The organism is Pacificibacter sp. AS14 (assembly GCF_038899935.1).
Classification (GTDB): domain Bacteria; phylum Pseudomonadota; class Alphaproteobacteria; order Rhodobacterales; family Rhodobacteraceae; genus Celeribacter.
This window is the reverse complement of record NZ_JBBMQI010000008.1, coordinates 57,075-114,129: the sequence shown is the minus strand read 5'-3', so window position 1 is coordinate 114,129 and position 57,055 is coordinate 57,075. Positions and strand designations below refer to the sequence as shown.

57 protein-coding genes, 2 tRNA genes and 1 riboswitch (2 of these 60 only partly in view) are annotated in these 57,055 nt (G+C 52.1%); of the genes, 32 read left to right on the top strand and 27 right to left on the bottom strand.

The features are described 5' to 3' along the window. Positions 1-720: the 3' portion of a DUF1217 domain-containing protein gene (locus tag WNY38_RS10055; protein ID WP_342857204.1), read on the top strand. Its footprint begins 72 nt before the window's first position; only the last 720 of its 792 coding nucleotides appear in the window; its start codon lies beyond the left edge, outside the window; its stop codon occupies positions 718-720. A 17-nt stretch (positions 721-737) separates the two neighbouring features. Here the strand turns inward: WNY38_RS10055 and WNY38_RS10050 are convergent, their stop codons facing one another. Further along, complete coding sequence (locus WNY38_RS10050) at positions 738-2,048, bottom strand: FliI/YscN family ATPase (RefSeq protein WP_342857203.1); 1,311 nt, start codon at positions 2,046-2,048, stop codon at positions 738-740. A gap of 80 nt (positions 2,049-2,128) precedes the next feature. On the opposite strand from WNY38_RS10050, the gene WNY38_RS10045 reads away from it, so the two are divergent. The 9 genes from WNY38_RS10045 to WNY38_RS10005 are packed head-to-tail and all read left to right on the top strand — an operon-like array spanning position 2,129 to position 6,705. After that, positions 2,129-2,515, top strand: coding sequence for a FlgB family protein (locus WNY38_RS10045; protein WP_342857202.1), 387 nt, complete (start codon positions 2,129-2,131; stop codon positions 2,513-2,515). 10 nt (positions 2,516-2,525) lie between these two features. Then, the gene (gene flgC, locus WNY38_RS10040) at positions 2,526-2,918 is read left to right on the top strand and encodes a flagellar basal body rod protein FlgC (RefSeq protein ID WP_342857201.1); all 393 of its coding nucleotides are present in this window, start codon (positions 2,526-2,528) and stop codon (positions 2,916-2,918) included. Between the two features lie 12 nt (positions 2,919-2,930). Next, on the top strand, positions 2,931-3,227 hold the full coding sequence (gene fliE, locus WNY38_RS10035) for a flagellar hook-basal body complex protein FliE (protein ID WP_342857200.1): 297 nt from the start codon (positions 2,931-2,933) through the stop codon (positions 3,225-3,227). Then, positions 3,227-3,496, top strand: coding sequence for a flagellar biosynthetic protein FliQ (locus WNY38_RS10030; protein WP_342857199.1), 270 nt, complete (start codon positions 3,227-3,229; stop codon positions 3,494-3,496). Before fliE ends, WNY38_RS10030 begins: the two co-directional genes overlap by 1 nt. Next, positions 3,496-4,212, top strand: a complete 717-nt coding sequence (locus WNY38_RS10025; protein WP_342857229.1) for a flagellar hook-basal body complex protein — start codon at positions 3,496-3,498, stop codon at positions 4,210-4,212. Before WNY38_RS10030 ends, WNY38_RS10025 begins: the two co-directional genes overlap by 1 nt. A 12-nt stretch (positions 4,213-4,224) precedes the next feature. Next, complete coding sequence (flgG, locus tag WNY38_RS10020; RefSeq protein WP_342857198.1) at positions 4,225-5,010, top strand: flagellar basal-body rod protein FlgG; 786 nt, start codon at positions 4,225-4,227, stop codon at positions 5,008-5,010. After that, the gene (gene flgA, locus WNY38_RS10015) at positions 5,007-5,444 is read left to right on the top strand and encodes a flagellar basal body P-ring formation chaperone FlgA (RefSeq protein WP_342857197.1); all 438 of its coding nucleotides are present in this window, start codon (positions 5,007-5,009) and stop codon (positions 5,442-5,444) included. Before flgG ends, flgA begins: the two co-directional genes overlap by 4 nt. A 14-nt stretch (positions 5,445-5,458) precedes the next feature. Then, the gene (flgH, locus tag WNY38_RS10010) at positions 5,459-6,184 is read left to right on the top strand and encodes a flagellar basal body L-ring protein FlgH (protein ID WP_342857196.1); all 726 of its coding nucleotides are present in this window, start codon (positions 5,459-5,461) and stop codon (positions 6,182-6,184) included. An 11-nt stretch (positions 6,185-6,195) separates the two neighbouring features. Then, the gene (locus tag WNY38_RS10005) at positions 6,196-6,705 is read left to right on the top strand and encodes a flagellar basal body-associated FliL family protein (protein ID WP_342857195.1); all 510 of its coding nucleotides are present in this window, start codon (positions 6,196-6,198) and stop codon (positions 6,703-6,705) included. Positions 6,706-6,756: 51 nt separating this feature from the next. On the opposite strand, the gene WNY38_RS10000 is transcribed toward WNY38_RS10005, so the two are convergent. The 8 genes from WNY38_RS10000 to fliF form a co-directional block, all read right to left on the bottom strand. Continuing rightward, positions 6,757-7,125 carry a hypothetical protein gene (locus WNY38_RS10000; protein ID WP_342857194.1) on the bottom strand — a complete coding sequence of 123 codons (369 nt, stop codon included), beginning with the start codon at positions 7,123-7,125 and terminating at the stop codon, positions 6,757-6,759. Next, positions 7,122-8,219: a flagellar type III secretion system protein FlhB gene (locus tag WNY38_RS09995; RefSeq protein WP_342857193.1), complete on the bottom strand. Its 1,098-nt coding sequence runs from the start codon at positions 8,217-8,219 to the stop codon at positions 7,122-7,124. Before WNY38_RS09995 ends, WNY38_RS10000 begins: the two co-directional genes overlap by 4 nt. Beyond that, positions 8,219-8,995 carry a flagellar biosynthetic protein FliR gene (locus WNY38_RS09990; protein WP_342857192.1) on the bottom strand — a complete coding sequence of 259 codons (777 nt, stop codon included), beginning with the start codon at positions 8,993-8,995 and terminating at the stop codon, positions 8,219-8,221. The genes WNY38_RS09995 and WNY38_RS09990 overlap by 1 nt, the downstream gene beginning before the upstream one ends. Continuing rightward, positions 8,992-11,076: a flagellar biosynthesis protein FlhA gene (gene flhA / locus WNY38_RS09985; RefSeq protein ID WP_342857191.1), complete on the bottom strand. Its 2,085-nt coding sequence runs from the start codon at positions 11,074-11,076 to the stop codon at positions 8,992-8,994. The genes WNY38_RS09990 and flhA overlap by 4 nt, the downstream gene beginning before the upstream one ends. Before the next feature lie 241 nt (positions 11,077-11,317). After that, complete coding sequence (gene fliP, locus WNY38_RS09980; protein ID WP_342857228.1) at positions 11,318-12,013, bottom strand: flagellar type III secretion system pore protein FliP; 696 nt, start codon at positions 12,011-12,013, stop codon at positions 11,318-11,320. Positions 12,014-12,059: 46 nt separating this feature from the next. Continuing rightward, on the bottom strand, positions 12,060-12,344 hold the full coding sequence (locus tag WNY38_RS09975; protein WP_342857190.1) for a FliM/FliN family flagellar motor C-terminal domain-containing protein: 285 nt from the start codon (positions 12,342-12,344) through the stop codon (positions 12,060-12,062). Then, positions 12,337-12,966, bottom strand: coding sequence for a flagellar biosynthesis protein (locus WNY38_RS09970; RefSeq protein WP_342857189.1), 630 nt, complete (start codon positions 12,964-12,966; stop codon positions 12,337-12,339). The genes WNY38_RS09975 and WNY38_RS09970 overlap by 8 nt, the downstream gene beginning before the upstream one ends. Continuing rightward, positions 12,966-14,630, bottom strand: a complete 1,665-nt coding sequence (fliF, locus tag WNY38_RS09965) for a flagellar basal-body MS-ring/collar protein FliF (protein WP_342857188.1) — start codon at positions 14,628-14,630, stop codon at positions 12,966-12,968. The genes WNY38_RS09970 and fliF overlap by 1 nt, the downstream gene beginning before the upstream one ends. Positions 14,631-14,759: 129 nt before the next feature. On the opposite strand from fliF, the gene WNY38_RS09960 reads away from it, so the two are divergent. From WNY38_RS09960 to WNY38_RS09925, 8 genes are all read left to right on the top strand, one after another. Beyond that, positions 14,760-15,260, top strand: a complete 501-nt coding sequence (locus WNY38_RS09960) for a flagellar basal body-associated FliL family protein (protein ID WP_342857187.1) — start codon at positions 14,760-14,762, stop codon at positions 15,258-15,260. 9 nt (positions 15,261-15,269) lie between these two features. After that, the gene (locus tag WNY38_RS09955; protein WP_342857186.1) at positions 15,270-15,668 is read left to right on the top strand and encodes a hypothetical protein; all 399 of its coding nucleotides are present in this window, start codon (positions 15,270-15,272) and stop codon (positions 15,666-15,668) included. After that, entirely contained in the window at positions 15,665-16,291 is a 627-nt protein-coding gene (locus tag WNY38_RS09950; RefSeq protein ID WP_342857185.1) for a hypothetical protein, read from the top strand. The genes WNY38_RS09955 and WNY38_RS09950 overlap by 4 nt, the downstream gene beginning before the upstream one ends. Positions 16,292-16,360: 69 nt before the next feature. Next, entirely contained in the window at positions 16,361-17,230 is an 870-nt protein-coding gene (gene motA / locus WNY38_RS09945; RefSeq protein WP_342857184.1) for a flagellar motor stator protein MotA, read from the top strand. Continuing rightward, positions 17,227-19,542, top strand: coding sequence for a hypothetical protein (locus WNY38_RS09940; RefSeq protein ID WP_342857183.1), 2,316 nt, complete (start codon positions 17,227-17,229; stop codon positions 19,540-19,542). The genes motA and WNY38_RS09940 overlap by 4 nt, the downstream gene beginning before the upstream one ends. Positions 19,543-19,977: 435 nt before the next feature. Further along, positions 19,978-20,910 carry a TAXI family TRAP transporter solute-binding subunit gene (locus WNY38_RS09935; RefSeq protein ID WP_342857182.1) on the top strand — a complete coding sequence of 311 codons (933 nt, stop codon included), beginning with the start codon at positions 19,978-19,980 and terminating at the stop codon, positions 20,908-20,910. A gap of 57 nt (positions 20,911-20,967) precedes the next feature. Continuing rightward, positions 20,968-22,851, top strand: a complete 1,884-nt coding sequence (locus tag WNY38_RS09930; protein ID WP_342857181.1) for a TRAP transporter fused permease subunit — start codon at positions 20,968-20,970, stop codon at positions 22,849-22,851. Next, the gene (locus tag WNY38_RS09925) at positions 22,848-23,429 is read left to right on the top strand and encodes a cupin domain-containing protein (RefSeq protein WP_342857180.1); all 582 of its coding nucleotides are present in this window, start codon (positions 22,848-22,850) and stop codon (positions 23,427-23,429) included. Before WNY38_RS09930 ends, WNY38_RS09925 begins: the two co-directional genes overlap by 4 nt. Before the next feature lie 540 nt (positions 23,430-23,969). On the opposite strand, the gene WNY38_RS09920 is transcribed toward WNY38_RS09925, so the two are convergent. After that, positions 23,970-24,046, bottom strand: a tRNA-Arg gene (locus WNY38_RS09920). Positions 24,047-24,349: 303 nt separating this feature from the next. Here WNY38_RS09920 and WNY38_RS09915 point away from each other — a divergent pair. The 4 genes from WNY38_RS09915 (at position 24,350) to WNY38_RS09900 (ending at position 29,282) form a co-directional block, all read left to right on the top strand. Then, on the top strand, positions 24,350-25,399 hold the full coding sequence (locus WNY38_RS09915; protein WP_342857179.1) for a LacI family DNA-binding transcriptional regulator: 1,050 nt from the start codon (positions 24,350-24,352) through the stop codon (positions 25,397-25,399). A 168-nt stretch (positions 25,400-25,567) separates the two neighbouring features. Continuing rightward, entirely contained in the window at positions 25,568-27,412 is a 1,845-nt protein-coding gene (ilvD, locus tag WNY38_RS09910; RefSeq protein ID WP_342857178.1) for a dihydroxy-acid dehydratase, read from the top strand. 215 nt (positions 27,413-27,627) lie between these two features. Next, a complete protein-coding gene (locus WNY38_RS09905; protein ID WP_342857227.1) occupies positions 27,628-28,395 on the top strand; it encodes a metallophosphoesterase in 768 nt (255 codons plus the stop codon). A 188-nt stretch (positions 28,396-28,583) separates the two neighbouring features. Further along, a complete protein-coding gene (locus WNY38_RS09900) occupies positions 28,584-29,282 on the top strand; it encodes a GntR family transcriptional regulator (RefSeq protein WP_342857177.1) in 699 nt (232 codons plus the stop codon). A 146-nt stretch (positions 29,283-29,428) separates the two neighbouring features. Here the strand turns inward: WNY38_RS09900 and WNY38_RS09895 are convergent. Next, positions 29,429-29,504 (bottom strand) — tRNA-Lys (locus WNY38_RS09895). A 103-nt stretch (positions 29,505-29,607) separates the two neighbouring features. Here WNY38_RS09895 and dapF point away from each other — a divergent pair. From dapF to WNY38_RS09880, 3 genes are read left to right on the top strand one after another with little or no spacing between them, the layout of a single operon-like run. After that, positions 29,608-30,456 (top strand): diaminopimelate epimerase, encoded by an 849-nt coding sequence (gene dapF, locus WNY38_RS09890; protein WP_342857176.1) that lies wholly within the window; start codon positions 29,608-29,610, stop codon positions 30,454-30,456. Continuing rightward, positions 30,456-31,718, top strand: a complete 1,263-nt coding sequence (mtaB, locus tag WNY38_RS09885) for a tRNA (N(6)-L-threonylcarbamoyladenosine(37)-C(2))-methylthiotransferase MtaB (protein ID WP_342857175.1) — start codon at positions 30,456-30,458, stop codon at positions 31,716-31,718. Before dapF ends, mtaB begins: the two co-directional genes overlap by 1 nt. After that, positions 31,715-32,380, top strand: coding sequence for a glutathione S-transferase (locus WNY38_RS09880; RefSeq protein ID WP_342857174.1), 666 nt, complete (start codon positions 31,715-31,717; stop codon positions 32,378-32,380). The genes mtaB and WNY38_RS09880 overlap by 4 nt, the downstream gene beginning before the upstream one ends. Here the strand turns inward: WNY38_RS09880 and WNY38_RS09875 are convergent. After that, positions 32,377-33,042, bottom strand: coding sequence for an outer membrane beta-barrel protein (locus WNY38_RS09875; protein WP_342857173.1), 666 nt, complete (start codon positions 33,040-33,042; stop codon positions 32,377-32,379). The two genes, WNY38_RS09880 and WNY38_RS09875, sit on opposite strands and share 4 nt — an antisense overlap. Before the next feature lie 257 nt (positions 33,043-33,299). Between WNY38_RS09875 and petA the strand changes: the two genes are divergently transcribed. From petA to WNY38_RS09860, 3 genes are read left to right on the top strand one after another with little or no spacing between them, the layout of a single operon-like run. Continuing rightward, entirely contained in the window at positions 33,300-33,863 is a 564-nt protein-coding gene (gene petA, locus WNY38_RS09870; RefSeq protein WP_342857172.1) for a ubiquinol-cytochrome c reductase iron-sulfur subunit, read from the top strand. An 11-nt stretch (positions 33,864-33,874) separates the two neighbouring features. Next, positions 33,875-35,200, top strand: a complete 1,326-nt coding sequence (gene petB, locus WNY38_RS09865; RefSeq protein WP_342857171.1) for a cytochrome b — start codon at positions 33,875-33,877, stop codon at positions 35,198-35,200. Positions 35,201-35,217: 17 nt separating this feature from the next. Then, positions 35,218-36,066, top strand: coding sequence for a cytochrome c1 (locus tag WNY38_RS09860; protein ID WP_342857170.1), 849 nt, complete (start codon positions 35,218-35,220; stop codon positions 36,064-36,066). A 53-nt stretch (positions 36,067-36,119) separates the two neighbouring features. Here WNY38_RS09860 and WNY38_RS09855 read toward each other — a convergent pair whose 3' ends face one another. Genes WNY38_RS09855 through thiB form a run of 3 tightly spaced genes read right to left on the bottom strand, consistent with a single transcriptional unit; the run spans position 36,120 to position 39,302 of the window. Then, on the bottom strand, positions 36,120-36,815 hold the full coding sequence (locus tag WNY38_RS09855) for an ATP-binding cassette domain-containing protein (RefSeq protein WP_342857169.1): 696 nt from the start codon (positions 36,813-36,815) through the stop codon (positions 36,120-36,122). Next, positions 36,802-38,352 carry a thiamine/thiamine pyrophosphate ABC transporter permease ThiP gene (locus WNY38_RS09850; protein WP_342857168.1) on the bottom strand — a complete coding sequence of 517 codons (1,551 nt, stop codon included), beginning with the start codon at positions 38,350-38,352 and terminating at the stop codon, positions 36,802-36,804. Before WNY38_RS09850 ends, WNY38_RS09855 begins: the two co-directional genes overlap by 14 nt. Continuing rightward, positions 38,328-39,302, bottom strand: a complete 975-nt coding sequence (gene thiB / locus WNY38_RS09845; RefSeq protein ID WP_342857167.1) for a thiamine ABC transporter substrate binding subunit — start codon at positions 39,300-39,302, stop codon at positions 38,328-38,330. The genes WNY38_RS09850 and thiB overlap by 25 nt, the downstream gene beginning before the upstream one ends. Before the next feature lie 42 nt (positions 39,303-39,344). Then, positions 39,345-39,447: riboswitch (TPP riboswitch) on the bottom strand. Between the two features lie 100 nt (positions 39,448-39,547). On the opposite strand from thiB, the gene aroC reads away from it, so the two are divergent. Then, a complete protein-coding gene (gene aroC / locus WNY38_RS09840; RefSeq protein WP_342857166.1) occupies positions 39,548-40,651 on the top strand; it encodes a chorismate synthase in 1,104 nt (367 codons plus the stop codon). Position 40,652: 1 nt separating this feature from the next. On the opposite strand, the gene WNY38_RS09835 is transcribed toward aroC, so the two are convergent. The 3 genes from WNY38_RS09835 to WNY38_RS09825 form a co-directional block, all read right to left on the bottom strand. Further along, positions 40,653-41,519: a DMT family transporter gene (locus tag WNY38_RS09835; protein WP_342857165.1), complete on the bottom strand. Its 867-nt coding sequence runs from the start codon at positions 41,517-41,519 to the stop codon at positions 40,653-40,655. 71 nt (positions 41,520-41,590) lie between these two features. Continuing rightward, positions 41,591-41,878 carry an HU family DNA-binding protein gene (locus tag WNY38_RS09830; RefSeq protein ID WP_342857164.1) on the bottom strand — a complete coding sequence of 96 codons (288 nt, stop codon included), beginning with the start codon at positions 41,876-41,878 and terminating at the stop codon, positions 41,591-41,593. Positions 41,879-42,008: 130 nt separating this feature from the next. After that, positions 42,009-43,487 (bottom strand): AMP nucleosidase, encoded by a 1,479-nt coding sequence (locus WNY38_RS09825; RefSeq protein ID WP_342857226.1) that lies wholly within the window; start codon positions 43,485-43,487, stop codon positions 42,009-42,011. Positions 43,488-43,624: 137 nt separating this feature from the next. Here WNY38_RS09825 and WNY38_RS09820 point away from each other — a divergent pair, with 137 nt between their 5' ends. Then, positions 43,625-44,485, top strand: coding sequence for an SDR family oxidoreductase (locus WNY38_RS09820; RefSeq protein ID WP_342857163.1), 861 nt, complete (start codon positions 43,625-43,627; stop codon positions 44,483-44,485). A gap of 1 nt (position 44,486) precedes the next feature. On the opposite strand, the gene dxs is transcribed toward WNY38_RS09820, so the two are convergent. From dxs to WNY38_RS09795, 5 genes are all read right to left on the bottom strand, one after another. Next, positions 44,487-46,415: a 1-deoxy-D-xylulose-5-phosphate synthase gene (dxs, locus tag WNY38_RS09815; protein WP_342857162.1), complete on the bottom strand. Its 1,929-nt coding sequence runs from the start codon at positions 46,413-46,415 to the stop codon at positions 44,487-44,489. Between the two features lie 15 nt (positions 46,416-46,430). Next, the gene (locus tag WNY38_RS09810) at positions 46,431-47,297 is read right to left on the bottom strand and encodes a farnesyl diphosphate synthase (protein WP_342857161.1); all 867 of its coding nucleotides are present in this window, start codon (positions 47,295-47,297) and stop codon (positions 46,431-46,433) included. Beyond that, positions 47,297-47,539 carry an exodeoxyribonuclease VII small subunit gene (locus tag WNY38_RS09805; RefSeq protein ID WP_342857160.1) on the bottom strand — a complete coding sequence of 81 codons (243 nt, stop codon included), beginning with the start codon at positions 47,537-47,539 and terminating at the stop codon, positions 47,297-47,299. Before WNY38_RS09805 ends, WNY38_RS09810 begins: the two co-directional genes overlap by 1 nt. A gap of 102 nt (positions 47,540-47,641) precedes the next feature. After that, complete coding sequence (locus WNY38_RS09800; RefSeq protein ID WP_342857159.1) at positions 47,642-48,337, bottom strand: response regulator transcription factor; 696 nt, start codon at positions 48,335-48,337, stop codon at positions 47,642-47,644. Then, positions 48,334-48,840 carry a MarR family transcriptional regulator gene (locus WNY38_RS09795; RefSeq protein ID WP_342857158.1) on the bottom strand — a complete coding sequence of 169 codons (507 nt, stop codon included), beginning with the start codon at positions 48,838-48,840 and terminating at the stop codon, positions 48,334-48,336. The genes WNY38_RS09800 and WNY38_RS09795 overlap by 4 nt, the downstream gene beginning before the upstream one ends. 165 nt (positions 48,841-49,005) lie before the next feature. Here WNY38_RS09795 and WNY38_RS09790 point away from each other — a divergent pair, with 165 nt between their 5' ends. Both WNY38_RS09790 and WNY38_RS09785 read left to right on the top strand, forming a co-directional pair. Further along, on the top strand, positions 49,006-49,875 hold the full coding sequence (locus WNY38_RS09790) for a branched-chain amino acid aminotransferase (RefSeq protein WP_342857157.1): 870 nt from the start codon (positions 49,006-49,008) through the stop codon (positions 49,873-49,875). Between the two features lie 62 nt (positions 49,876-49,937). Continuing rightward, positions 49,938-50,438, top strand: coding sequence for a hypothetical protein (locus WNY38_RS09785; protein ID WP_342857156.1), 501 nt, complete (start codon positions 49,938-49,940; stop codon positions 50,436-50,438). 12 nt (positions 50,439-50,450) lie between these two features. Here the strand turns inward: WNY38_RS09785 and queG are convergent, their stop codons facing one another. The 4 genes from queG to gltB form a co-directional block, all read right to left on the bottom strand. After that, entirely contained in the window at positions 50,451-51,482 is a 1,032-nt protein-coding gene (queG, locus tag WNY38_RS09780) for a tRNA epoxyqueuosine(34) reductase QueG (RefSeq protein ID WP_342857155.1), read from the bottom strand. A gap of 28 nt (positions 51,483-51,510) precedes the next feature. Then, positions 51,511-52,176, bottom strand: coding sequence for a glutathione S-transferase family protein (locus tag WNY38_RS09775; protein ID WP_342857154.1), 666 nt, complete (start codon positions 52,174-52,176; stop codon positions 51,511-51,513). Between the two features lie 51 nt (positions 52,177-52,227). Continuing rightward, complete coding sequence (gene mtgA / locus WNY38_RS09770) at positions 52,228-52,998, bottom strand: monofunctional biosynthetic peptidoglycan transglycosylase (protein WP_342857153.1); 771 nt, start codon at positions 52,996-52,998, stop codon at positions 52,228-52,230. 122 nt (positions 52,999-53,120) lie between these two features. After that, positions 53,121-57,055, bottom strand: partial view of a glutamate synthase large subunit gene (gene gltB / locus WNY38_RS09765; protein WP_342857152.1) — the 3' portion only. It continues 601 nt past the right edge of the window; 3,935 of the gene's 4,536 nt are visible here — the last part of the coding sequence; its start codon lies beyond the right edge, outside the window; the stop codon is at positions 53,121-53,123.

Below are 57,055 nucleotides of genomic sequence, written 5' to 3'. Positions count from 1 at the left end.
CAGAAAAGCGCATTCAACGAATCGGCCTCGATCCAACGCGATACTGATTACTTCAGAGAAAACATTGGATCGGTGACCTCCGCCGAAGACCTCATGTCCGATCACCGCCTCTTAACTGTGGCTCTTGGGGCATTTGGCTTGGACGAGGATATCGGCAACAAATACTTTATCCAAAAAGTATTGACCGACGGAACAATCGACGATGATGCGCTCGCCAACAAACTATCAGACACGGCCTATTTAGAGCTCTCCAAAGCCTTTGGCTTTGGAGATTTCGATACACCTAACACAGCTTTAAGTTTTTTTCCCGACGAAATAATTTCGAAATATCAAGACACTCAGTTTGAAGTCGCAGTCGGCGAACAAGATAATGATATGCGAATGGCCCTTAATGTCGACCGCGAACTATCGGAGATCGTCGATTCAGACACCACTGACAATGGCGCATGGTATGCTGTGCTGGGAGATGAAGCCGTGCGAACTGTTTTTGAGACAGCACTCGGGTTGCCGAGCTCCATCGGCACCCTCGATCTTGATCTGCAACTGAAAAGCTTTCGTGAAAAAACTGACCAGTATTTTGGAGAAACCGAAATAGCCCAATTTTCGGATCCAGAAAAACGTGATGAGTTGGTTCGGTTGTTCATGGTGCGCAGCGAAATAGCTGCGGGAGGCGCTGGCACGTCTTCTGCTCAAAACGCGTTAACATTGCTTTCCAGTTAAACCTTTGACAGGGCATCTCACTCAACACATTTTTGCAGGCGCTCAAAGCTAGCATCAATTGATTTCAACTCTGGTTCTGCCAAGAACGCATCAAGTTTTGGCCAGCATGCTATTGCCTCGTCAATATTGGCATCAGAACCATGCGCGTAGAGGCCCGCTTGAATCATCATTTCAGAACGATCAAACGTTCCCATGAGCTTTCGCGCCTTCGCGAGCACGGCATTTTCCGCTTCACTCGCCGCACCCGGCAAAGCGCGCGAAACAGATCGCAGTAGATCAATTGAAGGAAATCGTCCACGCTCAGCGATTTTTCGATCCAGAACGACGTGTCCATCCAAAACACCGCGCAGGATGTCTGCAATGGGCTCTTCCATATCTGAACCAGCGACAAGCACCGAAAAAACGGCCGTGATGTCACCTACATCAGCAGAGCCAGGGCCAGCTCGCTCGCATAGGGACGTGATCAGATGAGCCGTAGACGGAGGGTAACCGCGCAAGCTGCCCGTTTCTCCCATCGCCAAAGCGACCTCTCGATGAGCTTCGGCAAATCTAGTGATGGAGTCCGCTAGGAAAAGCACTTGGCGGCCATTGTCGCGAAAATGTTCCGCGACTGCCATAGCGGTCCAAGCACATCTGCGGCGCACCAACGGCGATTGATCTGAAGTGGCGGCAACGATGACTGCGCGTTTCATGCCTTCGGGCCCAAGCACGCGTTCAACAAATTCGCGCACCTCTCGTCCGCGCTCACCAATCATCGCGATGACAACGATATCGGCACGAAGCCCTGTGGCCAGTTTGGCTAAAAGTGTGGACTTTCCAACACCGGAGCCAGCAAACAGACCAACCCTTTGTCCGCGCACAATCGGCAAAAGCGTGTTGAAAACTGCCAAACCCGTCTCAAGACGTGGACCTAAAGAGCGGCGTTCCGTTGGGCTTACCGGAGACCCTCGCAATGGCCGAGCCGTTTGACCACGAAAAATAGGCTGTTTGTCGAGTGCGTTGCCAAACGGATCAATGACACGTCCGACCCAAGTGTCATGTGGCGCTATTTCATTGTTACCAATATGTGCGACGGGATCACCAATCGAGAAACCATCGGAACCGCCGTCCGGAAGCACCGTGATTCTTTGCTTATCTAGCTGAAGCACTTCCCCAATCTGAGAGTTGACGCCTTGCCCGATTTCCACGAGATCGCCTGATGCGGCCACATTGCTGAGTCCACTTACCACAAGAACACCGCGCGCCACTTCGACGACACGCCCCAACCGCTGAACGGGTTTCACCGCCGAAATTTCGGTTTTCAGTACGTCAAAGCCAATGCCAGCCATATCTCTCTCCACGTTCGACAACCCTTTCTAAAGGAATCAGGGTTAAGCCTTAGTTGACATAGATCGAGGGAGAAGCCCCGATGTTCCAGAAATTGGACATTTTCCAAATGGCGAGTGGCTTGGCAAAACATGCCAGCACCCGTCAAGAAACCATCGCGAAGAATATCGCGAACGCGGATACACCCGAGTATCGCGCTAAAGACATTGCGTCTTTCGAAGAGACCTACAGCGACGAAGCCACAGGCACGTCGATGAAAAGCTCACGCGCAGGCCATCTTCATGGCAACGATGCACAAAATACACCAATCAAATTCGTGGATGCGCCGGGGCCCAGTTCGCCCAATGGCAATTCGGTGACTTTAGAAGCTGAAATGATGAAAGCAACCGAGGTGCGTCACCAGCACGATCTTGCGATGTCAGTTTACAAAAGTTCCATGAACATCCTCAGAACCTCAATTGGCAGATAGGAGATAGCGCATGAGTGACCTTTTCAACATCCTTTCCCTTTCGTCCTCAGCAATGGCAGCGCAAGCAGATCGTTTGCGTCACGTTTCTGAAAATATAGCCAATGCCGATACGCCTGGATATCAACGCAAAACAGCGCCTTTTGAACAGGTTGTAGAACAGGGACAAAAGACAGGGGCTGTACAGTCCGGTCCCGTGGAGTTGGACCAGACGCCTGTGAGGAAAGTGTTTGATCCAGGTCATCCAATGGCAGGCGAAGACGGATATTACGACAGTTCAAATGTCGACATCATGGTCGAATTGGCTGACGCGCGCGAAGCGCAGCGCAGCTACGAGGCCAATCTTAAAATGTTTGATCAGGCGCGGCAAATGTCGACGTCATTGCTCGAACTTCTACGCAGATAATAGGAGACCAGAATGGACATCCGATCAGCAAATGCAGCTATAGGTTACGCATCGACGCGGCCCGCAACAGCCCCCAAACCTGAGGTCAGCGGACAAAGCGCAGGTGGCAAAGTCGCGCAAGCGTTCGGCAGTTTTGCTCAAGAGTTGCAACAAAGCGAATCTGTCGCCCAAGCAGGGATGACTGGGGGCGCAGACAGTCAGTCGTTGGTTCAAGCCTTGGCGCAAACTGAACTAGCCGTCGAAGCCGCTGTGACTGTGCGCGACAAAGTTGTCGAGGCCTATCAAGAAATTCTACGGATGCCGGTGTAGTGATGGACGATCTCATTTTCTACGACACTTTGCGTCAAGCCCTTTGGATTTCGGTGATCATTTCCACACCAATTCTTATCGTTGCTCTCTTAGCGGGGGTCACCATTGGCTTGGTGCAAGCACTCACAAGTATCCAAGAAATGACCCTCACTTTCGTGCCCAAACTTGGCGCCATCCTTATCGTCTTCTGGATGACTATGGGCTTTATGACCGAAACGCTCAGCGCGTTTTTTGTTGACCGGATCATCCCCTTGATTGGAGGTCTATGATGGACAGCACAGGCTATACCGCAATAACCCGAATGTCTGGGCTTAAACGCGAGATGACGGCAATTGCGAACAACATCGCCAATGCCTCTACCACGGGTTTTCGCAAAGAGGGTTTGATTTTTTCTGAACACATTGCGCGCCTTGGGCAGGATGAAGAATCTCTCTCTATGGCCGAAGGCAATGTGCGCCACACGAACACAAGCCAAGGTCCGCTGACGCCAACTGGTGGCACATTTGATTTCGCCATCGAGGGCGATGGATTTTTCCTCATTGAGACGGCGGAGGGCGAAGCGCTCACTCGCAACGGCGCATTCACCCCCAACGAAGCGGGCGAACTGACGACCCATGATGGCTACCGTTTGCTCGACAATGGTGGCGCACCGATTTTCGTACCCCCAGATGCAAAAAATGTGTCTGCCGCATCCGACGGGACTTTGTCAGCCGATGGTCAACCCATTGCGCAGATCGGCCTGTTTACGCCAACCGACCCCACCAGCTTAGGTCGCTCGAACGGTGTACGGTTCAGTACCGATGCAGGCATCGAACCCATTGAAGGGGCGGTGATTTTGCAAGGCTATGTCGAAAACTCGAACGTCAACGCGGTCACCGAAATCACCCGAATGATTGAGGTGCAACACGCCTATGAGATGAGCCAAAGTTTCATCGAAAAAGAGGATGAGCGCATTCGCTCTGTCCTCTCAACCCTTGGTCGATAAGGAGCAAACACTATGCGTGCCCTAAAAATTGCAGCGACCGGTATGAGCGCCCAGCAAATGCGTGTGGAAACAATTTCGCAAAACCTAGCGAACATGAACACCACGGGCTACAACGCGCGCCGCGCCGAATTTGCCGATCTGCACTACCAACAAATGACCCGACCAGGGACCATCAACTCATCTGACGGCACAGTACTTCCGACAGGCGTGCAGCTTGGCCTTGGGGTGCGGCCCTCATCTGTTACCATTCAGCTTGCTCAAGGCTCATTGTCCGCAACTGGCGGCGATCTTGATCTCGCGATTGAAGGTAACGGTTATCTGGAACTGACGCTCCCTTCGGGACAGTCCGCATTTACACGTGATGGGGCTCTGAAGCGATCTGCAGACGGTCTCATTGTCACTTCAGATGGATATGGTGTTGTGCCAGATATCACTATCCCAGACGATGCGCGTTCGATTTCCATCAACGCGTCAGGCGAAGTTTATGCGTACTTCAATGATCAGGTCGAAGCGCAGCTTCTCGGGCAATTCACTTTAGCAAACTTTACCAACGCCAAAGGTTTAGAAGCCGTCGGATCAAACCTGTTCTTAGAAACAGAGGCATCCGGTCCAGCAACGGTCGGTGAGCCAGGCGTCGATGGGGCCGGAACGCTGCGACAAGGCTATCTTGAAGACAGTTCAGTCGACGCCGTGCGCGAGGTTACAGAATTGATTGAGGCGCAGCGCGGGTACGAATTGAACGCGAAAGTCATTACCGCCGCCGACCAAATGATGTCGGCAACGACGCAAATACGATGAAGACTTTAGCCCTCATATCCGCAATTTTAACGCTCGTTTCACAGACCGCTTTGGCGGAGACAATCGTTGCAGCTCGCACCATTCGCGCTCAAACACTTTTGGCACCAAGCGATTTGAATGTTGTACAGGGCGACGTACCTGGCGCGCTGATTTCACTAAGCGAAGCTGTCGGTTTGGAAGCCCGTGTTGTGCTTTACTCAGGACGACCGATCATGGCCGGCGACGTCGGTCCAGCCGCGATTATAGAACGAAATCAAATTGTTAAACTGTTTTATACGGTTGGAACCCTGTCCATTTCAGCTGATGCGCGCGCTTTGGCCCGTGCAGGCCCCGGTGACATGCTGCGCGTCATGAACCTCACATCAAAATCCACAGTGTCTGGCATCGTCGCCCCCGATGGGTCTGTCTATGTCAGCGGACTGCCAAGATCATAATTAGGAACAGTAATATGCGATTAATCCATTTTTTGCCGCTAGCAGTTTTAGTAACTGGTTGCAGCAGTCTAGAAGAAGTCGGCCGTTTGCCAGACTTCACGCCAGTACAAATCTCAGCAGAAACTTCTGCGATGTTGAACCCTTCACTACCTCAGCGCATTGAGAGACAAAGTCCAGTGGACGGTGCGTCGTTGTGGACGGCCTCTCGTCAATCTCTTCTGGGCGACCGACGTGCTATTGAGCGCGGCGACATCATGACTGTCGTCATCGAAATTGATGACAGTGCTGAGTTTTCTAACACATCGTCACGTGGCAGAACCGGCACTGAAACGGCAGGCATTCCGTCTTTGCTCGGAATTCCCCAGCGGATTAACGAAAGTCTACCCGAGGGTGCGTCCATGGACGAATTGATTAGCACATCGGGAACATCGTCCTCTTCGGGGAATGGCTCGATCAGTCGCAATGAAAAGCTGGAACTTATGGTTGCAGCCACCATCGTAGATGTGCTTCCAAACGGGGTTCTACACATCCAGGGTTCTCAAGAAGTACGGGTGAACTTTGAAATCCGTGAACTGTTGGTCGAAGGCTATGTGCGCCCAGAAGACATCTCGCGTCAAAATGAAATCACCTACGATAAAATCGCAAGTGCGCGCATTTCATATGGTGGACGCGGTCAGATCATGCAGATGCAGCAACCTCGATATGGTCAACAAATCGCCGATATCGTTCTTCCATTTTAGCAGAGGTCAAAATGATCAAAAAATTACTCCCCATTGTGCTTGCCTTGGTTGGGCTCGGCGTCGGTGTTGGTGGTGGTATGGCACTTCGACCCGATCCAGAAATTGTGTCCATCGATCCATGCGGCGACATGGAAACCGGTGACACGCATGCGAAAGGAAATCCTGCCGACGAGGAAGATGAAGAAACTGATTCAGCCTATGAGTACGTCAAACTCAATAATCAGTTTGTCGTCCCTGACTTAGACGACGGGCGCGTGACAGCAATGGTTGTTCTATCCCTAAGCTTGGAAGCCAAAACAGGAGCGCGCGAAGCAATTTATGCACGCGAACCAAAGCTTAGAGACGCCTTTTTGCAAGTCCTTTTTGATCACGCAAATACCGGTGGGTTCAAAGGCGCATTTACGGACAGTGGCACCATGACCAACTTGCGAAATGCGCTAACTGAAATCGCACAGAAAACGATTGGCAAAGAAATCAATGACGTACTGGTCATCGATATTGTGCGCCAAGACGTGCAATAGATTTATCGAAGTCAGTGACCCAATAAACACCCAAAACTGGTGTGGATAGGGTTACTTTTTCTGAGCTTCTTTGGCCTTTTTCACGATAGCTTTCAAAGCTTCGGTACGGCCGAAGGCTTGATTGGTGACAAGCAACTGATCTTCTCGCTTTTTGGCGATGCGCGCGAGTTCTAGCATCGCAGCAAGCGTTTTTCGCTCGGCCCAGACCCGCCATTTGCCATCCATCCCAGCCCGTGTTGATTGTGCAACCTCTGCCCCAAACATGTTTCCATAATGTTGTTTTTCTTGTAAAATTTCCTGAAGAACCGCATTTGGTCCATCTTCTTCGCGGGCAATACCTTTGAGGCGTGCACGTTCCGTGTTGAGTTTCAACTCGGCCAAAGATTGAAGTTGCTGAATCTTAATCAGGTTATCGCTCATCGTCTTTTACCAAATCTGCTTTTCATTTTGGCGCGCATGGTCTCTGCAAACCGGATCGAAGCGGCAACAGCTTTATAGTGCTCTGGCCAGATTTCTGAACCGATCTCAATAGCCGCATAAAGCGCGCGCGCGGTTGGCGGGTCGCGGTGAATAGGGATTGAATTTTCGTTGGCTATCTCGCGCATTTTGGCAGCGACATCGTCAACGCCTTTTGCCACACAAATGGGTGCACCGCCCCGCAACTTGTCCCATTTTAGGGCAACCGCATAATGCGTCGGGTTAACAACAATGACGTCAGCTTTAGGAACATCGCCCAACATTTGATTGAGCGCAATTTCTTGTCCGCGTTGCCGTCTTTTTTGCTTTGCGTGCGGGTCGCCTTCTTGGTCTTTTGATTCATCCGTCATTTCCTTGCGCGACATGCGGTGTTTGCGTGTGTGCTCGGCCGATTGAAATAGGTAATCGACCCCTCCAATCGTCATCGAAATAACAAGCACGATCAGCATAAATCCCAAACACAACTCCAATAGCATCACAGTCACCATGCCTGGGCTAAGTGACATAGTCGCCAAAATCACCGGTACTTTTTTGACCAAGTAAACGCCGAGTACGATTGAGTAGACCGTGAGTTTGAAAAAGCTTTTGGCAAACTCAAACAATCCCTTTCGTCCGTACTTATTTTTAGTGTTTGAAATAATCGAAATTTTACTCAGCTTCGGTTCAATTTTGCTTGGAGCAAACACCAAAGACCGAGTTGCAATTATAACGGTCATTGCCGCCAACGCAGGCACCACAAACCAAGGTAAAAGCGAACTAGCGACAAAAAGCAGTACTTCGCCACCAAGAACAGTTCCAGAGCCGGAGAACCATTCCGTAGACAGGCTATCCGACTTTTCCAATAACTCTTGCAAAACCGTGCCAAGATTGGTGAGCGAGCTGCCACCAAAGATTACTCCGACGCCAATAAACCCCATATAAGCTGCAGAGGTAACAAGGTCGGCAGATTGAGGAATCTCACCTTTTTTGCGTGCGTCATCGAGTTTCTTTTGTGTTGGTTCGTATTGCTTGTCGTCGTCATCTTCACCCTCTGCCATCAGAACACACCAAAGGGGTTCATCAAGAGCAAATCAAAACCACGCCGCCAAATTTGAAGCAACAACGGCAGGGTAATCAACATCAGAACCATACCGCCTAGTGTGATGGCAGGTGCGCCAACCATGGCGACCATAAGCTGTGGCATCGCTCGATTAATGACCCCAAGTGCAACATTGTACACCAATGAGGCAATAACAAAGGGCGCGGACAGGGAAAACGCCATCGAGAACCCTGTACGAATGTGCTGCAAACCCCACTCAGACAAATCACCGGCACCAATGAATGTCCCCGCGGGCACATAGTCATAAGACATAATGAGAATCTCAACAACGCGCACATGTAAATCAAGCTTCGCGGCGAGCGCTAGCCCTCCGACCAAAAGCATGTGACCAACCACAGGCTGAGCATCGACTGCGCCGCCACCGAACATTTGCGACAATGAGGTCGACTGCGCAATCATCGCGCCCGCCATTTCAAGGATCATAACGAAAATGCGTAAAACAATTCCAACCGCTAACCCCGCCAAAACTTCAGTCGCCAAGCCGCGCCCAATGATGCCTTGTTCAGATGCAAGTGGAATAAGATCTGCGCTAACAACAGGCGCAACAATAATAGTAAAGCATAAGGTTAAAGCCAAACGAATGTTCTGAGGGATGCTGCGCTCCCCAAAGGCCGGCAACACGGCCATCATGGCTCCCACGCGCAAAAAAACCAAAAACGCGATCGTCAATGCATCTTGGGATACCCCGAACGTGGAAGGAATGAACTCCATCATGCGGGAACAAGCCCAACCAATGAAGGGCGCGCCTCTGTCCCGATTTCTTCAAAAGAGAATACAGGATTCTGAATCCCTTGCGCCGACAGGACTGTTTTCAAGAAACGACGGCGGCGTGTTGATGTGACGATTGCAGGGTAGATACCTGTTTCGCCAGCCTTGGCAATCTTATCGGCCATGGATTTCGCGAGCCTATTGAACTCACTCGGAGGTAAGGCAACGTCAGATTGCCCCCGTTCACCTTCGATTTGGTAGGTCGCAAACTTTTCCTCCCATTCAGGCGCCAGTTGCAACAAAGGCAAAGTTCCGTCAGCACGTTTGATTTCAGAAATCAATTGGAACCCAAGACGGTGCCGCACATGTTCGCAAATGGATTCAGGGGTCGCATGTGCGCCCCGTGCTTCAGAAATGGCTTCCAAAATCAGCGTTAAGTTGCGAATGGAAACGCGCTCTTCGAGCAAAAGACGTAAAATCGATAGCAGCAAATCCATGGGCACTTTTTCAGGCACGAGATCGTCCAGTAAACGTTGGTTAGACTCTGATCGAGACTGATCAGATAAATTCGTCATTTCATCAAGAAGACGTCGCAAGGTTCGCATGGTTAGCAGGCGTTGGAAGTTTCGTTTGATGACTTCGAGTAAATGGGTGGCCAAAACTTCCGTAGGCGACACAACAGTGCACCCCAACAAAGACATTTCTTCTTTTTGATCGTCGGTAACCCATCGCGCTGGCGCGCCATACACGGGTTCCTTCACGTCTTCGCCAAGAGGGAAGCCCGTGGTATCACCCGACAGAAGGGCCAAAGCCAAATCTGGCCGCAACTGATCCCGTGCTTGCTCGACGCCCTGAATGCGAACAACATAACTTCCTGCCGGAAGAGTGGGATCATCGGTCAATCTTATTTCCGGTAAAATCAGTCCAAACACGGTGGCTACGTGATTGCGCATATTTGTAATCCGCGCATCCAGCCCTGTTTGCGGATCGAGTACCATCGCAACCAAATCGGGCGCGAACTCAACATGGATGTCATCCAAATCCAAGATATCGCCAAGGGATTCTTTCACTTCCTCGGGAATAACAGCGGGGGGATTTGCAGCAGTGTGTGCTAAATCTCGATCTTTTTTTGCAACAAACCAACCTGCAGCACATAACCCGCCAGCCCCAGCCATAAACGGGAAAAATGGCAAGCCTGGAACGAGGGCGAAAAGCCCCATTAAAATCCCAACAGTTATAAGCGCTGGTGGATAGCGACCGAGTTGCTTGAAAAGCGCGAGATCAACCGATCCGCTTGCGCCGCCTTTCGCCAAAAGAAGGGCTGCGGCAATGGAAATGATGACGGATGGAATTTGACTTACAAGCCCATCACCGACGGTCAAAATCGCATATGTTTCAAATGCTTGTCCCGCCGGCATTCCATGAACTACGATACCAATAACAAGCCCCATGACAATGTTCATCAAGGTTATCAAAAGTCCCGCGACAGCATCGCCTTTGACAAACTTTGATGCCCCGTCCAATGACCCGAAAAATGTTGTTTCCGCAAGCTCTCGCTCGCGTCGCTCTTTGGCTTCTTCATGAGAAATGGCACCAGCCGACATGTCGGCATCAATCGCAAGCTGCTTGCCAGGCATACCATCAAGTGCGAAACGCGCGCCCACTTCGGCCATGCGCCCAGCGCCTTTGGTGATCACCATAAAGTTCACAATCAACAAGACGATAAAGACAACCAAGCCCAAGAGTACCGAGCCCCCCATCACGAAACTCGCAAAGCCTTCGATGACATTGCCAGCCGCACTTGTTCCGGTGTGCCCCTGACCGATTATGAGCTTGGTCGAAGATACATTCAAAGACAGACGCAGCATCAAACTGGCGAGTAGGACTGTGGGAAAGACCGAAAAATCCAACGGTCTTTCGATGAACAGGACTACTGTAAAAATTAAAATTGCAAGCGCGAAACTTGCCGCAAGACCAACATCGAGAACCCATGCAGGCACAGGTAAAATCATCATTACGATGACGGCCATCAAAGCGAGTGCAAGTAAAATTGTTGGCCGGAATATGGAGCTAAGTGTAAGTTTCATCGCAACGCCCTCAGCGCGACATTGCGTTCCATGTAAGGCTGCGGCGCACCGATCTGCACCCATTCAAACAAAGTATGTTCCCGCATAAAATTGCTCGTATTTAACGTCATTTTGCCCACCGCATTTCTTGCTGACTAGGCTCTCAGAATATGTGAGTTATAGTTTACAATAGGTAACCAATTGATCGAAAAGTTTCGATATATCTTAGGCTTATACTTTATTCACTAAGATAAGTTCTTCGCTAGAAATAGCTGCGCACCAAAGCACTTGAGACAAGAGCCCAGCCATCGGAAACAACAAAAAACGCCAATTTGAACGGCATGGATACAACAGCAGGTGGCACCATCATCATCCCCATGGACATCAAGATAGCAGCGACCACGAGATCAATTACAAGGAACGGAAGATAAATCAAAAAACCAATTTGAAAGGCTCTCTCAATCTCAGATAATAAAAACGACGGGACAAGCAGAGACAACGGAGCATCCTCTGTAACTGTCTCAACACTTGCAAAATCTGGACGTAGTTCCGCCAGGTGACCAAAAGTTGTTGGGTCTATTCGATTGGTCATGAACCCGCGAAATGGATCCATAACCAACGGAAAGGCCGTTTCCACATCAATGTCACCATCGAGCATCGGCTGAATGCCCGTTGCCCAGCTTTGGTCAAACACCGGTTCCATAACAAAGTATGTTAGAAACAGTGCCAAACTGATGATAAGCATGTTCGGTGGCGCCTGTTGCAGCCCTAAGGCTTGGCGTAGAATAGACAGCACGGTTACAATAAACGGAAAACAAGTCACCATGACGGCCAAACCCGGTACAAGGCTAAGCACCGTGATCAGCAGCATTAACTGAATCGAGCGGTTTGCGAGGGACGCGTCATCGCCGAATGAGATCGACACGTCCTGCGCAGTGGAAGGTTCAACCAAAATCATGGTTAACGCGGCAAACACAAAAATAGATGTCGATGAACGCAAAACCTTAAAGCCCATTTTTGAGGTCAGCGACCTCGGTCAAACGGACAGCCAACTGCCCAGTGTTCTCGCCATCCATCTCTTGCAATTCACCACGCGCAATAAGCTTGTCACCAATATAAAGTTCAACGGGATCCTCAATTCTACGATCCAAAGGCAAGACACTATCGCATTGCAAGTTTAGCAAATCCTTTATCAAAGGACGCGCTCGGCCAACCGAAATCGTAATTTCTATCGGGACCTGTGTGAACGGACTCTGCTGGCCTTGTTCCAGACCTTGTGACTCATCCATGTTTCATTGCCTCTTCGTTAAGTGCATAAGCTGATTTGATTGCGTTGCCGATGCGTTCAATTGCGCCGTCCATATCAATTTTCTTTTCCAATTCGCCCATACGCAGATAGACTTGACCATCTGCGAGGGAAGGCTCTTCTATGATTTCCAATGGAATGGTTAAGGAAGTGTCAATCAAGGCATCAACAGCGGCCCGTCCAGAAGGCGCAACCACGATTTGAACTGGCGCATCAGACATTTCTTCGGCAAACGGAATCAGCTCTTCCAAAATTGTTTGGCCAAGCGTTTCTGACATAAGTTGGGGCAAAACTTTTGATACGATTTCGGTCAAAAGTGGCTCAAGTGCCTTCATCACATGTGACTTTGCCTCATGAAATGTGAAACCAAGATCCTGTAAATTGCGTGCAAAATCAGCTCCAATACGACTGTGATCGTCTGATTGAGTTTGTGCCGCATCATCCCAACCAGCTTTGTATCCTTGCTCATATGCGGCCATTCTATTGGCCTCAATCTCTGCGGGATCAGGGCCCTTTTGAACCACAGGCTCCACAGAAATGTGTGCGCGCTGACGACTTAGCTTCTCAGAAACTCCGAAATCCTCAAGTGGAAATAAATGTTTCATCAAGCATCCTCCTCAGTGCCTTCCATCCAGCCACGCAGGATCTCAACCGTTTCTTCTTGGCGATCTTCGATGAGTTTTTTCAGTCTTTTCACTGGATCGGCGGAGATACCAAAGTCGTCGTCTCCAAAATCAAAGTCCGAAACCACTCCCAATGTCGGAAGTTCGAATTCTCCATTGGAAACCTCTCCGGTAAGAGCCATCCCAGCGGCACCCATATTCGGCATCTCTGCCACAGGGATGGTTTGTTGTACCGAAGGGGCCTGAATCTCCGTTGGTGCAGGTAGGCCGGCAGCCTGTTTTGGCGCCGGAAGCTCTGCACTTTGCGTCGCAAATATCGGTCGCACAACAAACATGCCCAAAATAATTGTCACAAGTGCAAGAAACGCGAGTTGAATAATTGTCATGATATTGAGATCAGACATTGAGAATAGCGAACTTTGTACAATCGTTCCCTCAACGACAACGGGTTGAAATTCCATAGTTTTAATCGTAATTATATCACCGCGCGCCTCATCAAATCCTACGGTTGACGCAACGAGTTCACGCAGCGCCTCGAGTTCAGCGTCGCTGCGAGGCTCCCATGCAACGTCTTGGGTCTCTTCAATTTGACTGCGAATGCCATCAACGAGAACAGCAACGGTCAGGCGCTTTATCGCCCCTGGCCCACGCTGAAATTCGCGACGTGTTTCCGAAACTTCGTAATTGATGCGCTCACGCACCTCACTGTTGTTAGAATTTGACTCGCCAGTGCCAGCCCCATCCCCGCCGGGCAGATTCGAAGCCACGGTTACAGAATTGCCGCGACTATCGGTTGATGAATTGCTGTTTTCTTCTGTCTCAGAACTGATCGCCACGCGACCCTCCGGATCAAACTTGGTTTCAACGATTGTTTCGTGATCTGTTTCATGTTCGACAGACACTTCGACCACAGCTCGACCGACACCAACACGCGCTTCAAGAAGGCGTTCAATATTTTGTCTAAGTTCTTTTTCGCGATCAGTCCCTTGGGGCGACCCTGATTCGTGGTCGTCCCCTGAAATAACAACGCCGCTACGACCATCAATCACAGACACATCTTCGGCAGACAAACCTGCGACGGCCGATGCCACAAGATACCGCAGCGCTTTAGCGCGATCAGAAGAAACACTACCCGAGTTTGCTGTAACTGTTACAGAAGCCGTCGCCGCAATTTGACGTTTAAAGGGTTGAGCAGAAGGATTTGCAATATGGACCCGCGCTGTTGAAATTTGTGCAGATGACACAATGGTACGAGCAAGTTCGCCTTCTTTCGCTCGCCAGTATGCGGCATCGAACATCTGTGATGTCGTGCCGAAACCTGTAAGAGAATCAAGTAGTTCGTATCCACTAGATGAATTTTCAGGCAAGCCATCTGACGCGAGCGTCATGCGCAGCTCATCCCTTTGGGTATTGGCAACAAAAATGGATCCGCCCCGAATTTCATAGGCAACACCCCGTGTTTCTAGTGCCTGAACGACCTCACCTGCGGCACTAGAATCAAGCCCCGAATACAGCAATGTCATACTTGGCGCGGTCGCGAGCCGAGACAAGCCTATGATCGCCGCGAACATAAACAGGGTGGCACCGATAACAATAACTCGGCGTTTTGGCTCCAAATTGAACCAAACAGAAATAATCTGCTGCAAGACGTCACTCCTTAGATGTGTGGGCTTCTGCCCTCGTCGTTGTCCAAGGATTGATCGAACAGCCTTAATAATCGGTTAGCTACATTCAGGTTAAAACGGAATCGTCAAAGAAATTGGTGGACGAAACCTATGGCTGATGAAGAACAGCTCGAAGAAGAACCAAAGAAGAAATCGAAACTGCCTCTTATTGTTGGCATCCTATTGATGCTGGCTCTTGGAGGCGGAGGATTTTTTGCTGTGTATTCAGGATTACTGTTTGCACCCGCACAAAAACCTACAGAAGACGAACTGTCTGCGCTTGCAGAAGAGATAATGGATCCACTTCCTGATGTCGCATTTGTGCCCATCGAACCTCTGATCATCAATTTGGCGGGACAGGGAAGTGGAAATAGACACCTTAGGTTTCAAGCTCAAATCGAGGTGCCTTCGAATTATCAAAGTGAAGTTGAAAGCCTTTTGCCACGAATCGTCGACGTTCTGAACGGTTACTTGAGAGCAGTGGACATAACTGAACTCGAAACACCCTCTGCTTTGGTAAAACTAAGGGCTCAAATGTTGCGCCGACTTCAAATTGTTGCAGGTGAAGGACGAGTCAAAGACGTCCTCATCATGGAATTTGTTATTAATTAGGAGGCGGATATGAGACTCATCGCAGATATTCTAATGATTGCAGGTACATTTTCCGTTGCGGTGTATTGCATAGTGCTGGCGCGACGTTTGAGCCGCTTTACCGATCTCGAAAAAGGGGTTGGCGGCGCTATAGCAGTGCTGTCAGCTCAGGTCGATGACATGACAAAAATGCTGACCAAGGCTCAAAAAACCGCCGCGGGGTCTGCCGTAAATTTAGAAAATTTGACAGCGCGCTCAGAAGACGCGGCCAAAAGGTTGGAGCTCTTAATGGCCTCAATGCATGATCTGCCGACACCCGCGCAACCGCAAACCTCGCCTCTCCACAATGAGACGAAGCAAAACAAAGAACAAGATCCGTCAGAAACTCTTTTCCTCAGTCGCCGCGCTCAAGTGGAGGCCGCAGAATGAACACCCGCACCGAAGAAAAACGCGTGGAAGTTGGTAAGAAAAGAAAACGCGGGTCGGGTCGCGGTGCTTTGCTGATCCTAGCCGCTGTTTTCATCATGTCAGCGGGCGCGCGCTTAATGTCAGGCACTGGTGCCGCTATAGCACGCGAACTGTCTCAGCTAGGTGCCGCAGATTCAACCGAAGCCGACACTTTTGGCGAGTCATGCGAACCGGACTCTGCCACAGCAACCCTTTTGAAAAGTCTACGAACTAGAGAAATAAAAATTTCAGCTGAAGAAAAATCCCTCTCTCAAAAAATGAAAGCCTTCGAGTTGGCAAAGGCAGAGTTCGCTCAAAACATAGCCGCATTGAAGAAAGCAGAAGAGCAATTGGCGGCAACGATGACTGTCGCAAGCTCTGCTGCCCAAGATGATTTGGATAAACTCACGGCCGTCTATGAGAGCATGAAACCTAAAGATGCCGCTGCGCTTTTTGAACAAATGTCTCCTGATTTTGCCGCAGGATTCTTAGCCCGAATGCGGTCCGATATCGCTGCACCCGTTCTGGCGGGGTTGAAGCCTGAAACGGCGTATACAATTTCCGTCATTCTGGCGGGACGAAATGCAAATGCTCCACGCGAATAATGTCAGCGAATTGTTAATGCGCATGTGCGAAATTTAAACCTACAGATTCGTTAGACAGGGGCGTTCAATATGATTGGCATAGTTGGTATCGTCATCATTTTCGTGATGGTGTTTGGTGGCTATATTGCCGCTGGCGGTAAGATGGGCCTCATCTTAAAGGCATTGCCCTTTGAATTCATGATGATCGGCGGCGCTGCTGCGGGCGCATTCACAATTTCAAATGATATGGCTGGAATTAAACATACCATGAAAGATATGGGTAAGGTTTTCAAGGGCACTAAATGGCACCCCGAGGACTATAAGGATCTCCTTTGCCTGCTTTTTGAACTTATCCGATTGGCACGTCAAAACCCAGTGGGCTTAGAAGAACATATCGAGGCACCTGAAAATTCTTCTATTTTCAGCAAGTATCCAAAAATACTTGCCGACAAAGAAGCTATCGCGTTGACCTGCGACACCCTTCGCTCAGCCTCAATGAATTACGATGATCCGCATCAAGTTGAGGAGGTCCTCGAGAAACGTATGGATGCAAATCTTCATCACGCGATGCACTCTTCCCACGCGATGGCTGCGATCGGCGACGGACTTCCAGCCTTGGGAATTGTTGCTGCGGTTTTGGGGGTTATCAAGACGATGGCATCGATTGATCAACCGCCAGAAATCTTGGGAAAAATGATTGGTGGGGCTTTGGTGGGGACATTCTTGGGTGTGTTTTTAGCCTACGGCTTTGCTGGGCCATTTGCAGCAAAAATGAAGTCTGTCATCGAAGAAGATGCTCACTTCTATCAACTGATTAGAGAGGTGCTCGTTGCCAATTTACACAATCACGCTACGAATATTTGTATTGAAGTTGGACGCCAAAATACGCCAGGCCATTACCGTCCAAGCTTTGCAGAGTTAGAGGAAGCTCTAAAAGAGGTTAAATCAGAAGCCGCATGATCCGCGTTTTAATAATCATCAGTTTTTTTACGTTCCCAGCATACCTTCGCGCGGCGACCATCAACGTAATTTCAGGCGAGCATGCCGACTTTTCGCGACTCGTTTTTCAATATCCCGATGCCGAAGAGTGGAACATCAGCCGTTTCGATGAAGGTTATATTCTCGAGACGGCCTCCGGAAGTCATGATTACAACATGACTAAAATCTTCAATTTTATTCCTAAAACACGCATTGTGAAATTGGAACCCGGCCCTGACGGCACTTTAAAGATCTTTACGAAACCCGGCTTCCATCTGGATGCTTTTGATCTCCGAGCAGGCCGGCTGGTTGTAGACATAAAAGATGGGCCAGCCTCAGTTGGCTCAAAGTTTGAACTTCCAGTGGAACAAACGCAAACAGATACTAGAGTTGAAGATGAAAGCGCTGCAGTAACTGCACTTTTGACGGCAAACACAACACTTCCAAACTTGCGAATGTTTAACGAAATGGCGAACGGTGCACTAACGTCAACTCTCCCAAACTTAGTGAACGCATACATATCTCAACCAATTGAAAATGAGTATTTTTCACCCAACCTTGATCCATTGGGGCAACAGAGTTTGCGTGTCCGTGAAATGGAGGGCGCCCTATTTGGTCAAATTAGTCGCGCAGTCTCACAAGGGTTACTAAAAGCTGACCTACCTGACAAAGAGAAGGTGGTCGAAGCAACAAATCGGCTGCACAACACGCCTACACCTGTTGTTGAGCCCCAGGCGCCGACATTGCCTCTTAAGCCAGAGATCAAAGATAAAATGCATGTTCGAGTGCGAACAGCGATAGACCGCGATCAGAAACTATCGACGTCATCACAAGCTGATATGATCGAATTCTCATGCCCTCCTGAAAATGAACTTGCCATCGAAACTTGGGGCGAACCACCTCAGGATGGGCTAATGTTGTCTGAGTTCCGCAGCTTGGTGCTTGGGGAATTCGACCAGTCGCTTACTAAAGGTGTCGAAAAACTCGCAAAGTACTATTTATACTTGTCGTTTGGAGCGGAAGCTAAAATGGTTTTGGACGAGTTTGGCGTTTTCGCTTCGAACGCCCAGTTTTTAAGGCTTATCGCTGATGTGATGGATGAAGGTCATAGCACGTCATACGGGTTGCTATCTCAGTTTTCTCAATGTCCTGGCGCAACTGCGTTTTGGGCGATTGCTGCACGCGAAGATCTAAGTCGTGAAAACGCCATTCCAAGCAAGCAAGTCGCCTCCTATTTTTCAGGCCTGCCGCTACACTTACGGCAGCACTTAGGGCCTACATTATCCGAACGCTTTTTAGCAATCGGTGATGTCAAATCCGCAAAAATTATCCAAAATGCGCTGTCTCGTGTGGAAGCGATACATGGCGACGCGTTTGATTTACTATCTGCCGAAATGCAACTTGCAGATGGTGATATAGATCAAGCGATTTTGACACTTACCGACATCTCTAAAGAAGACGGACCATCGGCCACTGAAGCCCTAATTCGCTCTATTGACCTACTTGCTGAACAGAATAGGAGCATTGATCAGAAAACCGCCGAGCTTGCAGAAGTGCTCATGATTGAGCACCGCGGAACGCCCTTGGAAGGGGCGTTAGCTAGAGCTTCTATTGTAGCCAGAATTTTTTCAGGAGACCCCGATGTAGCACTCCAAGCATTGGCGCGCCCGAATACTCAAAATTTGCTTACCTCTATTGATCTAGCAAAACTGATAAATGTAGCTGCTACTAAGTTCACATCGGATTTTGATGACTTAGCTTTTGCTCGAGAAGCGCTGTCATTAGCGGACAATGGAGCAAATCAACTTTTAACGGATGAAACAAAATCTCAAATTGCCCGACGCATGTTGTCCATCGGTTTTGCAGATTTAGCCTCTCGTTTTGCGGTCTTTGATGATGATTTAACCGACAGTGAACGTATGATTTTAGGTCAGATCGCCATGCAAAATGGCAATCAAACAGATGCAATTACCTATCTAGTTGGCATCGAAGGGCAAGAAGCTGCACTTATGCGCGCTGAGCTATACTTGGGTTTAGAAATGCCAAAAATGGCCGCAGAAGAATTCGAAATTGCGGACCAAAGGATCGCCGCAGATGACGCTAATTTTCTTGCTGAGGACTGGGAAAGACTTTCATCCTCAGAAGATAAAAAATTCGCAACAGCAGCAGATCATTTCATAGACGAAACTCCGCTTCCCGCACTCGAGAACCGCATTACAATATCAGCAGCCCAAGTTCTTTTAGATCGCAGCCAGACTTCACGCGCCATCTTCGATGATCTGGTTCAGCAATGATCGGAAAAAAGGATTTCAGCCGCATCTAGGCCCGTCACATAGAGGTGCGTTTGATCTTGTGACGGTTTAGTATCGGTCTCTTTCGAGCAATGTTTGCTATGACGGAGATCCAGTATGGCCAACCGGTCATTCGCCGCAGCCAGCCCCGAGGTCTGCTTCGCGGGACTTTTCTGCCGTTGGTGATGCGGTTTGGAATGTCTGCTATCGTCGTCAGTCTTTGTTGCGACAAGGTGCAGTGGCCTTGTTTATAATGACAGCTTTGCTGCTCGACGCGTCCGCGTATCAGGGCGTAGGCCGTTGACGGGACAATGAAATAACTTTGAGTATTGTGTTTTGATCCGCTAGCGGGCGTACCAGCGCTCTTAAATTTATCGTTTTTTTGTATACAAAACCAAAAAAATAGGTTTTTCTTGCAGAGAACACTGGGAGGTTTCAATGACTAATTCAATCCGTACACTCGTCGCGGCGACATTCGTGGTATCGCTTGGCGCGGCTGCATCAGCCGAGGAGCTCCGTATTGGAACGGCTTCGCTCGGTGGTGCATTCTACCCCATGGGTCAGAGCATTTCGAATGTTGTTAATGAACATGCAGGCAACGACATTACGATGGTCCCGATTGTGACAGGCGGGTCTGTCCAGAACCCAAATCTCATCGCCAGCGGCGAGGTCGAAATTGCGATCACCAACAACAATCTTGCGGTTCTGGCGACCAAAGGCATCGGTCCCTACACGGCCACGGGCCCGATTGATATTGGTGCTGTCGCAGCATTGCACCCGTCTGTGCTGCACATGGTCGTTCTGGCCGATAGCGACATTCAGACATTCGAAGACCTGCGCGGCAAAAGCGTGGCCGTTGGCCCGGCGGGCGGCGGCACATTGGGGTTCGTCAACTTCCTGTTCCCGCTCCATGATATGAGTATTGAGGATATCACGCCAAGCTTCGTCTCTTATTCTGACGGTTTTAGCCAGCTGACCGACGGAACCGTTGACGCAGCCCTTGCCCTGTCCGGCTTTCCGGCTGGCGCGTTGATGCAGGCAGCTGCGGGGTCCGATCTGCGGTTTATCAAATTCTCCGACGGTATGTTGGACGCGGCGGTTGAGGCCAACAGTGCCTATGTCGAAGTTGAAGTGCCCGCTGATGTCTATGGCACCGAAGAGGCCGGAATGCTGATCGGCGTGAACAACATGCTGGTCGCCCCCAATGATTTGGATGCAGCAACGGTTGAGGCCGTCACGGCCGCCATCTTTGACAACCTCGCAGAACTGCAGGCCGAGAACGCGAACGCGCGCCAGATAGATCCTGCGATGTCGTTGAACCTTGCAATCCCCTTGCACCCCGGCGCACAGGCCTATTTCGACGGCCAATAACTTGACAGTAACGCGACACCGTTTGGGGCGCCCCAAACGGATGACAAGGGGCAGGACATGACACGACACTTCACAGTTCAAAACGCAATTTTCATTGCCGGATTTGTCTTGGGGGCCTATCATTTGATGGTTGTCTCTGGGTTTTTTGCGATCTCGACGATGCCAATGCGGATCACCCATGTGATGCTGGCCTTGTCGCTGTTGTTTGTGATCAAACCTGCCTCTGAAAACCTTGCGGGCACCAAGCTAAACAGTCTTATATCGCTAATCCTCGTGTCCGCACTTGTCATCGCAAGCCTCTGGCTGCTCAGCCGTTGGAAACCCATCGCCTTTAGCGGCGGCATCACGAACCAGACCGATTTTTACGCAGGCATTGTCTTGTTGCTTATCGTGTTCGAGGCCGCCCGCCGTGGCATCGGCCTTATCCTCGCCTCCATCACGCTGGTCTTTTTCCTATACCCCTTTCTTGCCCCGTATTTACCGGGTGTGTTAGAGGGGCGCGGATCGACCCTGCACCGGATCGTCATTGTCCTGACAACCGACACACAAGGAATCTACGGCATTCCCGTTGGCGTGGCCGCGACCTATATCATCGTGTTCACGATTTTCGGCGCGCTGCTGTCGAACTTCGGGGCGGGTGATTTCTTCTTTGAGCTGTCGGTGCGCTCTACGCGCGGACTTCGCGCGGCCTCTGCCAAATCTGCCGTACTGTTCTCGACCCTGATCGGCATGGTCAGCGGGTCTGCGGCGGGCAACGTAGCTGTCACCGGAACGGTCACAATCCCGATCATGAAACGCGAGGGCTATGCCCCGCACCAAGCCGCCGCGATTGAGGCTGTCGCCTCGACGGGGGGGCAGATCATGCCGCCTGTGATGGGGGCTGCGGCGTTTATCATGGCCGAAATTGTGGGCGTGCCCTACACCGCTGTAATGGCGGCGGCAATCCTGCCTGCCCTGCTGTTTTTCGGATCGGCCTTTGCGGTTGTCCACTTGCAGGCCACGAAATCCGGCATCGCACCCAACGCGGGCCAAAGCGCGAGCGAGGAACCGCTGTCGTCCGTCCTGATCAAGGGCGGGCCGTTTATTGGGGCCTTCGGCACGCTGATCACGATGATGCTGATGGGCTATTCCCCTTTCAAGGCCTCGCTTTGGGCGATGGTCGTTTTGATCGCGGGTGACATTGTCTGGAAACGCAAAATCGACAAAGTGTTCGCGGAAAAGCTGATCCGCTCAATCTCGGAGGGGGCGCGGTCTGTCGTCACGATTTCTGCGGCCTGTGCGGCGGCGGGGATCATCGCAGGCGTGCTTGGGGTAACCGGACTTGGGTCCAAGATCGCGACGCTGATCGATGTGGCGTCTGGCGGGTATCTGTTCCTCGCGCTGTTCTTTACGATGATCACGTCGATCATCCTCGGTATGGGGCTGCCGACAACTGCGGCCTATCTGATCCTTGCCACGGTCGTGGCGCCTGCGCTGGTCAAGCTTGGCGTACCAGCCCTGACCGCGCATTTCTTTGTGTTCTACTACGGCTGTATCTCGACGATCACGCCACCCGTGGCGCTTGCGTCCTATGTCGCAGGCGGAATCGCGGGGGCGAATGTGAACAAAGTCGGCTGGACGGCTGCGGCCTATGCGGCGACGTCGTTTGTGCTGCCGTTTGCCTTCGTTTACGGCCCCGGACTATTGATGGGCGGCACTTGGATTGAAAACATCATGGCCGTGGGCACCGCATCCGTGGGCACCTTTGCGATTGCGGTTGCGATCATCGGCTGCCTGACGGGCCGGTTGTCCGCCCTTCTTCGCATCGGGGTCGCCGTCGCAGGCCTGTGCCTGTTGTTCCAAGGCTGGCTATCCGCGCTGATCGGCGTTGTTCTGTTCGCAGGCATCATCATGCTCGACCGCACCAAACAAGCCACCCCAAAACCAGAGACCGCCACATGAAACACAAAGACTACCGCCGCGTTGTCACCGGCCACGACGCCACAGGCACAGCCATCATCGAAAGCGACCAGATCGCGACCCAACAGCTTGAGCGCCCCAACCGCCCCGGCGTGCGGCTGACGAATTTCTGGCTGACCCATGAGACCCCTGCCCAATACGATGGCCCGACCGAGACCTGCGAGGGCGATTTCATCCTGCACCCGCCATCACACGGATCGGTGTTCCGTTGCGTGGAATTCATGCCCGAAGACCCGGAAGTCATGGCCAAACTGTCCAGCGAAGACGGGGCGGCGGCGTTTGCCGAAATGGGCGCGGGCGCAAATATCGTTCAAGGCGGGCGTCATCCGTGGATGCACCGGACCGATAGTGTCGATTATGGCATCGTGATGAACGGTGAAATCTGGATGGTGATGGACAATGAAGAGGATGACGTGCTGCTGAAGGCAGGCGATGTGGTGGTTCAACGCGGCACAAATCACGCTTGGGCCAACCGTGGAACAGAGCCGTGCACGATCATGTTCGTGCTGATTGATGGCGTGACGCAAACGGGCCAAGTCAAGGGTATACCAAAGAGGTAGCGTCGCATCAGTATACCAATAACGTACTGTCGCGAGAGAGCCGTTAATGGTTTCATTTCGGCAATTATACCTTCGAACGCGCGTCAGCAAACTTCTGCTTTTCTTTGCGAGCGGGCGCGGCCACGCAGCACGCCCAGCCATCTCGAATAAGGCTACTTCGGATGCTGTGGAGGATATCTAGCAAATCAAAAGGTTTCGTTCCTCTTGGTAGGCCCTGATGTGTAAAGGTGGCGCTCATACCGCAACCGCCATCATCTGACAGGCACTAGAGTTTCCATTTGCTTTGAAAAGCCAATTTGAGCTACTGTTAACCTGAAAGCTGGACGCTTTTGCAAGAGATTTAATCCCTGTTTCGGTTGCCGCCGAACGGGGATTTTTCTTTTCTTGGTGTCGCCAGGCATCCACAGAAACTGGAACGGCCTGTACGGGTTTTGTACCGGTGTTCTTTACATGTTCCCGTACAGAAGCCGCAAAATTCTGCATGATCTTGCAAAGCGGGCAAACGGATAGGGCGTAATGCCCTGTATTTATTGGCAGATTTGGTGACCCCGATTGGATTCGAACCAATAACCTGCCCCTTAGGAGGGGGCTGCTCTATCCAGTTGAGCCACGGGGCCATGCGGGTTTGTTTTACTCGCGTTGACGCCAAAGGCAAGCCTATCGCCTCGGCGATGGAGCAAACTGAAATAAATCACTGTATGAAATAGGTAAGGGGGAGCGAATTTGGCCCACCACTCCCCCTCTAAATCCGAGACCGCACTGAGAGTTAGAGAGCTTGCAGGACGATTCGGATGTTCTTTTAGACTGGAACCATCGACTCCAGACCTGTTAGCGTTAACATAGCGACATAGGCGCGCGTGGACAAGGCCGATTTTCCATGTATGGTCATCTGTGTAAAATGTAGTGGAGGCCCGCACACAATGACGCAAACGCCAATCAGACCAATTCCCAAACGCCCATTGACGTTACGAGACGTCTCAGAGGTATCTGGCGTGTCTGAAATGACTGTAAGCCGCGTGTTACGCAATCGTGGTGATGTGTCTGAAACCACGCGCGAAAAAGTGCTGGTCGCTGCACGCGAACTTGGCTATGTGCCCAACAAAATTGCAGGATCTTTGGCCTCGTCACGCGTCAATTTGGTGGCCGTGATCATCCCTTCGTTGTCCAACATGGTCTTTCCAGAGGTCATGACGGGCATCTCAGAAATTTTGGACGACACAGAGCTGCAACCGGTGGTCGGTGTCACGCATTACAAGCCCGAACGCGAAGAGGCTGTGTTGTATGAAATGCTGTCATGGCGCCCATCGGGCGTGATCATTGCGGGATTAGAGCACACCGAAGCTGCCAAAGCGATGCTTGGAGCTGCCGGCATTCCGATCGTAGAGATCATGGATACAGATGGCGATGCCGTTGATGCCGCGGTTGGGATTTCGCACCGCCGCGCGGGTCGCAAAATGGCCCAAGCGATTGTCGACGCTGGTTATAAAAAAATCGGTTTTCTGGGCACAAAAATGCCGCTTGATCACCGCGCCCGCAAACGATTTGAGGGCTTCACCGAAGCGCTTGCCAAAGCAGGTTTGGAAGTGGCTGATCAAGAATTCTATTCTGGCGGATCAGCTTTGGCCAAAGGCCGCGAGATGACAGAGACCATTCTGAGTCGCACGCCTGACCTAGATTTTTTGTATTACTCAAACGACATGATCGGCGCAGGCGGTTTACTGTATTGCCTCGACAACAATATCGACGTGCCGGGCCAGATCGGTCTTGCGGGCTTTAATGGCATCGAATTCCTTGATGGTCTACCACGCCAGCTTGCCACGATGGACGCTTGTCGCGTCGAAATTGGCCGCGCTGCGGCGCAAATTATCGCCGATCGTTCAGCGAATCCTGAGACTGCAGGCAAAGAGCTGATCACCCTAGAGCCATCTTTGGACTTTGGCGACACGCTGAAGCGCATCAAAAAGATTTAAATGTAAAGGGTTAGGCCGTGCGGATCACGTATACGCATCCTATTTTGGTGTACCAACTGGAAATGCGTTGCCAAACCCCGTATGTATCCCTGCAAATATCTGGGCGCTTGCCCATTCCACATCACCGGACCTTTGGTTCCGTCTCACGCGAATACGAAAGTTAGCAAAATGCCTCATTACAAATCCCGCCGCTCCACACATGGTCGCAATATGGCAGGTGCCCGCGGTCTTTGGCGTGCAACAGGTATGAAAGACGGCGATTTCGGCAAACCGATCATCGCTGTTGTAAACTCCTTCACGCAATTTGTACCCGGACACGTGCACCTGAAAGATCTCGGTCAGATGGTGGCCCGTGAGATCGAAGACGCTGGCGGTGTCGCCAAAGAGTTCAACACCATCGCTGTGGATGACGGTATCGCCATGGGCCACGACGGGATGCTTTATTCCCTGCCCTCGCGCGAATTGATCGCGGACTCTGTGGAATACATGGTCAACGCCCACTGTGCTGATGCGATGGTTTGTATTTCCAACTGCGATAAAATCACCCCCGGTATGATGATGGCTGCGATGCGCCTGAACATCCCTGTGATTTTCGTCTCTGGTGGTCCGATGGAAGCTGGTAAAGTGACCATCGATGACCTTGAGATGAAAGTCGATCTTGTTGACGCTATGGTTGCTGCCGCCGATGACAAATTCACCGACGCACAAGTTCAGGAAATCGAAGAAAACGCCTGCCCGACTTGCGGGTCTTGTTCTGGTATGTTTACAGCGAACTCTATGAACTGTTTGGCCGAAGCCTTGGGTCTGGCGTTGCCGGGCAACGGGTCCACTTTGGCGACGCACATTGATCGCAAGCGCCTGTTCTTGGAAGCGGGCCGCAAGATCGTCGAGATCACCAAAACGCATTATGAGGACGAAAAACCGGGCTTGCTGCCACGCGACATCGCCAGCTTTGACGCCTTTGAAAACGCCATGTCTTTGGACATCGCTATGGGCGGATCGACCAACACCATTTTGCACCTATTGGCTATCGCCCATGAGGGCGGCGTGAATTTCACCATGGCCGATATCGACCGTCTGTCACGCAAAGTGCCTTGCCTGTGTAAAGTTGCGCCAAACACGATCAACGTGCACATGGAAGACATTCACCGCGCAGGTGGTATTTTCGGAATTTTGGGCGAATTGCACCGTGGCGGCTTGCTGCATGGCGATGTGCCGACAGTGCATTCCGATTCGATGGCGCAAGCGATTTCCAAATGGGACATCAAAGTTGCCAACACGCCTGAGACCAATTCCTTCTATCGCGCGGCCCCTGGCGGCGTGCGCACCACGCAAGCCTTCTCGACCGACAACCGCTACAAAGAGCTGGATGACGACCGCCAAAACGGTGTTGTGCGCTCTGTGGAGCACGCGTTTTCAAAAGAAGGTGGCTTGGCTGTGTTGTTCGGCAACTTGGCCGAAAATGGCTGTATCGTGAAAACAGCGGGCGTCGACGACAGCAACCTTGTGTTCAACGGCAAAGCCCATGTGTTCGACAGCCAAGACGACGCTGTGGATGGCATTTTGACCCGCAAAGTGGAATCTGGCGATGTGGTCGTGATCCGTTTTGAGGGTCCACAAGGTGGCCCCGGCATGCAAGAGATGCTCTACCCGACGTCTTATTTGAAGTCCAAAGGCTTGGGCAAAAAATGTGCTTTGCTTACCGATGGTCGGTTCTCTGGCGGCACCTCTGGTCTGTCGATCGGCCACGTTTCCCCTGAGGCGGCAGAAGGCGGGTTGATTGGTCTGGTACAAAATGGCGATCCGATTGAGATCGACATTCCAAACCGCAAAATCCACTTGGCGATCTCGGACGCGGAAATCGCAAAACGCCGCGAAGCGGCTGGCGCACTGCCATGGGGCCCTGCTGAGGATCGCCCGCGCTTCGTCTCAACAGCACTCAAGGCCTACGCAGCCTTTGCGTCGTCAGCGGCCACAGGCGCTGTGCGTATTTTGCCAGACGACAAAAAGTAAGCGCCATTAGGGCAAGCCAAAGTACGCCGTCCCGATGTGGGGCGGCGTTTTTTATAGCATAAACGTCAAAAACCAAGAAAAGCGATACAACGTAGGCTTGGGTCCGACTATGCTATGCTGCACAGAATATGTTAGACTGGGCCTTAGCAGCGGTGTGCGCGTTGAAGCGCCGCCTATCCAACCGTTTCAAAGGGCAAAATCTTGTGTTTCGAAATCTGTTTTCTCGAAAAAAAACCACTCATCTTCCGCTTCATGACACTCGATTTGAAGGTGCGTCAATTGCCCCGAATGAGCCACTGTGCGTTATCGGCGACATTCACGGGCAAATCAGCTGCCTAACATCTCTGATGAATAAAATCGCGCAAGACTACACGCCAAGTCGGCTGGTTTTTGTTGGCGACTACATTGACCGAGGTGATCAAAGCGCCCAAGTTCTAACCCGGCTTTATGAGCTGTCAAAAACTGATCCTGAAACCGTTTTTTTGATGGGAAACCACGAAGAGATGATGCTGTCATTTCTCGACGACCCCGCCAAATCGGGAAATCGATGGATGCGCTATGGAGGCTTGCAAACCATAGCAAGCTTTGGCAGCTTTCGTCTGGTGGAGCACAATACTTCCGAGGCTTTAGTTGCCGCAAGAGATGGCTTGAAAGAGGCCATGCCCGATGGTTTGGAAAGCTGGCTGCGCGACCTGCCGCGGTTTTGGAAAAGCGGTAACTTAGGCGTGGTCCACGCTGGCGCCGATCCAGCCAAACCTTTAGACGCTCAAGACCCTAAAACACTGACTTGGGGGCACTCTGATTTTGGGCGACGCGCGCGCGAAGACGGACTGTGGATCGCCCATGGCCACACCATATTCGACATGCCGCAAGAAAAAAACGGAATCATTTCTATCGATACAGGGGCTTATGCCACGGGCAGATTGACTGCTGCTCATATTACAGCAGGTAATGTGGAATTCGTGCAAGGGCTCAAGACTTAGAGCACGCGCGTCAGGCGAACGTGACGGATCATGACACCTGCGACCTGATTTTTCAGACAATCATAAATGACGCTTGCTGTCAGAACAGCACTCGCTTTTTTGTGGCCGACTGTCGACGCGTGACATAACAAGCACCTCGGCTTGACTTGACACATATGTCAACTAACATGCCACCTAAAGGATAAACAATGCCCGACCAAACTCTAACACTTGATATCGACGCACTCGAAGGCCCTTTGGGACAACGCGTTTATACAGCACTTCGCAATAAGATCTTAGACATGACATTCGAACCGGGCATGGTTTTGCGCAAAGGTGCGCTCTGCGAACACCTAGGTGTATCGCGTTCCCCTGTAGCCGAAGCTTTGGGGCGATTGTCATCGGATGGCTTGGTAGACATCATCCCGCAGTCTGCCACCCGTGTGTCACAATTTTCACTATCAGAACTGCGCGAGGAAAGCTTTCTACGTGAAGCGGTTGAAGTGGCCGCGGTGGCCAAGGTGGCAGAGGAGCGCACAGAGGCTCAACTGACTCGCCTCACACGAAACCTGCGCCTACAAGGCTTGCTTGTGGACGACAAAGACTATCAGGGCTTCTTTGAAGCCGATGTGGACTTTCACCATATGATTTTAGAATTCACGGGGTATCCCAAAGTCGTCCTGGCCGCAGGGCAGATGTCGCTGCAACTGCGCCGCGCGCGCATGTTATTGTTGCCTGAACAGGGCCGCCCCGCCGAAGCCGTAGCAGATCATCACGCGATTCTGGATGCCATCAAAGCGCAAGATCCAGATGCAGCCCGCGCCGCCATGTCAGTCCACCTGCGCCAATTGATCAAACGTATTGTCCCCTTGGAACGCCAGCACCCCACATATTTCCGTCATATGTAAATGATACCCTTAGCTGAAGCGTGGCATGGCAGCTTCAGTGTGGACCACTTTTAGCGTTTCAATTTGATAAGGTTTTGAAAAATTAAAGCTTCAAACAAAAAGAGCGCCCAAAGGGCGCACTTTTGATACCACGCTGAAAGAAGAAGTGGTGAGCCCTGATGGGTTCGAACCATCGACCTACTGATTAAAAGTCAGTTGCTCTACCGGCTGAGCTAAGGGCCCACTTCTTAGTGGTGGGGCGGATTTACCGCTGCAGGGTGGGAGCGTCAAGCACAAAACTGAGAATATCTTTTAAAAGATGCCATCAAGGTTTATATGCCTAAATATGAACACCGATCAAAACACCGCCCCCCCCCACGATACCACGCTTTCTTTCCTTAAAATGCATGGTCTTGGTAATGATTTCGTTATTATCGATTCGCGAGGACGCGAAGCGCAAATAACGCCTGCCTTGGCCAAGGCGATCGGGAATCGGAACTGTGGCGTCGGATTTGATCAGCTTGCAGAGATTCGCGACTCGGATTCAGCCGACGTTGATCTGGATTTTTGGAACAGCGATGGGTCGCGGGCTGGCGCTTGTGGCAATGCCACGCGCTGTGTCGGACGTCTGTTGATCAATGAGACGGGCAAAGATGCTGTGACCATTCGAACCGAGCGCGGCATTTTGCAGGCTGTGCGCGCAGGCGATGAGGTGTCCGTCAATATGGGCCATCCTTTGCTGAACTGGGATCAGGTGCCGCTGTCGCATGATGTCGATGTCGAACATCTGCCGCTTGCGGGCGATCCTGTGGCTGTTGGCATGGGCAACCCTCATGCTGTGTTCTTTGTGGATGACGCGGAAACTGTAGATGTTGAGGGCGTTGGGCCAACGGTTGAGCACGACTTGCTGTTTCCTGAGCACACCAACGTGGAATTCGCGCAAGTGCGCAGCCCTGACGAAATTCGGATGCGGGTGTGGGAACGCGGTGCGGGCATCACCATGGCCTGTGGCTCTGGCGCCTGCGCCACGGTTGTGGCTTCGGCCACACGCGGCCTGACGAAGCGCAAGGTGCGCATGGAGATGGATGGGGGCTGGATCACGCTCGACTGGCGCGACGATGGCGTATGGATGACCGGGCCAACGACCTTGGTGTTTGTCGGTACTTTTAGCACCGCCTTTTTGGAGCAAATCTAATGGCTGCCAACCCGCCGATTTTTGCCACGCTGGGCTGTCGCCTGAACGCTTATGAAACCGAAGCGATGAAAGAACTTGCTGCCGAGGCGGGTGTTCAAGATGCCGTGGTGGTCAACACCTGCGCCGTCACTGCCGAAGCTGTGCGCAAAGCCCGCCAAGAGATTCGCAAACTACGCCGCGAAAACCCTGAGGCAAAGATCATTGTCACGGGCTGCGCGGCGCAAACCGAACCTGCGACCTTTTCCAGTATGGATGAGGTCGATGTGGTGATCGGCAACACCGAGAAAATGCAGGCTGAGACATGGAACGCCATGGGGCCTGACTTTATTGGCCAAACAGAGCGCGTTCAGGTCGATGATATTATGTCCGTGACCGAAACTGCTGGTCATTTGATCGATGGGTTTGGCACGCGCAGCCGCGCCTATGTGCAGGTGCAAAACGGCTGCGATCACCGCTGTACCTTTTGTATCATTCCCTATGGTCGTGGCAATTCGCGCTCTGTGCCTGCAGGTGTTGTGGTCGATCAGATCAAGCGTCTTGTGGACAAGGGCTATAATGAGGTCGTGTTGACGGGCGTCGATTTAACATCTTGGGGGGCCGATTTACCCGCTTTGCCGCGCTTGGGCGATTTGGTCATGCGTATTTTGAAACTCATCCCTGATTTGGCGCGCCTGCGCATCAGTTCAATTGATTCGATTGAGGCCGATGATGCGCTGATGGAAGCCATCGCCACCGAGCCGCGTTTGATGCCACATTTGCACCTGTCGTTGCAGCACGGTGATGATCTGATTCTCAAACGCATGGCGCGACGGCATTTGCGCGACGATGCGATCAAATTCTGTGAGGACGCGAAAAGATTGCGCCCCGACATGACCTTTGGCGCGGATATTATTGCGGGTTTTCCGACAGAGACTGACGTGCATTTCGAAAATTCGCTCAAACTGGTCAGTGATTGCGATCTGACGTGGCTGCATGTGTTCCCTTATTCAAAACGCGAGGGGACGCCTGCGGCCAAAATCCCGACGCAAGTGAATGGCGCGGTCATAAAAGAGCGCGCTGCACGGTTGCGCGCCGCAGGGGATGCTCAAGTGCAAAAACATCTGACTGCTCAAATTGGCCGCACTCATCGTATTTTGATGGAAAATCCCCAAATGGGACGCACAGAGCAGTTCACCGAAGTGCATTTTGACACACCACGAGTTGAAGGATCACTGGTCACCTCGACAATCCTTGGCCTCAACGGCACGCAATTGATCGCATGACAGCCACGCTTGATCACCCGATTCTCTATAATTTTCGCCGCTGCCCCTATGCAATGCGCGCGCGTTTGGCGCTGTTGAGTGCTGGGATCACGGTAGAAGTGCGCGAAATTATTTTGCGCGCCAAGCCCACACATATGTTGGAACTGTCGCCTAAGGGCACCGTGCCAGTGTTGTGGCTTGGCGGAACTGATGTTGTTGACGAGAGCCGTGACATTATGGACTGGGCCTTGGGGCAGAACGATCCAGAGGGCCTGCTGGACATGCCAGCCGAGGGCGCCGATTGGATTGCCGCCATTGAGGGCCCGTTCAAAAATGCGCTAGACCGCTACAAATACGCGACGCGGTATGAAGGTGTGGATCGAGAGATTGAGCGTGCAAATGCCGAATCGATTTTGCTGTCCGTGAACAAGCAGCTGCGTCAAACTGATTGGTTGTTTTCAGATCGTCCCTGTTTGGCGGATTTGGCCACGATCACCTTTGTACGCCAATTCGCCAATGTGGACCGCGCATGGTTTGATGCGCAGAGTTGGATCGGCGTCAAAGGGTGGTTGGAACGGTTTTTGGTATCTGATCGCTTTGCAGATATAATGCAAAAGTACCCGCTGTGGTGTGAAGGCGCACCAAGCGGGTATTTTCCAGATATCAAACGGTCGGGAAGCTAAAAAGAGTAACCAACGCCGATATTTAGAGCGTTTGTGATGATATTTGCCTCAAGAGACCCGCCATTGTCCAACTCGATGTTGTTCATGGAAAACGTGCCTTGGTATTCGGCAAAAGCGCCCCAATGATCATTAATGGCGTAGCTGACGCCGGCTGTCGCCCGAACGGCAGGGCCCGTCACCTGATAGCCATAAGTATGTGACCCACCGGTGGCCTCAATATCGACATGGGGCATGGCAAAGCCAACGCCACCACCGACATAAGGGGTTAATTTCTCACCCCACTGAGCCGGCCAACGGCGCATCACGTTGACCGTAATGATGTTGAGACCATCTGTAAGCTCGAACCGGTCGTATCCATTTGTCGTAAGCGTCTCGTCATCTGCGTAAACTTTATCGTGGGTGACCTCAGTTCCCCAGCCCCAGTTGTTTGGGCGCCAAAGCGTCGCCCTCACACCGTAGTAGGGCGGTGCCTCAAAGCTTTTGCCATCCCATCCCGCGGTAAATGTGTCTGTCCATGTTGCCTCAGGATCGTCACCCGTAATCACAGTATGGGGTGCTGTCTGATAGCCCCCATAAAAAGAAATTTCAGTGTCGGCATTTGCAGACAACGGGATGGCGGCAAGGGCTGTTGTGAAAAGCACGGCAGAGGATGTTCGAAACATGGCCATATCCAAATATAAGAGGAATCGCACAAAAATGCATCTCTATATTAGTTGAGTTTACGTGACTTTGGCAACAGAGCTCACAAAACGATATGCCAACAAACTGTGCTCCCGCGACAACGCGCCCCACTTGCGACGTAATGCACGCTGGACGTAGCGCGATGACGCGGCTAAAAGCGCCTCAGCAGGGCTTCGGGAAACCGTGGCCTTCTTATGCATTGGCCGGATTACCGGCTTGAGACAATGGAGAATTGCTCGTGTCCCACGCAGACGAACACGAAGGCAACCGCCGCGACTTTTTGTACTACGCCACAGCTGGCGCTGGTGCAGTCGCGACAGGCGCCGCAGTATGGCCGCTGGTCAACCAAATGAACCCCTCCGCGGATGTTAAGGCTTTGTCCTCTATTCGCGTCGACATCAGCGATATCGAAGTCGGCACACAGCTGACTGTGAAATGGCGCGGCAAACCCGTGTTCATTCGTCGCCGTACGCAAGACGAAATAGACGCCGCACGCGCCGTCGATCTTTCCGTATTGATTGATGGTAACGCTGAAAATGACAACCTCGCGGCTGGCGCTGATGCTGCCGACGCAAACCGCACGCTGGACGAAAACGGCGAATGGTTGGTGATGATGGGTGTATGTACCCACCTTGGCTGTGTCCCGCTTGGCGATGGCTCTGGCGATTTTGGTGGTTGGTTCTGCCCTTGTCACGGCTCTCATTACGATACAGCTGGCCGCATCCGCAAAGGCCCAGCTCCACGCAACCTGCCTGTTCCAGTAGCTGCCTTTGATGGCGACACTGAAATCGTATTGGGCTGAGGGAGAAACTGATGTCTGGTATTCCGCACGACCACTACGAACCTAAAACAGGTATCGAAAAGTGGATTAATGGTCGCCTGCCAATTATTGGCCTTGTTCATTCAACATTGACGGCACCTACCCCTAAAAACCTGAACTGGATGTGGATTTGGGGCATTGTCCTCGCGTTCTGTCTGGTTTTGCAAATCGTCACCGGTATCGTTCTTGTGATGCATTACACGCCACACGTTGATATGGCCTTTGCCTCTGTTGAGCACATCATGCGCGACGTGAACGGCGGCCATATGTTGCGTTACTTGCACGCAAACGGTGCGTCTTTGTTCTTTATCGCTGTGTATCTGCACATTTTCCGCGGTCTCTACTATGGCTCCTACAAAGCCCCACGCGAGATCACATGGATCATCGGCATGCTCATCTACTTGCTTATGATGGCGACTGGTTTCTTGGGCTACGTTTTGCCTTGGGGTCAGATGTCCTTCTGGGGTGCGACTGTGATCACCGGCCTGTTCGGCGCGATCCCATTCGTTGGTGAAGCCTTGCAAACGTGGCTTTTGGGCGGACCGGCTGTGGACAACGCCACGCTGAACCGCTTCTTCTCACTGCACTACTTGCTGCCATTCGTGATTGCTGGCCTTGTGATTGTTCACATCTGGGCCTTCCACCACACAGGCAACAACAACCCAACAGGTGTTGAAGTACGTCGTGGATCTAAAGCCGAAGTGAAAAAAGACACCTTGCCGTTCTGGCCATACTTTGTGATCAAAGATCTCTTTGCGCTCGGCATTGTTTTGGTGGCGTTCTTCGCGGTCGTTGGCTTTATGCCAAACTACCTCGGTCACCCTGATAACTACATCCCTGCAAACCCTCTCTCGACACCTTCGCACATCGTTCCTGAATGGTACTACTTGCCGTTTTACGCGATTTTGCGCGCCTTCACTGCAGATGTATGGGCGGTTCAATTCGCCTCCTTCATCACAGCGGGCATCGTTGATGCGAAATTCTTTGGTGTTCTGGCGATGTTCGGTGCGATCTTTGTTATGGCCTTGGCGCCATGGCTCGACACATCCTCTGTACGGTCTGGCAAATACCGCCCGATGTTCAAATGGTGGTTCACTCTGCTCTGCGTCGACTTCATGGTTCTGATGTGGGTTGGTGCACGTGACACTGAGTTCCCACATGACTGGATCTCTTTGATCGGTGCAACATACTGGTTCGCCTACTTCTTGGTGATCTTGCCACTTCTCGGCGTGTTCGAGAAACCATTGCCACTGCCTGCGACCATCGAAGATGACTTCGTGGCTCACTATCCTGGCGCTGCCAAAGACTCGGCAGAGTGAGAAAGGACTTAGGAACAATGTTTAAGAAACTTACTCTCTCCGCTTTTACCGCACTGGCGCTTGGCGCTGGTGGGGCAATGGCTGCCGGTGACACAGGTCACATGCACGACGTGGACTTCAGCTTTGAAGGTCCGTTTGGCACATACGATCAGAACCAACTTCAACGTGGTCTTCAGATCTACACCGAAGTCTGTTCAGCCTGTCACGGCCTACAGCACGTGCCAATTCGCACACTTGCCGACGAAGGCGGGCCACACCTGCCAGAAGATCAAGTGCGCGCCTATGCTGGCCAGTTCGACATCTATGATGCTGAACTCGATGACGACCGCCCCCGCATACCGGCTGACCATTTCCCGACATCGTCAGATTCCACCATTCCGGATCTGTCACTTATGGCAAAAGCACGCGCGGGCTTTCATGGCCCAATGGGTACGGGTATGAGCCAGCTCTTCAACGGCATCGGCGGCCCAGAATACATCGTATCTATCTTGACGGGTTACGTTGATGCACCAGCTTGTGCGCCTGAGGATTTCCCTGGCTACTACAATCAAGCATTTGCACCCGGTGGTTACCCTGATGAGTGCAAAGACGAGCACGGGGCTCATACAACCAGCGGCAGCTGGATCGCTATGGCGCAACCACTTTACGGTGAAGACGTTGAATTCGCTGACGAACACTCTAACGAGCTGCACCACGAAGCCGAAGATGTTGCCTCATTCTTGATGTGGACAGCAGAGCCAAAAATGATGGCCCGCAAACAAGCCGGTTTCGTTGCTGTGACGTTCCTCTTCTTGCTGACTGTTCTGCTGTACCTCACAAACAAGAAATTGTGGGCACCGCACAAAGGCAAAAAATTCGACCTGTAAATTCAGGCTGAGACCAACAAAAAAGGCGCTCCATTTGGGGCGCCTTTTTTCATTCAATCACCGACATAGGTCGTGAACCCTGCGGGGGGGGCTTTCAAAAAATCGTCCAGCGCACGTGGCCCATGGCACAGACAGTCCTCGACCCACACAACATCTTGGGCAAAGCGTTCCACATCTTTGATGTCGTGACTGACCATCATCACAGTTGCACCAATGCGCGCGCCAACATCACGCGCAAGATCAGCCATCTCGACCCGCATCGCGGGCCCAAGCGCAGAAAACGGCTCATCCAAAAGCACCAATGGCTTTTCTTGCACCAACAAGCGTGCCAATGCGACGCGGCTTTGTTGTCCGCCAGACAAAGCTGCGGGCAAACGCGCTTCCATGCCAGAAAGGCCCACAGCCCCCAAAGCCCTCAGAACACGGTCTTCATCCGCCGCACTTAACCGCAGGTTTGGATTGATTCCCAAACCTACATTTTGCAGCGCGGTCATATGCGGAAACAGATTGTTGTCTTGGAAAACGTTGGACACAGGGCGTTGATTTGGCCGCAATTTGACGATGCTGTCCCCATGCCAAAGGATATCGCCATGCGTGATAGGCAGGTATCCACCAATCGCCGCCAGCAAGGTACTTTTGCCCGCACCAGAAGGTCCGAGCACAGCAACCCGCCGACTAGAATTGATCGCGACATCAGCCCTAAGCCTAAAGCCATCTTGTTCAATTACGACGCCCTTAAGACTTAGCACGACCACGTCCTCCTCGATCAAAAAGATAAAACAAAGCAAGACTTAACACGAGCAACAACAGAGCAGCGCCCATCGCTTGCTCCATCCGGTAAGCACCCATCAGTCGGTAAATCTGCAACGGCAAAGTGGCCCCATCAGGGCGTGCAAACAGTGTCACTACACCTAAATCACCCATAGACAGCGCCGCGGCCAATCCCGCTGAAAACCCTAGGGGCGCGCGAATACGGGGCAATATAACCAAACGCACCCGCGCCCATCCTGTCACCCCAAGACTGTCAGACAGCGGCCCGAACCGATCTTCGCAAGCCCGCACAGCTGGCCCAATAGAACGCAATACAAACGGCAATGACATCACTGCATTGACCAAGGCTGTGATCAGCAATGCGATGCGCGCAGGGTCCACAAATGGGAACACCATGATGAACAGTCCCGTCCCCATCACCAATGGCGAGGCCGCGACGCTCAACATGCCCAAACCTTCCAGCCAGCGCCATCGTAGGGCCACCAGCGCTAAGCTCACCGCAAAGACAATCGTAAGGCCTGCGGAGCCCAAAGCGGTCACCAAAGACCGCAGTGCAGACGACCAAACAGACGTTGGCAGGGATAAAATATACGGCGCGCCCTGCATTACGATGGCAAGCAAAGGCACGGCCAAGAACAGCGTCGCGAACGTGATCCAAGCACTATCGATGATTTTCGACATTACTCGTCCCTTATCAAACCGCTGCACCGCGCGATCCTGTCCGCCCATGGCGGCTTGCGGGACAGAAAGCCACAGTGACGCCAATGCAGCCGCCCCGCAAATCGCGAACTGCACCCCCGCCAAAAGGGCTGCCTTGCCAATATCGAAATCAAACTTGAAAGCTTGGTAAATGGCCAATTCCACTGTGGTGGCCTTGGGCCCCCCACCAAAGGTCAAAGCGACGGCAAAACTTGTGGTGCAAATCAAGAAAATGATGACCAAAAGCCCCGGCACAAGATTGCGCAGCATAGGCCATTCAATATGCAAAAACACATCCCGCCAAGAGAAATCAAGTGATGCAGCCAAACGAAACTGCTCAGCAGGAACAGACCCCCAGCCATGGATCAAAAGTCGTGTGGCCAGCGGCAGGTTGAAAAACACATGCGCCAGTAAAACGCCATGAAACCCATAGATCGAAATCGGCTCTAATCCAGCCAAAGTCAAACCATAGGCAACGATTCCATTGCGACCAAAGACAGCTGTAAGCCCTAGGATCGCGACGATAACCGGCAAAATAAAGGGCGCGCCCAAAAGCGTGATCAACGCACGGCGCCCCCAAAAAGACCGCCGCGCCAAGGCGCGCGCAACGGGGATGGCCAAAGCAACAGACAGAACGGCGGACCAAAAAGCCTGCACGACGGTAAAGCGCACCGCGGCCACATCAAAGGAATCAAGCGCACCAAACGCGTCGGCCCGAAGAGCCACAGCCGCCAAGGTGCCGAGGCTGAAAAACGTCACCAATCCAGCGACAATCAGCCCCGGCCAAGGATTTATTGCGAGAACGCGCGACGCCATTCGGCGATTGCCTCGTCCCGCAATGCAGCGGCTTGATCCTCATTTAAGAAGATCGCTTTTTCAGGATAGTTGAGCTGCGAAAACTCTTCAGGCCACTGATCTTTTGGCAAAGCTGCTGGATAGGACCAATTGGCTGTTGGGATGAGTTTTTGGAACTTTTCATCCATGATAAACGCCATGAATTGATCCGCGAGCTCGGGTTGATCTGTGGTTTTCAACTTAGCAGCCAATTCGACCATGAAGTAATGACCTTCATCAAACAATGCAGCAGACTTGGTTTGATCTTCTTCCGCGATGATATGGTACGCTGGTGACGTCGTGTAGGACAGCACCATGTCAACTTCACCGTCGGTGAACATGCCGTAGGCTTCAGACCAGCCTTTGGTGACAGTGGTCACTTTCGGTGCAAGCTTGGCCCACTCGGCCTCAGCATCATCACCAAAAACCTGCTTGCCCCAAAGAATCAAAGCCAAGCCAGAGATCGACGTCCGTGGATCTTGAATCGCGATTTTCCAATCTTCATCGCTGTTCACAAGCTCAGCAAAGCTGGTCGGCGGATTGGTAATTTTCGTGTTGTCATAGACAAAGGCCGTGTAGCCCCAGTTGAAGGGCAAAAACGTATCATCCGTCCACTCCAGCGGCAAAGTCAGCGCAGATGTATCGACGCCATGCGGCACAAACAGATCCGACTCCCGCGCTTTTTTGGTCACATCAGAGTTAAAGCCAATGGCGATGTCGGCATTGGTGCGTTCGCCTTCAAGCAACAAACGGGGCAAAAGATCGCCAGTGACATATTCGATTTCGCAATCGCAGGTCTCTTCGAACGCGGCCTTGATCGCAGGTCCGGGGCCCCACTCAGAGCCAAAATAGTCAGGTGCGTAAATTGTAAGAGGGTCAGCAAAGGCTGACGTGGCCAAAAGGCTGGCCGCAAGTGTCAGGCTATAGTTCATAGCTCGCTCCATTCAAAAATGGGCGAAGAAAAAGGTCGCGTCTGGTGATGCGAATACCTTCCCTCCGCCGGTGTTAGCCGGTTCAGGTTCTACGGGTCCGCTTTACGCATCTCAGCCACATGTGGTGGCACCCCGAGGTAGGGCGTAACTTAGCGCTAAATTTGCAAAGCACAAGACCAAGACGCATCGCCCCCTTTCCCAGACGGTCAACACCCGTTAAACCAAGGGCGATCTAGGAGCACAGCATGAGCATCAATACATTCGGCCATCTCTTTCGTTTCACCACTTGGGGTGAAAGCCACGGACCTGCGCTTGGCGCAACTGTTGACGGCTGCCCTCCTGGCATTGCGCTGACAGAAGAGATGCTGCAAGTCTGGCTCGACAAACGCAAACCTGGCACATCAAAATACACGACCCAACGCCGCGAAGCCGATCAGGTCGAAATTTTGTCTGGTGTGTTTGATGGCAAGACCACTGGAACACCCATTCAATTGATGATCCGCAACACGGATCAGCGTTCAAAAGACTATGGTGATATCTCAGAAAAGTTCCGCCCTGGTCATGCGGACATCACCTATTTTCAAAAATACGGCATTCGCGACTATCGCGGAGGTGGGCGTTCTTCGGCGCGCGAAACTGCGGCACGTGTTGCAGCTGGTGGCGTGGCCCGCGCAGCACTGGCGCACTTGATCCCAGATCTAGAGATCAAAGGCTATATGACCCAAATCGGGCCAAACGGCATCATTGGCGCGCGCGATATGGCGGAAATCGACAATAATCCGTTTTGGGTGCCCAGCGCTGTGACAGCCAAGAACTGGGCTGCGTATCTAGATGATATTCGCAAATCTGGCTCGTCCGTGGGCGCCGTGGTTGAAGTTGTCGCAAAAGGCGCACCGGCGGGCCTTGGCGCGCCGATTTATGCTAAGATCGACACTGATTTGGCCTCTGCAATGATGTCCATCAATGCTGTTAAGGGCGTTGAAATTGGCGAAGGCATGAACGCGGCACGTCTGACTGGCGAAGAAAACGCCGATGAAATCCGCATGGGCAACGATGGCCCTCGTTACATGTCCAATCATGCAGGCGGCATTCTGGGTGGGATTTCCACGGGGCAGGATTTGGTCGTGCGCTTTGCTGTAAAGCCGACCAGTTCGATCCTAACCTCGCGCAAAACTGTCACCAAATCCGGCGAAGACACCAATTTGATCACAAAGGGTCGCCACGATCCTTGCGTCGGCATTCGCGCTGTTCCTGTTGGCGAAGCGATGATGGCCTGCGTGATCTTGGATCACCTACTTTTGCATCGTGGTCAAAATGGCGAAACACCTTTGGGTGTTTTCGGCGCATAAATTACGCTTTAGACAGTTGAACGGCTAAGATGGCAACCATGATGGTGGCCACACCCACGAGGTCCCAGCCGTTCACCTGCTCACCCAGAACGAGGGCCGCGATCGCCACTCCGAAAAACGGATTTAGGAAGTGAAATGCGGCCCCTTTGATCGTGCCAATGCGCTCGACCAGTTTGAACCACAGCCATGTCGCAAACAGACCTGGCACGAAAGTGGTGTAAAGCATCGCTACCACCAGCTGGCTCGACATGTTCAGCTCATAGGTGTCAATCACTGGCGACAAAACGCCCAGCACAAGGCTGCCAACCAAACTTTGCAACCCGACCACCATTAGAACATTCGAACCCGCACCGACAGAACGCAAAGAGAGCGTCGCGACGGCCAGCGCGACCGTCCCAACGATGCACATTAAAACGCTCACCGCATCACTGCCTGCGGACAGACGCGTTCCCATGATCAACAATACACCTAGAAAACCGATCACAAGCCCGAGCAAGGCGATGGGTTTGGGAAATGTGCGCATGAATAAGATAGAGAGCAGCGCGACAACCAATGGCATTGAGGACGCCAAAACCGAGGCCAAAGAGGCCTCAACCGATCGCATTGCTAAGAAATACAAGCCAAGATAGGCCGCATTTTGGCACACACCAAAGATGATAATTGCGCGCCATTGCTGACGTGAAAACGACCACGTTTGGCCAAGGGCCCGCGCCAAACCAACGCCGACAACGCCAGACATGAAGAACCGCAAGGACAGCGCCGCCAGCGCAGGCGCATCGGCAACAATAACACGCGCTGAGGTGAAGGCCGATGACCACACCAAAACGAAAGCCACGCCCATCAAGATCGCTTTGGAATCCACTTTCATTTTATGTCCATATAGAAATGCAAAAGGGCCGCGCAAATGCACGACCCTTTTAAAAATACTGCGTGCAAGCCTTAGCCGTTCACGCTGTCTTTAAGCGCTTTGGCAATAGTCATTTTCACGACTTTGTCTGCGTCTTTTTTCATTTGCTCACCCGTTTGTGGGTTACGCACCATGCGCTCTGGGCGTTCACGGCAGTAGATTTTGCCGACACCTGGAAGCGTCACAGCGCCGCCAGCGGAAACTTCGCGGGTGATTATGGCAACAACTGCGTCAAGGGCAGCGCCCGCTGTTTTTTTGTCTGCGGCCAGCTCTTCTGCCAAAGCGGCAACAAGCTGTGTTTTTGTCATTGGTTTCGACATGTCTGTATCTCCTCGTGTCCCCCTTGGATTTAGAGGGTATCGGGCATTTCTAAGCGAATATAGTAGGCCCACACAACGCTTAGTGTGTAGAACCAGCCACTTTTCGCACATTTTGCAGCGATTTTTCGCCTCAGAGGAATGCAGTTTCTTCAAAAGAGCGCAGTTTTCGACTGTGAATACGCTCAATCGGCATATCTCGCAAAATTTCCATTGCGCGAATGCCGATCAAAAGGTGCCGTGAAACTTGGCTTTTGTAAAACTCAGACGCCATGCCTGGCAGCTTTAATTCACCATGAAGGGGTTTATCGGATACACATAGAAGCGTGCCGTAGGGAACTCGAAAGCGAAATCCATTCGCAGCAATCGTGGCGCTTTCCATATCAAGCCCAACAGCACGTGATTGCGACAAACGCTGCACTGGGCCAGATTGGTCTCGCAGTTCCCAATTGCGGTTGTCTATCGTCGCAACTGTGCCTGTACGCATGATGCGTTTGAGATCATAGCCTTCAAGCTGGGTGACTTGAGCCACCGCATTTTCAAGCGAGGTTTGAATTTCCGCCAAGGCAGGAATCGGCACCCAAACAGGAAGGTCCGCATCCAAAACATGGTCTTCACGCAGATAGGCATGAGCCAAAACAAAATCCCCCAATCGCTGGGAATTACGTAAACCTGCACAATGACCCACCATGATCCAAGCATGGGGGCGCAACACGGCGATATGGTCGGTCGCCGTTTTAGCATTCGATGGGCCCACACCGATGTTCACCAAGGTAACGCCAGACCCGTCTGCGCGCTTCAAGTGGTAGGTCGGCATCTGCGGCATCTTGCTGACCGCTTCAATCGGGGTGTCAGGATCAGTGATCTCAACATTCCCTGTGCTCACAAAGCTGGTGTAACCGCTATTTGGATCTGCAAGCTGCGCGCGTGCATAGGCCTCGAATTCAGAAACATAGAACTGGTAGTTCGTGAACAACACGTGGTTTTGGAAATGGCCGGCATCTGTTGCTGTGTAGTGCGACAGGCGCGCGAGTGAATAATCTATACGCTGCGCGGTAAATGGCGCCAAAGGCTCCGATCCGTCTTCGTACTGAAAAGCATACCCATTGACGATGTTATCATGGGTTGTTGCCAAATCCGGCACATCAAAGACATCACGCAAGGGGTAATCCATCACACCCTCTTGGGGCACAGTGACACTGTCATCATTGGCGACTGCAAAATGCACTGGCAGTGGCGTTTGTGATGGCCCGATTTCAACTTTAACACCGTGGTTTTCGATTAACTGCTGCAGCTGGAATGTCAGGTAGTTCCGAAACAGGTCAGGGCGCGTGACAGTTGTGGAATACACCCCGGGCTTGGACACATGACCAAAAGACAACCGACTGTCCTGAGATGCATAAGACCTCACTGTGATTCTAATTTCAGGATAATATGCGCGAAATTTTGAAGCTGGCTTGGTACCCTCGGCGACCTGGGAAAAGCGTTCTATCAAAAATTCCGTGGCTTCGGCGTATAGCTCTTCCAACCGTTGGACTGCAGCCACAGCATCCGAAAAAAATTCAGACTCGCGCAGCGGCGGCGTTTCTAGCTTTAGTCCCGTGTTCGACATCACCACAACAACTCCGTTCTAAACTCTTTGACCCAATCAGGTCTTGCATCTTGACCTTTGGTTGCGCAATTGTCACCAACTCTTAGGATGACGCAAGCCCAGTGCGCAGTGATAATTTACAAACGGGATGTCAATTTATGTCAGGCCATCTTTTTTCATACGGACACGGTTATTCTGCTGCAGCCCTTGCCAAGCTGCTTTTACCTGCAAACTGGTCCATTACAGGTACAACACGAGATCCAGATAAGGCTCTAACCTTGCGCAAAATGCGAATTAACGCCCGCGTCACGCCGCAAGACGACATTTCAAGTGATATCAAAAATGCTACGCATCTTTTGATGTCTGCCGCACCCACGAATGACGGCGATCCCTTTTTGCTCAACCACTTGCAAGATCTAAAAACCGCTCAAAATTTGGAATGGGTTGGCTATCTGTCTACAACAGGTGTTTACGGCGATCACGATGGCGGATGGGTTGATGAAACATCTCCGTTGACACCCGCAACGAAACGCGGAAAAGCCCGTGTCGCGGCAGAGGCGCAGTGGATTAAAGTGTCTGAAGATCTAGGCCTGAACCTTAAAATTTTCCGACTTGCGGGCATCTATGGCCCCGGTCGCGGCCCTTTCGCAAAGGTGCGTAATGGGACAGCACGGCGAATCATCAAACCGAACCAAGTTTTTTCACGCATTCATGTTCAAGACATCGCACAGGTCCTTTTGGCCTCAATAAATCGACCCAAATCCAGCCAAATATTCAATGTTTGCGACAATTTTGCGGCCCCACCTGAGGATGTGATTGGCTATGCCGCCGAACTGCTCGGACTGCCATTGCCACCAGCCCAAGACTTCGAGGCAGCAGACATGACGCCCATGGCACGCAGTTTTTATGCGGAAAGCAAAAAGGTCAAAAACGACCGGATAAAATCGGAACTTGGTGTCGAGCTGATTTACCCCGACTACATGTCAGGCCTCAACGCGCTGCTAGCGTCTGAAAGCTAAATCACGCCCGCTTTGACGCGATGTCTGTGATATCCAAAACGCTGAGAACTTTGGCTTCGATGTCTTCGGCATTCAAGCCAGCAGTCGCATACATATCGGCGGGGCTAGACTGATCGATAAAGGTATCCGGCAAAACCATAGACCGAAACTTCATACCCCGATCAAACACGCCCTCATTGGCCAGAAAATCGGCGACATGAGACCCAAATCCACCGATAGCACCCTCTTCGATCGTGATCAGCGCCTCATGGTTTTCAACCAAATCACGGATAAGATCATGATCCAAAGGCTTGGCAAATCGAGCATCGGCAATGGTCGGTATTATGCCTTTTTGCGCCAAGCTTTCGCAAGCTTTCCTAACGGCATCAAGGCGCGTGCCAAACGACAAAATCGCAACCCGCGCGCCGTTTTGAATAATACGACCTTTACCGATTTCAATCGGTGTGCCGCGTTCTGGCATTTCAACACCAACGCCTTCGCCACGCGGATACCTAAACGCGATAGGCCCATCGTCATGCGCCGCAGCAGTGGCGACCATATGGACCAATTCGGCCTCATCAGATGCTGCCATCACAACAAAGCCCGGCAAATTGGTCAAAAACGCGATGTCGAATGACCCCGCATGGGTGGCCCCATCAGCGCCAACCAAACCCGCACGATCAATTGCAAACCGCACAGGCAAACGTTGGATGGCAACATCATGCACGATTTGGTCGTATCCACGCTGCAAAAAAGTCGAATACATCGTGCAAAACGGCTTCATGCCGCCAGCAGCCAAACCAGCTGCGAAAGTCACGCCATGCTGTTCAGCAATCCCGACATCAAAACAACGAGATGCATATCGCTCAGCAAACAAATTGAGGCCTGTGCCATCGGGCATCGCCGCCGTCACCGCACAAATTTTGTCATCAAAAGACGCCTCTTGCACCAAGGCCTTCCCAAATACGGACGTATAAGACGGCGCGTTTGGCGTCGCTTTCTCTTGTTTACCCGTCAGGACATCAAACTTCGCAGTCGCGTGGCCCTTATCACTTGCACGCTCAGCAGGCGCGTACCCTTTGCCCTTTTTCGTGATCGTATGGATCAAAACTGGCCCCGTTGCCCGCGCTTTAACGGTGCGCAAAACGGACAAGAGTTGATCCATATCGTGACCATCAATGGGACCAATATAGGAAAATCCAAGTTCTTCAAACATCGTCCCGCCAACGGTCATACCCTTGAGCATTTCTTTCGCGCGGCGCGCTCCGTCTTGGAATGGCGGCGGCAGCAAAGATACTGCGCCTTTTGCTGCGGCTTTAAGTTCTTGAAACGGCTCGCCTGCGTAAAGACGTGACAGATAGCTGGAAAGTGCGCCCACGGGTTCGGCGATAGACATTTCGTTGTCGTTGAGGATCACAAACAAACGCTTGCCCAAATGGCCCGCGTTATTAAGTGCCTCAAAGGCCATGCCCGCTGACATCGCGCCATCACCGATGACCGCAATACCATCGCCAAGCGCCGGATCAGGCGCGCCGCCCAAATCGCGCGCCACGGAAAACCCAAGTGCTGCTGAAATAGACGTAGAACTGTGCGCAGCACCGAAAGGGTCGTAGGGGCTTTCGGAACGTTTGGTAAACCCAGACAGACCGTCTTTTTGGCGCAAGGTGCGAATGCGGTCACGGCGACCTGTGAGAATTTTATGTGGATAACACTGGTGCGACACATCCCAGATCAATCGATCTTTCGGGGTATCAAAAACGGCATGCAGCGCGACAGTCAACTCGACCACGCCAAGACCAGCGCCCAAGTGCCCGCCTGTTTCAGACACCGCCGAAATCGTCTCAGCGCGCAGCTCTCCTGCCAAGCGTTTCAGCTCGGCATCAGACAGGGATTTAAGGTCCGCAGGCGTCGCTACACGGTCAAGGGTCGGCGTGTCAGGAAGATCAGACATGGCGCATCATCTTTCTTAAGTTTCGCGGGAAATAACGAACCGCGCCGTCGCGCGCAAGGTTTCAGCGCGATTCCCGTAGGGGCCAATTGCCTCACATGCTTCATCAACAAGCGAGGCCGCACGTTTTTGCGCCGCCTCTAATCCAAGCAAAGACACAAATGTCGCCTTGCCGGCATCTTGGTCTTTGCCAACAGCTTTACCGGTTTTGCCAGAGTCACCAATAACATCCAAAATATCGTCTTGGATTTGAAAGGCCAATCCCAAAGCACGCGCATAGCGCGCCAAAGGCAGCGGATCTCCCCCGCCTAAAATGGCGCCAGCTGTGGCGGACCATTCGATCAAAGCACCCGTTTTGTTGGCTTGAAGTTCGGTGATCGCGGTCAAATCCAAGGGCGTCAGCGCAGTTTCTGCCGCTATATCTTGCGCTTGCCCCAGCACCATACCCTGCGCACCAGAGGCCCGCGCCAAAGAGGCGATCAAATCGACCCTAATCTGGCTGGATGAGGATGTCTCAACGCGCGAAAGCAATTCAAACGATAGAGTTTGCAGCGCATCACCGACAAGCACTGCGGTGGCTTCATTCCACTTTTTATGAACCGTTGGCTGGCCTCGACGTAGATCATCGTCGTCCATACACGGCAAGTCGTCATGCACCAAACTATAGGCATGCATGGCCTCGATCGCGGCGGCGGACCAAACCGATTGAGCAGACTCAATATCGTGCAAAGCGGCGCTTTCCAACACCAACAAAGCGCGCAGGCGCTTGCCGCCGGTGAGGGCATATTGAACACCCAACTCAACAGGAGATTGCCCAAGAGGGGCCAAAACGCCCTTGAAACAAGTTTGCACCAATTGACGACAGCGGTCGAGTTCGGTTTGCATCAGAGGCCTTCGACAGCTTGAACTCCGGCAGGTTTGCCGTCGGACCCAACTGAGATTTTTTCAACTTTTTCTTCGGCGTCTTTCAGCTTGGCTTCGCAATGAGCTTTAAGTTCAGCGCCACGCTCGTACAACTTGATGCTGTCTTCAAGCGCCACTTCGCCGCGCTCAAGCTTTGCCACAACTTGGTCAAGTTCAGCCATTGCAGCTTCAAAACTCAATTCAGATACAGTCGTCTCAGTCATATCGACGTCTCCACACAGATTTGTCTCGGTATATTATGGGCTGCATACATGAATTGACCACCTCTTGGCCAGTTCCCAGTCAGGCAAGTTGTCAGAGAATTTTCACTCGGGGCTCAGCATATACCCAGCGCCGCGCACAGTTTGCAAGAACCGTGGCTGGCGCGGGTCGGATTCGAATTTGCGCCGCAGCCGTGTGATCTGGACATCCACGGCGCGCTCTTGGGCTTGGCCCCCATCGCGTCCCAATTTTTCCACCAACTCACCCCGTGATACCGTTGCACCAAGGGTCGCAGAAAAAATACGCATGAGTTGGGCTTCGGTTTGAGTTAGGCGCACAATTTGATCGCCTTCCCACAATTCGCCACGCTCGATATCGTATCTAAAGTCGCCCAAATGCAGGAATTTCGGTAAGGTTGCTGTCTCTTCGGGCTGCGGAACGCGGCGCAATATGGCATTGATACGCAGCAACAATTCTTTCGGCTCAAACGGTTTGGCCAAATAGTCGTCGGCCCCCGCCTCAAGCCCAGAAATCCGATCTTCGGTTTCGCCTTTGGCCGTCAGCAAAAGGATCGGAGTTACCAAAGTTTGACGCAGGCTGCGCGTGAGCGTCACCCCGTCTTCGCCTGGCATCATCACATCCATGACAATCATGTCGAATTCCAACCCAGCCAATAGCCTACGCGCATGGGCGGCGTCTCGTGCGGCCGTCACGCAAAACCCATTGCGGATCAAAAACTTTTGAAGCAACTGGCGAATACGTTCATCGTCGTCAACAATGAGAAGATGAATATCGCTCACGTGTCTTGCTCCTTTAGAACATTAAAATAGGTCTGTTGGTCTGTATCCATCATTGCTTCTAGCACTTCACGAAAGCCTGCGACAGCCTCTGGCCCTGCCTTACTGAACGCCGTGCGCATACGTGCCCGCTGCGCTTCTGACAACTCAGCCTCAAGCGATTTGCCTTTGGGTGTCAAAAACAGGTGCCGTTCACGTTTGTCTTTTTGCCCAACACGGCTTTCGACCAACTCATCTTCGATCAACGTGCGCAACACACGGTTGAGTGATTGTTTGGTGACCCCCAAAACATCGAGCAACGCATTCACGGTCGCACCGGGCGCGCGATTGATAAAGTGGACAGCGCGATGGTGCGCCCGTCCGTAACCGTGCATGTCTAGAATTCTATCTGGGTCCGCGGTAAACCCTCGGTAGGCAAAAAACATCGCCTCAATCCCGCGACGCAATTGCTCGTCTGTCAGAAACAACAGGCTTTCGCCACCACGTGTACTCTTGCCTTCTGCCACACTGTCTCCATTCACAATCTGCGTAACCTATAAGCATTTTAAGTCAGCGACATTGACATTCCAAGCTGCAATTGTTAGCGCGTAGCATGTTTTGCGTAAGATAATGTTAAATATATCCTATCGACACGCAACAATTGCAAATTGCACAGCTATAGGGAATAGAAAATGGCCGGTTCATTCGAAGATCGCGATGGTAAAATCTGGATGGACGGCGCGCTCGTCGAATGGCGCGATGCTCAAGTCCATATTTTGACCCACGCAATGCACTATGCCTCATCAGTATTCGAAGGTGAGCGTTGCTATTCAGGTAAAATTTTCAAGTCCCGCGAGCACTCAGAACGCCTTCTGCGCTCCGGCGAACTTTTGGACATGCCGATCCCCTATTCTGTCGATGAAATCGAAGCCGCGAAATACGCCGTACTCGAAGCGAATGGCTGGACAGACGCCTACATCCGCGTTGTGGCTTGGCGTGGGGCTGGCGAAGATATGGGTGTTGCCTCGAATAGAAACCCTGTGCGCATGGCTGTTGCCGCATGGGAATGGGGTGCCTACTACGGCGATGCTAAAATGCAGGGCGCAAAGCTCGACATCGCCAAATGGAAGCGCCCGTCCCCAGAGACAATTCCGACAGCTGCCAAAGCCGCTGGCCTTTACATGATCTGTACGATGTCCAAACACGCGGCAGAAGCCAAAGGCTGTTCCGATGCATTGTTCATGGATTACCGCGGCTATGTTGCCGAAGCGACAGGCGCCAATATTTTCTTCGTCAAAGACGGCGAAGTGCACACACCGACACCAGACGCGATCTTGAACGGCATCACCCGCCAAACCATCATTCAAATGCTGGAAGACAAAGGCATCACAGTTCATGAACGCGTGATTATGCCTGAAGAACTCGACGGATTTGAGCAGTGCTGGCTGACTGGAACCGCTGCCGAAGTGACCCCAGTTGGTCAAATTGGCGAACACACATTTGAAGTCGGTGCGCTGACACGCGACATCGCGGAATTTTACGAAAAATTAGTGCGCAGCTAAATTAGGAAAACTTAAAGCCTCTTCTGCTAAATATCTTTGGTGATATTTGGTGGAGAGGCACTTTGGTTAAGAAAGAAACAATCGTTGTCAGCTTGGTCGCAGCTTTTATCGTACTGCCGGCAGCGCTGAGTCTTTCCGCTTACTTCATCACCAAGAATCCGAACTTTCGCCCTCTCGGTATCACTTTAGACAGTCTGACCGAAGCGGGTTTGATCGAAAGTTCTGGTGAAATTATCGCCGTCATTTCGATTGGCGATCGGTCCCCAAAACAAACTTCAAAAAAAGAATACACAAAAGCTCTAGAGTCGACATTCGAGATTTTGGAAAGCGAAGTAGAGGTCAAATTTCGCACCGTCCCAAACAGTTCCGAAATATCCGTCACATACCTCGTCGGACTAAACCGCATCGGCCCCTACCCTATCACGCAAGCTGCCAGCGGCGTTAAAGCTGCGGTGCGCGCCGAGCGACTGGTCAAAGCCCACCAAATTAAACTCGCTAAAAATCTGGAAAAAATTGAAGGGTCGAGAGGCTCTACATCTTGGTTTCGGTTTTTTGACGGCTAGAACCTATACCGATCATAGCCGAGACATAGCCCAAGCGGCTGCCTCTGCAACAGTTTCATCGGGGTCAGCCATCAGCGCACTCACAGATGGACCAAACGTTTTATCACCAGAGTTCCCAATAGCGTAAAGCACATTGCGTACGAACCGGTTTCGTCCGATGCGTTTGATAGGTGATCCCGAAAAGCGCTCTCGAAAAGCCGTGTCATCCAAGGCAACCAACTCCGACAATGGCGGAGACACCAAATCCGCGCGTGCATGATATCGAATGTCTGCCGCCTGCACCGCAAATTTATTCCACGGACAAGCCGCCAAACAGTCGTCACATCCATAGATACGGTTGCCCAAAAGAGGCCTTAGATCTTCGTCCACCGGTCCATGATGTTCGATCGTCAGATAAGAAATGCAGCGCCGCGCATCAATCTGATACGGCGCAGGAAAGGCGTTTGTTGGACAAGATGTCAGGCAGGCTGTGCAGGACCCACAGTGATCGACTTCTGCAGGATCAGGGTCGAAATCAAGCGTCGTAAAGATTGCGCCCAAAAAGAACCAGCTGCCCAAATCGCGACCAACCAAGTTGGTGTGCTTACCCTGCCAACCCAGCCCTGCTTTCGCCCCAAGGGGTTTTTCCATCACAGGCGCCGTGTCAACGAACACTTTGATTTCAGTATCAGAGCCTGCTTGATCGATCAGCCAGCGCCCAACGCGCTTGAGACGTTTTTTTACGATGTCATGATAATCGCGATTACGCGCATAAACCGAAATGGCCCCCGCATCTTTGCGCTTCACGGCCTCCATCGGATCATCGTCTGGCGTATAGGCTTCGGCCAGCATGATCACCGATTTCGCCGCAGGCCAAAGCGCTGACGGATCACCACGCCACGCCATACGATCCGCCATCCATGCCATTTGGCCGTGACGCTCCAAATCGACAAACTGCTGCAAGCGCGCCATGGCTTCGGGCAACTCAGGACGGGCAAACCCAACCTGTGAAAACCCTTCGTTCAAGGCCTGCTGACGAACCGTCTCTTTGTCCAATACTGCCACTGCCCGCGCCCCTTTGGGCTAACCTATATCAAAAGTCGAGGTCAGCATAATGCGCAGGTGGTGGAAACCCAGAAACGTGATCGGCCAAAAGTGAACGAAAGGCTGGGCGTGATTTGATCTTAGCGTACCAATCTTTGACAACTGCAGACCGGTTCCAATCCACATCCGAAATGTAGTCGAGCGACGACAAATGTGCAGCAGCCGCGAAATCAGCCAAGGTCATCGCATCTCCCGCAAGCCAACGGCGACGATCCAAAAGCCATGCCATATAGTCCAAATGGAACTTAATCGCCTTTGATCCTGCTTTGACGTTTTTCGAATCGGGGTAACCCGACTTGGTCAACTTGCGGTTCACCCGCTCGTACAAAAGATTCGACGTCACCTCGTGATGGAATTTGTCATCAAACCAAGACACCAATCTGCGAACCTCGAAGCGTCCTTCAGGGTCGTTTGGCATCAAGGACGGGCTTGGATGTTTTTCTTCAATGTACTCACAAATCGCGGCACTTTCGGACAAGATCATGTCGTCAATGCGCAAAATCGGGACTTTTCCAGCAGGATTGCGACGCAAAAAATCTGGGTCACGTTCCCAGTACCGCTCTTCGACCAGCTCCACTTCGAGCTTTTTCTCTGCAAGGCTCAAACGCACTTTGCGACAAAATGGGGATAAGGGAACATGGAAAAGTCGGATCATTGCACAGTACTCTTTTGTTTTTATCCTAAGTGCCGTGAAAGCGCGGCCAATTCAATCCTCGAAACACGCTGAGCGCCCGTCCGCTCGAATTGTAGCAGCACCGTCGACAATTTGCGCCGCACGTCGTTTAACGAAAGGACCAGGATTGCCAGCGTTTCTGAGTTTCGGTGCAGGCAGCACTGCAGCGAGTTGCGCCGCTTGTTTGGAGGTCAACTCTTCAGGGCCAACCCCAAAATAAGTGCGCGCAGCGGCCTCAGCGCCAAACACACCTTCGTCGAACTCTGCGATATTCAAATAAACTTCGAGAATACGTCGTTTGCTCCACGTCAGTTCGACGATTGGAGTCACCAAGGCTTCCAGCGCTTTGCGTGGCCATGAACGGCCATGCCACAGAAAAGCATTTTTAACCACTTGCTGCGAAATCGTCGACGCCCCCCTACCGGCGCCCTCATCGATGGCCGCGCGGATGGCACTAAGGTCAAACCCCCAATGTTCACAAAAATTCGCGTCTTCGGCAGCCACAACAGATCGTGCAAAGACTGGCGCGATGTCTTCCAAGGACACCCATTGATAATCAACTCCATCCCCGACACGCCCCTCGGACACCATGTAGGGCGTCGTCGGTACAGGTATCACAGTGTACGCCAAAATCCAGATTAAACCGAGAGCAATGACGCCTATGACCAGCTGAAAAAACCGTCGCCGTTGCCGCGCGAAAAAGCCAAGCCCAGCAGGCTCGCGCTTTGCAACAGGTCGCAAAGGTGTTTTAGCCTTTTTGGTTTTACCCTTGGTCGTCTGTTTTTTTTTCGATGTTTTAGCCATAGCGCAGTGATTCATGGTCCTAAGGTTCAGGTCAAGACGTCGTGCAAAGAACACGCGTATTTGGTAGAAGAAAAAGCCCCCAATCGCTTGGGGGCTTAGAAAGTCTTCAAGGTGTCAAAACCTTATTCCGCAGGAATGGCGCCTTTTTCCAAATTCAGTGGCGCTTTGATGTGCACCAGCATTTCTTTGGGGCAAACTTGCAAAAAGTTGGCTTTTTCAGCATCCCAGTTGGACAGAATCTCAAACGCTTTAACAGACCCAGATTCACGCAGATGACGCTCAATCAAAGATTTAAGCTCAGTTTCCCAATACTCAACCGTCACAGGACGGGTCACCAAGGTCTCGTGGTTCATCAACTGTAACGCAGTGCCTTCAGGGTCGTACAAATACGCCATACCACCCGTCATACCTGCGCCGAAGTTGGCGCCGATAGACCCAAGTATCACCGCAATACCACCGGTCATGTACTCACAGCCGCTGGAACCACAACCTTCGATTACAACTTTTGCGCCAGAGTTGCGCACAGCGAAACGTTCGCCTGCGCGACCCGCTGCAAAGAGGTAACCATCAGTCGCACCATAAAGAACCGTGTTGCCGATAATTGTGTTTTCGGACGCAACCAAAGGCGAGTGCATCGGAGGACGCACCACGATGATACCGCCAGATAAGCCTTTGCCGACATAATCGTTGGCGTCACCTGACACTTCTATCTTCAAACCTGGGGCTGCAAAAGCACCCAAAGACTGACCTGCTGAACCTGTAAGTTTCACAGTCAGGTGATCCTCTTGAAGATCATTGCGCATGCCAAAGTTCTGCACAATGTGGCTTGAGGTCCGCGTGCCAATGGTCCGATGCGTGTTTTGAACCGCGTAAGACAATTGCATTTTCTCGCCGTCTTTCAAGAAACGCGCAGCGTCAGAGACGATTTGCGCATCCAGCGTATCAGGCACAGCATTGCGTGGCTTAGAGCGATCGTAGACAATTTTGTCAGCGCCATCGACGGTGATCAAAAGCGGGTTAAGATCAAGATCATCGAGATGCGCAGACCCGCGTGACACCTGTGTCAGCAGATCAGCACGACCGATGACTTCATCCATAGAGCGCGCGCCAATAGAGGCCAGAATTTCACGCACTTCTTGCGCATAAAATGTGATCAAGTTGACCACTTTATCCGCATTGCCGGTGAATTTTTTGCGCAGATCGTCGTCTTGCGTACACACACCAACTGGGCATGTATTCGACTGACATTGACGGACCATGATACAGCCCATCGCGATCAAAGCTGCTGTGCCGATACCGTATTCTTCGGCGCCGAGCATCGCAGCCATAACCACGTCACGACCTGTGCGCAAACCACCATCGGTGCGCAACGTCACGCGTTCACGCAGGTTGTTCATAGACAGAACCTGATGCGCCTCAGTGAGGCCCATTTCCCATGGCAGACCCGCAAATTTGATCGAGGTCGCAGGAGATGCGCCCGTACCGCCATTATGGCCGGAAATCAAAATAATATCCGCTTTCGCTTTGGCCACACCGGCTGCAATCGTACCAACGCCAGACGACGCCACGAGTTTCACTGTGACTTTACAGCGTGGGTTGATCTGCTTGAGATCGTAGATCAGCTGCGCCAAATCCTCGATAGAATAGATATCGTGGTGCGGCGGCGGAGAGATCAAAGTCACGCCTTTGGTCGAGTGACGCAACTTGGCGATAAGGTCTGTAACCTTCATACCAGGAAGCTGACCGCCCTCACCGGGTTTCGCGCCTTGAGCCACTTTGATTTCCAACTCTTCACAAGCCAAAAGATACTCGGCTGTGACCCCAAACCGGCCTGACGCGACCTGTTTAATCTTCGCAGAAGCGTTGTCGCCGTTTGGTTCTGGCGTGAAATCTTCGGGGCTTTCGCCACCTTCACCAGAGTCAGATTTCGCGCCAATGCGGTTCATCGCAATGGACAACGTGCGGTGCGATTCAGGAGACAAAGCCCCCAAAGACATGCCCGGCGTTACAAAGCGTTTGCGGATCGCAGTGATGGATTCCACCTCTTCGATTGGCACAGGTTTGCCCAAAGGCTTGACGTCCAAAAGATCGCGCAAGTGGATCGGCGGGTTAGACCGCATCTTGGCAGTGTACTGTTGCCACATAGAATAGGACGCACGATCACAAGCTGATTGCAGCATGTGCATCGACTGCGCTTCCCACGCATGAGTTTCGCCAGATTTACGCGATTTGTAGAAACCACCGATCGGCAATGTGTTCCCACCCAAGTAGCCTTGCGCATGGACTGCTTCAAGTTTCTTTTGGATACCGCCAACACCGATACCGGAAATGCGTGACTGCATCCCAGGGAAGAACTCCGCACACATAGCGCGCGAAAGGCCAACAGCCTCAAAGTTCAAGCCACCGCGGTAGGATGAGATCACAGAGATGCCCATTTTTGCCATGATTTTTAGCAAACCAGCATCAACAGCCGCGCGGTAGCGCGCGACAGCTTCGGTCAATGTACAATCCAAAAGGCCGCGCTCGATACGATCATTGAGCGAATCTTCGGCCAAGTAAGCGTTTACGATGGTCGCACCACAGCCAATCAAAACCGCGAAGTAATGCGGATCGATACATTCAGCGGAGCTCACGCCGATAGAGCAGAATGTACGCAGGCCTTTGCTTGTCAGCCAGCTGTGCACAGCAGAGGTCGCCAGAATCATCGGCATCGCGACACGATCAGCGCTTTGGCCTTGATCCGTCAGAACAATGTGACCACCGCCAGAACGCACGGCTTCTTCCGCTTCTGCTCGCACACGATTAAGACCATCGCGCAGCGCAGTCGCACCACCGTCGACAGCGAATGTACAATCGATTTCCGTCATCGGCGCGTTGAATTTCGATTTCAGCGTTTCGAATTGGGCGTTGCCAACGAACGGACTGTCGAGCACCAGAATCTCTGTCTGAGAGCTGCTCTCATCCAGTACGTTTTTCAGATTGCCGAACCGCGTTTTGAGCGACATCACACGATACTCGCGCAATGAGTCAATCGGAGGGTTGGTCACCTGAGAGAAGTTTTGACGGAAGAAGTGGCTTAACGGACGGTATTTTTCAGACAAAACCGCGGAAGGTGTGTCATCACCCATCGAGGCCAAAGTCTCTTTGCCATCTTCGGCCATCGGCGCAAGAATTTGCTCCAACTCTTCGATAGAATAGCCTGCTGCGATTTGGCGCTGCTTCAGGTCTACACCGCTAAAAATCGCTTTTTCCTCTAAACCAGAAAGATCTGTTTCAAGGTCATTGATCTTGCCGGCCCAGTCGCCAAATGGCCGTGCTGAAGCCAATTTATCTTTCATCTCGGTGTCGTGATACAATTTGCCGTTGCGCATATCGACAGCAAGCATTTGGCCAGGACCAAGCGCGCCCTTTTCGACGACAGTCGCCTCATCCGTTGGTACCATGCCAACTTCAGAGCCGGCGATCACAAGGCCATCACCCGTCACAACGTAGCGCATTGGACGCAAACCGTTACGGTCCAGGCCAGCACAGACCCAACGACCATCAGTCATCGCCAAAGCAGCAGGGCCATCCCATGGCTCCATCACAGAGTTCACATAAGAATACATGTCACGCCAAGACTGTGGCAGCTCCACCGCTTGCTGCGACCACGCCTCAGGTACGAGCATGGTTTTCGCCATAGGCGCAGAGCGCCCAGCGCGGACCAAAACTTCGAACACAGCATCAAGTGCCGCAGAATCAGACGCACCTTGCGGAATGATCGGTTTGATATCCTCAGCGGTGTCACCAAACGTGCCAGAGGCCATACGGATCTCATGCGACTTCATCCAGTTTTTGTTGCCTTTGAAGGTGTTGATCTCACCATTGTGGGCCAACATACGGAACGGCTGCGCAAGCCACCACTGTGGGAACGTGTTTGTCGAATACCGCTGGTGGTAAATCGCAAAAGCAGATTCAAAACGTTCATCCATCAAGTCAGGATAGAATTCTGCAACCTGTTCGGCCAGCATCATGCCCTTGTAGATGATCGAGCGGCAAGACAGGGAACAGACATACA

What these genes read in the sequence shown, in the direction of transcription:
- WNY38_RS10050 (WP_342857203.1), bottom strand. Translation starts at nt 2,048, where the DNA reads ATGGCTGGCATTGGCTTTGACGTACTGAAAACCGAAATTTCGGCGGTG.
- WNY38_RS10045 (WP_342857202.1), top strand. Translation starts at nt 2,129, where the DNA reads ATGTTCCAGAAATTGGACATTTTCCAAATGGCGAGTGGCTTGGCAAAA.
- flgC (WP_342857201.1), top strand. Translation starts at nt 2,526, where the DNA reads ATGAGTGACCTTTTCAACATCCTTTCCCTTTCGTCCTCAGCAATGGCA.
- fliE (WP_342857200.1), top strand. Translation starts at nt 2,931, where the DNA reads ATGGACATCCGATCAGCAAATGCAGCTATAGGTTACGCATCGACGCGG.
- WNY38_RS10025 (WP_342857229.1), top strand. Translation starts at nt 3,496, where the DNA reads ATGGACAGCACAGGCTATACCGCAATAACCCGAATGTCTGGGCTTAAA.
- flgG (WP_342857198.1), top strand. Translation starts at nt 4,225, where the DNA reads ATGCGTGCCCTAAAAATTGCAGCGACCGGTATGAGCGCCCAGCAAATG.
- flgA (WP_342857197.1), top strand. Translation starts at nt 5,007, where the DNA reads ATGAAGACTTTAGCCCTCATATCCGCAATTTTAACGCTCGTTTCACAG.
- flgH (WP_342857196.1), top strand. Translation starts at nt 5,459, where the DNA reads ATGCGATTAATCCATTTTTTGCCGCTAGCAGTTTTAGTAACTGGTTGC.
- WNY38_RS10005 (WP_342857195.1), top strand. Translation starts at nt 6,196, where the DNA reads ATGATCAAAAAATTACTCCCCATTGTGCTTGCCTTGGTTGGGCTCGGC.
- WNY38_RS10000 (WP_342857194.1), bottom strand. Translation starts at nt 7,125, where the DNA reads ATGAGCGATAACCTGATTAAGATTCAGCAACTTCAATCTTTGGCCGAG.
- WNY38_RS09995 (WP_342857193.1), bottom strand. Translation starts at nt 8,219, where the DNA reads ATGGCAGAGGGTGAAGATGACGACGACAAGCAATACGAACCAACACAA.
- WNY38_RS09990 (WP_342857192.1), bottom strand. Translation starts at nt 8,995, where the DNA reads ATGATGGAGTTCATTCCTTCCACGTTCGGGGTATCCCAAGATGCATTG.
- flhA (WP_342857191.1), bottom strand. Translation starts at nt 11,076, where the DNA reads ATGAAACTTACACTTAGCTCCATATTCCGGCCAACAATTTTACTTGCA.
- fliP (WP_342857228.1), bottom strand. Translation starts at nt 12,013, where the DNA reads ATGATTTTGGTTGAACCTTCCACTGCGCAGGACGTGTCGATCTCATTC.
- WNY38_RS09975 (WP_342857190.1), bottom strand. Translation starts at nt 12,344, where the DNA reads ATGGATGAGTCACAAGGTCTGGAACAAGGCCAGCAGAGTCCGTTCACA.
- WNY38_RS09970 (WP_342857189.1), bottom strand. Translation starts at nt 12,966, where the DNA reads ATGAAACATTTATTTCCACTTGAGGATTTCGGAGTTTCTGAGAAGCTA.
- WNY38_RS09960 (WP_342857187.1), top strand. Translation starts at nt 14,760, where the DNA reads ATGGCTGATGAAGAACAGCTCGAAGAAGAACCAAAGAAGAAATCGAAA.
- WNY38_RS09955 (WP_342857186.1), top strand. Translation starts at nt 15,270, where the DNA reads ATGAGACTCATCGCAGATATTCTAATGATTGCAGGTACATTTTCCGTT.
- WNY38_RS09950 (WP_342857185.1), top strand. Translation starts at nt 15,665, where the DNA reads ATGAACACCCGCACCGAAGAAAAACGCGTGGAAGTTGGTAAGAAAAGA.
- motA (WP_342857184.1), top strand. Translation starts at nt 16,361, where the DNA reads ATGATTGGCATAGTTGGTATCGTCATCATTTTCGTGATGGTGTTTGGT.
- WNY38_RS09940 (WP_342857183.1), top strand. Translation starts at nt 17,227, where the DNA reads ATGATCCGCGTTTTAATAATCATCAGTTTTTTTACGTTCCCAGCATAC.
- WNY38_RS09935 (WP_342857182.1), top strand. Translation starts at nt 19,978, where the DNA reads ATGACTAATTCAATCCGTACACTCGTCGCGGCGACATTCGTGGTATCG.
- WNY38_RS09930 (WP_342857181.1), top strand. Translation starts at nt 20,968, where the DNA reads ATGACACGACACTTCACAGTTCAAAACGCAATTTTCATTGCCGGATTT.
- WNY38_RS09925 (WP_342857180.1), top strand. Translation starts at nt 22,848, where the DNA reads ATGAAACACAAAGACTACCGCCGCGTTGTCACCGGCCACGACGCCACA.
- WNY38_RS09915 (WP_342857179.1), top strand. Translation starts at nt 24,350, where the DNA reads ATGACGCAAACGCCAATCAGACCAATTCCCAAACGCCCATTGACGTTA.
- ilvD (WP_342857178.1), top strand. Translation starts at nt 25,568, where the DNA reads ATGCCTCATTACAAATCCCGCCGCTCCACACATGGTCGCAATATGGCA.
- WNY38_RS09900 (WP_342857177.1), top strand. Translation starts at nt 28,584, where the DNA reads ATGCCCGACCAAACTCTAACACTTGATATCGACGCACTCGAAGGCCCT.
- dapF (WP_342857176.1), top strand. Translation starts at nt 29,608, where the DNA reads ATGAACACCGATCAAAACACCGCCCCCCCCCACGATACCACGCTTTCT.
- mtaB (WP_342857175.1), top strand. Translation starts at nt 30,456, where the DNA reads ATGGCTGCCAACCCGCCGATTTTTGCCACGCTGGGCTGTCGCCTGAAC.
- WNY38_RS09880 (WP_342857174.1), top strand. Translation starts at nt 31,715, where the DNA reads ATGACAGCCACGCTTGATCACCCGATTCTCTATAATTTTCGCCGCTGC.
- WNY38_RS09875 (WP_342857173.1), bottom strand. Translation starts at nt 33,042, where the DNA reads ATGTTTCGAACATCCTCTGCCGTGCTTTTCACAACAGCCCTTGCCGCC.
- petB (WP_342857171.1), top strand. Translation starts at nt 33,875, where the DNA reads ATGTCTGGTATTCCGCACGACCACTACGAACCTAAAACAGGTATCGAA.
- WNY38_RS09860 (WP_342857170.1), top strand. Translation starts at nt 35,218, where the DNA reads ATGTTTAAGAAACTTACTCTCTCCGCTTTTACCGCACTGGCGCTTGGC.
- WNY38_RS09850 (WP_342857168.1), bottom strand. Translation starts at nt 38,352, where the DNA reads ATGGCGTCGCGCGTTCTCGCAATAAATCCTTGGCCGGGGCTGATTGTC.
- thiB (WP_342857167.1), bottom strand. Translation starts at nt 39,302, where the DNA reads ATGAACTATAGCCTGACACTTGCGGCCAGCCTTTTGGCCACGTCAGCC.
- aroC (WP_342857166.1), top strand. Translation starts at nt 39,548, where the DNA reads ATGAGCATCAATACATTCGGCCATCTCTTTCGTTTCACCACTTGGGGT.
- WNY38_RS09835 (WP_342857165.1), bottom strand. Translation starts at nt 41,519, where the DNA reads ATGAAAGTGGATTCCAAAGCGATCTTGATGGGCGTGGCTTTCGTTTTG.
- WNY38_RS09830 (WP_342857164.1), bottom strand. Translation starts at nt 41,878, where the DNA reads ATGTCGAAACCAATGACAAAAACACAGCTTGTTGCCGCTTTGGCAGAA.
- WNY38_RS09825 (WP_342857226.1), bottom strand. Translation starts at nt 43,487, where the DNA reads ATGTCGAACACGGGACTAAAGCTAGAAACGCCGCCGCTGCGCGAGTCT.
- WNY38_RS09820 (WP_342857163.1), top strand. Translation starts at nt 43,625, where the DNA reads ATGTCAGGCCATCTTTTTTCATACGGACACGGTTATTCTGCTGCAGCC.
- dxs (WP_342857162.1), bottom strand. Translation starts at nt 46,415, where the DNA reads ATGTCTGATCTTCCTGACACGCCGACCCTTGACCGTGTAGCGACGCCT.
- WNY38_RS09810 (WP_342857161.1), bottom strand. Translation starts at nt 47,297, where the DNA reads ATGCAAACCGAACTCGACCGCTGTCGTCAATTGGTGCAAACTTGTTTC.
- WNY38_RS09805 (WP_342857160.1), bottom strand. Translation starts at nt 47,539, where the DNA reads ATGACTGAGACGACTGTATCTGAATTGAGTTTTGAAGCTGCAATGGCT.
- WNY38_RS09790 (WP_342857157.1), top strand. Translation starts at nt 49,006, where the DNA reads ATGGCCGGTTCATTCGAAGATCGCGATGGTAAAATCTGGATGGACGGC.
- WNY38_RS09775 (WP_342857154.1), bottom strand. Translation starts at nt 52,176, where the DNA reads ATGATCCGACTTTTCCATGTTCCCTTATCCCCATTTTGTCGCAAAGTG.
- mtgA (WP_342857153.1), bottom strand. Translation starts at nt 52,998, where the DNA reads ATGGCTAAAACATCGAAAAAAAAACAGACGACCAAGGGTAAAACCAAA.